Source organism: Pseudomonas sp. SF2, assembly GCF_036858055.1.
Classification (GTDB): domain Bacteria; phylum Pseudomonadota; class Gammaproteobacteria; order Pseudomonadales; family Pseudomonadaceae; genus Aquipseudomonas.
Genome location: NZ_JAMBDI010000025.1, coordinates 16305 through 72685, shown reverse-complemented (window position 1 = coordinate 72685; position 56381 = coordinate 16305). Strand labels below are relative to the sequence as shown.

Genomic DNA, 56381 nt, shown 5'->3' with positions numbered 1-56381 from the left:
CTTCGACGAATTCCAGCGCCCAATGCTGCTGGCGTAGCAGGTCCATCAGTTGCGCGGCCAGCAGGCTGCCCTGGAGCCGCGCCTCTGGATTGGCACTGTCGGCGGTGATATCCGCCTCGAAGGTGGCAATCAACACCGAGCGGCCATCCCGCGGTGCCGCATCGGCCGTCATGCGGACGATGCCGTGGCGCAGCGAGGGCCGCTCTGGAACATTTCCTACGGCGGTATAGGTATCTACCGATGCCAGCTCCGGCATTGCCTCACGAATGGTTGCCGTCACTGCGCCATGCAAAATGGCCAGTTCGCTCATGCATATTCTCCTTATCGCTCGTCGGGCTGTGTGCTGTCGCGCAAGCCCAGGCGCCGGATCGCCCAGCGTTCATACAAGCGCATGGCAACATCGGCGCCGCCGACCGCCGTCAGGCAGCCGAAGGCACTGGCCGCCCAGATCGACAGGCCGCCGGCATACAGCAGCATCACTGTCGATACCCCGCAGACCATGCAGGCCCCGGAGCGCAGCGCCAGCCGTCGCAGCAGCGACCAACCGGTGGCACCTGCCTTGTCGGCCCGCCACATTTCGCCGCTCAAACCGCCCAGCAATGCCAGGACGATTACCAGCCAGAGCGGCATTTCGAGTAACGCCTGTTGCTCGTTCGTCACTGTCCTGTCTCCTGTGTAATGCCTGTTGGCAAGCGCCAACAGATCGGTGGTGGGTATGCTGTGTTGCAAAAGATCGGCATTCCAAAAAGCCCGGCTCGCCAGGCTCTTTAGTAATGCGTTGACGAACCGCCGGCCACGCCTGGTGACGCCGTGCGGTTCCGCTACAAATTGGTGACTCCGACCGCGGCTGCCTGCCCGCCGGATAACTGATCGTGGTGCTTTACGCTGCACACCCGGGCCAGTTGCCAACCCTCTGGACAGTTGAGGCCTGTCCATCGCTGCCTGTGTAACAACCGGTTTCCGTCCGGCTTGAGACACAGGCTATGCATCAGTGCATATGCAGTCAATGCATTTCTTCAAATTTCCATGCGTTATTTTTTGCTGTTATGCATGTAGGCCATGCACGGCCTGCCTTGTAGGGATTTTCTGCAGGAGAAAAAAAACCCGCCGTAGCGGGTTTCTTGGGTCGAGGGCATCAGCGCGCGTACATGCCCCACCAGAACACATGCCCGAGCAGGCTGATCTGCTCATCCTGCATCTGCTGGAAACTGTAGTCCTCGTCGGGATGCTCGTCGCGGTTGAAGCTGCGCAGGCGAATGCCGGTAGGCAGCCGATAGACCTGCTTCACGCGCAGCTGACCATTATGGTTGATGGCGTAGAGGTCGCCATCGATGATGTCGCCGATCGCACACTTGCCGGTGTTCACCCCCACCGTCGCGCCATCCCGCAGCACCGGCAGCATGCTGTTGCCACGCACGGTCACGCACTTGGCCTGGTCGAACTGCACGCCGTTGTGGCGCAGGCTGCGCTTGCCGAAGCGCAGGCGCGCACGCTCGCTCTCTTCGATGACGAATCTTCCTGATCCCGCTGCCAATTCAACCTCGCGAAGGAAAGGTACCGACACCTCGTCATCCTCGACGGGGGTTTCATCGTCCCACAGGCTTATGTCGCTGAGGTCGGCATGACCATGGGACGGCAGCGCGGCTTCGCGAGACTCGCCAAGCTCGGCGCGGCCACGCAATTGTTCGGTGCTCACGCCGAAGTACTCGGCGATCTTCGACACGTGCTTGTCGGACGGGTCGACGATCTTGCCGCCGAGAATCCGCGACAAGGTGGATTGAGGAACACCCGTGCGTCGATACAGCTCCGTCGGGGACAGGCCGTGGCGATCGAGCAGTGCTCTGAGGACAGTGGCTACGTTGCGTTTTTGCATAGCATGCATAATGCAGGCACAAGGCATGAAATGCAATGCACACCGCACCGTGATGATGCATGCAGCGCCGCGCCTGCATCAGCTCGAAAAAGCCTGTACCATTGCCGGTTTCACAAACGCCAACCAGATCACCCGCTGTAAGGCCCTGAATGTCTGATCTTTCCGCACACACCCCGATTGTGCTGCAGTAAGACCAGCAGAAGGCGCCAACCCCCCAACAAATAGGGACTTAAGCGCTTTTAAGGCACTTGGGAATCTGTGGCCTAATGGGCATGTTTTGGCATTATATGGCGCCCGGTTTGCCCCATTTTTGCCCCATCTGTCTAACCGTACTCTGTGACAGGCCGCGACAAATTTGCGCAGCACCTGGCCGATGCGACGGACTTCGTTGCGAGGCAGTTGTTCCTCACCGTGTGAGGACAGGCGAGGCACAACACTGCTACCCCGGGATCGGCATTACGCGCAAGCGCACTGACTGAGGCAAGGATTCCAGGTAACTGAATATCGTGAGCCAAAAGCTGCTAGAGCAGTTAAATCCAAGCAAAAAAAAACCCCGCCAGAAGGCGGGGCAGATGTTAATGCATTTCGGGGTCTTTCCAGCGATCAAGCAGTCGGAGGACTTCCCTGACTATCATCGCCTTGATGAGACCTAAAGCGCAGTTGCAGACTAATCTGCCAATCGCTTTTAACCATTCCATAGGAAAGGTTTCCTGTATAGGGAACCTTGGCGCAACTCGCTCCTACCGGCCAGAGCAAGCGGCTACTGAAAGTGTGTCAAGTACTTCAGTACGCCAATGTTCGGGTGGACCCACCTTGCGTTACCGGCACGTCTTCCGGACGTGGTTGCAAGGGCCCAGTGCAGACGCAAGCGCCTGCGATGCTAGTTTAACCACGCGCGCCTGAGCGCTGCGGCAAATTTTTTAAACTTTTTTCAACTATCCGACGAACGGTATTTAGTTTATTAAACAACTTTGGTTAACACTTGCTCCCCGGGCACTTAGTTGCACAGCCCGGGGAGCTGCCCGGGCTTAACCCCCGGTAAATCAAGCCTTTCGCTGCGTTTCACGCAAACCGGCTAATTTGACGCGTCTAACGGTCCATACGCTGCGACGAAACTTCCATAATGCAATTGCGCCGTTATTCAAATATGAATAACCATGTACGCCCGGGCAGACGTATTGCGCACCCTTGACGCACTGTTTATAGTCGTATTCGTCAAGTACTTCAGTACGTCGTCGGCGTGGCCTCCAACCCGCCGGCCAAAGAAACCGCCCTCCAAGGCGGTTTTTTTGTACCTGCGATTCGGTCCTGAGATTACCACACGCCAAAGCGGGGGAATCAACCGAGGATCATCGGCACGCACAACATCTGATTCTCTGTGGCGTGAGGCCCCATTTCAGGCCAGTTCCGACGAGCTTCTGTTGCGCTTACTGCACCGCTGCCCGGCTAGTCGTCAAGCCGCTTTACAGCGCGCCGGGGACGCCGGCCGCGCGCCAAACAGTCTATGAGTCCGACAGCTTGACGGCGGCGACACCCTCGGCGCGCTGGCCAGTCGTCAAGTCACTTTACAGCGCGCCGTCAGCATACCGCTTGGTGCGCCGCCGATGCCGGTCGGAACCAATGCAAAAAATGCGATAGCGGGACCTAGAATACCACGGTGCCAATCACCAGTCCGCGCAAGCGCCGGATTGGCGGGCCGGGCTGCTCACAGTTCGACGCGCAGCCCGTCGAGACCGGCCTCTTCGGCAAACTTCACCAGGGTATCCAGCTTCGCCCAGGTCTTCACTTGGTCGCGCTTGGAGCGCACCGGGATCAGCCGCGCCGTGGGGCCGCCGACGCGGATGCTCAACGTCCACTGGCTGCGGTCCTCTTCCCAGCGGCCGGCCACCGCGTCACGCACCTGGCGGGTGCTGGCCAGCACGCGCAGTGTGTTCACATCCACCGCCTGGCCGATCACTGCTCGCGCTCCAGCGCCTGCAGGCGCGCCGTGGTGGCGGCCTCGACCAGCAGGTACAGGCGCTCGATGTGACCGGCCGGGATGCCATGGGTCAACGTCTCCAGGCACTCCACCATGCCCTCGGCGCGCGCCTGGGCGATCAGGCAGTTGGCCGCGCTGCTGGCCCGGTCGATATCCTGCAGGCGCCTTAGCAGCGCCGCCTCATAGGCCGCCGGCAGCACCAGCCCGCCCGGCAGCTCGATTGCGTTACGCATAACGATTCCCCTGGGTCGATTGCGAAACAGCGGCAGTCTCAAAATAGTCGCCGCTCTCGGCAATGCCCTGCACCGCGCCGGCCAGCACGGTGCCGTCGGGCAGCACCGACACCGGCGCGTCGGCGCTGGGCCGGCTCACCACCACGTCGACGCCCGGGCGCTCGGCGCTGCGGCCGAGCCCGGGCGCCGCGCCGTAGGTCAGGGTCAGGTCGGCCGGCCCACGGTAGGACAGCGCGGCGCTGCTCATCAAACGGCCTCGGCCGGACGATCACCGTCGTGCAAGCGCTGCCAGCTCAGCAGTTGGAAATTTCTGCACGGATTGCCAGCGTTCGCGAATGAGTCAAACAAATATTTCTCTATTTCCGCCACATCACTGCTGTATTCCAGCTCATAGGGCCAAGCCGTCACCCAGCGCGCATGTAGCTGCACCGGCGGTTTGGGATTGTTGAGGTGCTCCACAAAGTCGCCCGTAATGGGTGCAGGCTGGTCATAGCAGTAGTGAAAAAGGTAGGTGGGCATGGGAGGAGATTCCTTGCTCAGGCGTAGGGGTTAAGTCAACGGGATCTGCAGCCCGCGTGATTCGCGGCGCAGCCCTGGGGTGCGGCGAAATCACTTTAGCGGTTTTGGGCGCCCATTTCTGCTGTTTTGGGCGACGCGGGCCAAAAAAAGGCCCCCGCACCGTTCGGTATGGGGGCCTCGATTTAACGGAAAATCCGTTATGGACACTGGCGGCACTACGGCGCTTCACAGCTCCACACCAGGTCTCCGTCATCACCGCTGCGCAAGTGGTAGCACACGCGCGCTTCGCCCGGCGGCGTTTCCGACGTCACGTTGATCTGCCCGGCATAAAAGTGGTCGCCAGGGTAGGCAAAGTGCTTGCCACGCAGCGGACCATCAATCACCAGGTGCTTTTGCTGAGGGTCACGGCTGGATTCGGTGGTGTCCTTACTCATGAGGTGGGATCTCCTTGAATGGCGGCCCAGTGTAGTCACTTCCCGGGCCACTGTCGTTACGGTAACGGAGCCCTTGCCGCCAACCTGCAGTAATCGCACAAAACCCCACCAATTATCTCAACTAATCAAGTTGACAAGTGGACAATTCTTAAACAAATCAACCTATTTCTGACAAGAGCGACAGAATTAAGTTGCACTTGTTATCAGTTTTTGTAACAATGGCCATAGGTACGCGTTTTCGCGTGCCTATGGTAATCGCCCGGCAAGTAAGCCAGGCAATTAATTAATCAGCCTATGAGGCATGAGAAATGAAAACCCTATTGCAATTCCGACCCCCACACGAGGTGCCCAATGGCCAAAACGCAGAACGCTACACCCGATACCGCCGCTAAAACCCCGCTGACAATCGAGTTCCACCCCCAGCGCGCTCACAAAGAGCTGGAGAAGGTTCCCGAACGCCACCGCGACCGGTTCATCAACAGCTTGATGCTGTTGCAGAACCACCTCCCCCCCACGTGCGATGTGAAGCACCTGGGCGAGTCGCTGGGGCACGGCACGTACGAGCTGATCATCAACGGCAGCCCGGCGTGGCGCGTGATCTACACCACCACAGTACAAGGCAAGATCGTGGTGCTGCACGCGACCGAGAAGACCACCAACGGAAGCGATCGCCAAATCGCCAACGTGGTGAAAGAACGCTTGAAGACCTTGCGCCAGGCGGACGCAAAGGTGAAGAAGCAAAAGTAACAAGGTGACTTTCAGGCGATGGCTGTTACAGCATCGCCTTTTTTAGTGTCATGCGCAAAGGCTGCTCGGGCTGCTCCGGATCAAAATCCGTCTCCAGCTTGTACCCAACGCGCACGAGCATTTCCAACAGTGCGTCGATTGAGAATTTTTCCAAGTAACCCTTGAACAGGTTGCTCATGCGTGGCGCGCTAACGTGCAGTTCCCTGGCCGCGTCAGCTTGTGACCACCCCTTTTGCCGGATCAATGTGATTAACGACATGAACAACTGAGTTTTCAGGTGTTTCATATTGTATTCAACTGGATCGGTTGTGAATAGTTCGAATAGATTCTGAGTCATCACTTTACGTCCTCCTTGGTAAGTGGAGGTTACGGACGTGAAAAGAAGTAGGAAGCTGAATGCTTCGCTAACGATCAAAGCCGCTGATCCCTCAGGGGATGCGTCCGGCTTTGTTAATTTACGATTTGGATATTATCAGTTTTTGTAACCTTTGCAAGCGTTTCTACGGATCTTTTCTACCACCTGTCCGGCTTGGACCTCAGCGCCCTCCAACAGGTAGTGGCTCGGTCGAGAAACGTCCTAACGCTCGCCCATCTGGGAGATGTCATCTTGGGGGCAGACCTGTCCATTTCAGCCAAAATACGCAGTTCTCTCGATGCTATCGTTCCGCCATCTCGCGTAACTGGGCCAGCTAAAGCCTTCAGGGCTGCCACATGCACAGCATGCCTGGCTGCCGACCCAGTTCGCCCCTCGGTGGTCAAGATCCTCATGTGCCAGCAAGCCTAGGCTCAGCACTCAACCGTTAATATGAGACAGATTGATAGTCGGCAAGGCGCGCTTTCGCAATGCTCCTCGTGTTTCAGCCGCTGCCGGCACTGACATTCGGCATTGCCCATCGGCACATTGCTTCTCGACGGACGCCACTGCTCTTTGCGGAGAGGTGATGGCAGAGTGCATTCAGTTCTTGAACAGAGTCGAGTCGTCCCTCATGACACAATGGATCGGCTCCGAACTGCCATGCTCGTTCAGAACAAACCACCAAGCGAGGACTGTTTCCAGTTCATGATTACCAGCTCGCCGGTCACTTCCGCCTTACCCTGACGCTGATTCGTATTGCTATAGCGGATATCCAGGCACTCGAAGTGAAAGCCGTCGAAGGCTCGCCTGATGTCGGGGTGGTCGTTGATGCTGACCATCACCTTGCCCTTGCAGCGGCGCATGAAGTCCGCCATGCGCTCGTACTCCTCGAAAGGGAAATCGACGCCATAACCGGCGGTCTGCCAGTAAGGCGGGTCCATGTAGAAGAAGGTGTGCGCACGATCATAGCGCTCGGCACAGGCGAGCCACGAAAGATTCTCGACGTAGGTACCGGCGAGACGCTGCCACGCCGCAGACAGGTTCTCCTCGATGCGCAACAGATTGATGGCCGGCCCGGTGGTTGCGGTACCGAACGTCTGCCCTGTGACCTTGCCACCGAAAGCATGCTACTGCAGGTAGAAGAACCGCGCCGCACGCTGGATGTCGGTCAAGGTTTCAGGACGCGTCATCTTCTGCCACTCGAAAACCTGGCGTGAGCTGAGCGCCCATTTGAACTGGCGAACGAACTCCTCAAGGTGATTCTGTACAACGCGATAGAGGGTGACCAGGTCACCGTTGAGATCATTCAGCACCTCCACGGGGGCGGGCTGGGGGCGCATGAAGAACAACGCGGCACCGCCGGCGAAGACTTCGACGTAGCATTCATGAGGGGGAAATAGAGGGATCAAGCGGTCGGCCAGGCGGCGTTTGCCACCCATCCAAGGAATGATTGGAGAAGTCATAGGTATGCAAGTCTTTAATGTATGGATAAACAGGTGATAGGCTCGCCGCGCTTTGTGCACAAGGCAGAGGTCACGGCTGGACTTGCAGGAAGGGTCTGCGGGTTCGGCGGGCCGGGCTGGATGTTGACGCATCCTCCTGGCTCGCCTCTTTTTACTTGGTGACTTCGCGCACGTAGGCCTGGCAGGCCTGCAGTGCTATCAGCCCCCGGTCGCCGTCGTCGGTGATGGCGACAATTCGTTGAGCATGCGCTCGGTCAAGGTGGGCGCGTACGGCGCCATGTACCAGGCTTCCGGCGCCGGCGGTTTCTCTCAGCCCACTGTCACAACTCGGGGCGGCAAAGGCTCCGGCGTCGACAAGGACTGACAACCGCAGATCAGCGGTAGCAAGCCTGTCACGCAGACGAGCTTGAGCTTTTTGAGCATCGTTCATCTCCTGCCAATGTGTTTTGCCCTGCTCCTGCAGGCGATCTTCCAGTGCTTGTCGCTGAGTCTTCAGCTCCGCCAACTGATCCAGGGCTGCAGCTGCAGCCTCTTCACGCTCGCGACCATAGGCTCGATCCTTGTCGGCCAGCTGCCGAATGTAATCAGCTGACTGATCCGCGAGCTGCCGACCGTACTCGCTGGCCTGCCACACCCAGGCGCCTCGGCCACCGACATAGAGCCCGAGCGCAACGGCCAACAAGGCGATACGCCAATTGAGCGACATTACTGCAGCACCTCAAGCGCTCGCTTGTAGAGCGCCTGGCGATCTTTCAAGCCATTCAGGCCACCATTAATACGGCGAGTGATCGACTCGAAAACCGAGTCATCGGCGCCTGCCACTTTGTCAGCGAGATCGTTAAGGCCCGCACGCTGCCAAAACCAGCCGGCCGACAGCGACGCATAGACCGGCTGCTCAAGCAGGTCCGGGGTATTGAGCAATCGACTGTCACCGAACAATGCCTCACTGCAGGCTTCGTAGTTGTCGCGCCCAGTGATCTGAATGAGCCCACGGCCACGGCACCGCTGGCCATCACCATCTGCCTGCGGCGTGTTGCCGAGGCGCTGCGCCAAGCGGCCGGTGTCGTACTTGGCCAAGTAGGCATCGTTGCCGAGTTCACGCACGTACAGCAGCTGGCCAGACTCGTGGCCGACCTGGGCAAGGAATGCCGCCATACGCTTGGGCGTGATGATCGAGTACTTGCCCATTGTCGCGTTGAGACCAGGAACAAAAACGCCGGCTTTGCGTCCGGCGTTGGGGAGGATCTGTTACAACTGTTGAACTGATATAGCCATTGGTTTCTCCAGTGATGGCCGAAAGCGGCCGAGGGGATCAGAGCTGCTCGACCTTGAGCGGCTTTTTCGACTTTCTTTTTGTTGCCCGAGGCCTTGGCCTTACCCTTCTTGCCGCCGTTGCACTCCACCGTTGTGGTCCACCCCGATTGGGTAAACGTCTGCTCGACGCCGTCCACCAGGTACTCGCCATCCAGGCCGACCTTGAAGCCTTGGGCATTGATCGAGCACTCAGCGAACAAGTCAGTACGTCCGGCCATTTCCAGACGCACGCCTGCAGTGCTGCGGTTGAACGCAGCCAGGCGCGCCTTGGCGGCTTGCTCGGCGGCGGTCTTGTTGGGGTAGATATGGCGGTCGGTATGGACTGGGGGCAGGCCGCTGGGGGCCTCGGCGTTGTCCAGCTGGACCACCTGCAGGGCGCCGGTTTTCTGGTCTTGGTGTTTGGTCTGCACAGCCTTCTGTGTGCTGCGGTCCCCGAGGCGAAATTGATACCGCTCTACGTCAGTCTTGTTGATGGTCACGACCTGCAGGGCCTTGCCACTGGTGCTTTTCCCGTCCTGCCGGGGCATGACCAGCAGCCGCCCCTCGGCCACTTTGGCGGTGCTGTCGTACTGCTTGGCCAAGCGCGTGACAAAGTTAAAGTCGGACTCGTTGCGCTGGTCGACGCGCTCGACTTTGGTCGTCACCGGGCACACCGGCTCCCAGCCGTTGCGCTTCGCCACCTCGTTGACGATCTGCGACAGCGGCACGTTTTCCCAGCTGCCGCTGCGCACGGTCTTGCCGCTGCCGCGCATATCGCTGGCCTTGCCGCGAATGGTCAGGGTGTCCGGCGGGCCGGACAGTTGCACCTCGTCGACCGTGAAGGCGCCCATGCGCTTGAGGGGCTGTCCCTCATAGCCCAGCAGCACCTCCACCCGACCGCCACGCCCAGGCAGCGCAACAGCCTGATCGCGGTCGTCAATGCGCAGTTCGAATTCGTCCGACTCCATGCCGGGCTTGTCCGAAATGCGCAGCAACAGCAGGCGGTCATTAATCAGCGGGGTAATGTCCTTGCTATCCGCGATGATTCGATACGTCGGTTTCATGCTTGCTCCAGGAACAAAAAACCCCGCACGGGGCGGGGTTCGTTAACGTGCTTGTCCTGCTGCAGTTGGGTGCGCAGTAGCTCAGCAACCACCGCTGTGGCCTGCGCGGCCAATGGCTCCGCCAGGGTCAGATTGAGCCCTGGCGAGGTTGTATTGATGGTCACGCTATCCGCGGGCAGGGCCGCCAGTGACAGGTCGTAGTCCAGCAGCAATTGGTCACCAGCAGGCTTGAACGTCAGCGCCTCCGTGGCATGAGACCAGACCGCAAGCAGGGTGCCGTCACTCAGCAAAAAGCCAATTTCACGGACCCAGAAAGCCGCCGCTCCATCCACAACGGCGGTTAGGTGCAGCAACGTGCTCGTCAGCTTCTCGCCGCCCGCGATGGGGTATTTACCCACTAGGGTGCGAAGCACTTTCTGATCAGTGCCCGGCAACACCGTATAGCCAGATGTGCCAAGCACTACATGGGTGATTTCGGCTGACAGGCCGGTTTTGCTTGCGTTGAAGATCGCCGCCAGGCCGCCCTTGGTGATCACTGGCTGCAAGGTAGTACTCATAAAACAGCCTCCATCGTGCCGCGCACGACAACAAAGCCCTGCACCGCATTGGCTGCCGCAAGGCTCGATTCAGCATTAATAGGAACGCTCTGCGCCTCAGCGGTGCGCCGATGAACGCCGAGTGCCTGAGTGGCATTGGCAACCTGCAGCGTTTGCTCAGCAGGATCCATTGGCACCGCTTGGGCGTCCATTGAGCGATGCTGCAGCGCTTGTTTTTGCAGAGCATTGCGCGGTTGATCAGTACCCAGCGAGGTGAGCTCATGCGATCACCTCACGCGCACGCTGGCGATCCAGGCGTTCGATTTCGGCTAGGATCAGCGCGCCGGCTCTAACGAGCATTTTCCGTTGATTGGTTGGCGTCCAGTGCTCAGGGCTCCAAGGCCAGGATGGCGGAACGGTAGTTACTTTGTGGTGCTGCCTACATCCGCAAGACGCCGCCGCCATCACTCTGGCGGTGTACACCGGGCTCCGTCCCGGTGAGCTTTGCGCACTTGCCGTTGAAGACATCGATCTACAGGAGGGCAAGATTGAGGTAACCAGGGCTATCACCGCAAACGGCACCTTCAAGATTCCCAAGACGGGGAAATCGCGTACTGTGCTTCTGATGGAACCAGCTATTGAAGCGTGCCGTGTTCTGATGACGATCGTCGCTCGCAATCCCAAGCAAAACATTTGCGTATACCATAACCGTCACGAATCGCGGGAAGAGAACGTGACACCACTCCTATCGCCGGCCACCCAGGCAAGGAAGCGAGGAATTAACAAGTGGTTTGTATCAACTGCCTGGAACACTAAATGGGCGGCAATACAACGGAGAGCCGGTATCAGACCTCGCCGCCCCTACCAAACACGCCATACTTATGCGTGCTGGTGCTTGACGACCAGAGGCAACTTAGCATTCATTGCAAATCAACTGGGACACAAAGACTATACAATGCTAGTAGAGGTTTACGCACGCTGGATGGATTCAGAATCTCCAATAGAGCTTAATCGAATCTGGGAGAATTTAAAAAGCGCCCGGTAGGGCGCTTACTCTTCTGGCATCCGATTCAGCAGATAGCGATGCTCCGCAATCAACTTTTTGAAAATCGCCTGATCTTGCTTAGTCGCATCATATAGCTCGCTCAAAGCCTCATCATCTATTCCTTGAAAATCTGCGGAAACCCCATCAACTAAGCGACATGAGCGCTCATTATTTATCCTTTCAAGAAGAATATCACACTCTCTCAGCCTAATCCGAAACGTCTTCAAACGACTCTTTAGAGGTGAAAGGCTTCGATCCGACTCATCAATCCTAGTATCAAGATCACTAGTCGCCGCTGACAAATGCCAGGAACCTATTGTTTTATATGCATTAAGGATACGACTTACCGGCCCTTCCGCAGCAGAGACTGAATCAACTAAATTTGATGCCTCCTTGTTAGCCTCACGAACTTCATCAACAGCTTTAGTAGAGACCTTTTGATCGAGAAATTCGCCTGCTCGCTCAAGAAAGCGATCGGGAAGATACATATAAAACTGCTTGGATACGGTCGACACAAACTCATCAATAAGTTCAGGCAAAGGACCAATAGTCTTACCGGAAAGTTTTAGCCACCAGTCTTCCTTGTGATCCCCCGTGACATAGATAACATTTTGATTAGATGCCTTCGCTTTATCCAAAAGCTGCAACCAACCAATGTAATCACCGTAGGGACCTAGCCGATCTTCTAAGGCCTTGCCGCCACCCTTACCAGCATCCTTAAAACCCGGCGGAACTTTGTTCTCGTACCTTACTTCACCAAGCTTTATTATTTCTTCAAGTCGTTTTGAGGAGTATGGCTCACCTACACGCCCATCGAAAATCTGACTGACCCGCGCCTTGACATCGTCTTCATTTATCTTTTGACCATGCTGCGCTTTGTTTGCCTCAAGCTCACCCACAATCTGATCAAATGAGCGAATGCACTCACCTAGCACAGATGAACTGACAAATGGATGTTGATTCGAGTTTTCAAAGCTAGCTTTAAGCTCGCGCAACCCGTCAATAGCGGCGTCGTACAACTTAGCCTGGTCGCTAATGACTTTGAGGCGATTTTTAAGATACTCTTTCGCCACCTGGTGAGATATCCACAGCCTGTCCTTAAGCCGGTCGAATATATTTAAAAACTCATCCCGCGTTGTATCGGAATACCGATACAAATTTAAAAGGACATTTGCATCCATAACAAACAAGCTATCATTCCAAAGCCGCTGGAGGTCTGCAGGGTCATTGGCAAAGTGGCCGGGAAAAGCTTTCTTCATAGCGGAACTCGGCGAAAGGAAAGGGTGAGTATGCCACGCCTGTTCATCTAGCTGAAGCAGGCCGACTTCGTGGTAACCTTATGACGATGAGCCGCTGAGCTAACTGGCGAAAAACGAGCTGAAATGCCCCAAATTTGCCCCACCGCTTTCTCGAAAATGCCATAATCCCTTGATGAACAAAGCAATTTCAGATTTCTCCGCACACACCCCGATGATGCAGCAGTACTGGAAGCTGAAAAGCCAGCACCCGGACCAGCTGATGTTCTACCGCATGGGCGACTTCTACGAAATCTTCTACGAAGATGCGAAAAAAGCCGCAAAACTGCTGGACATCACCCTGACCGCGCGCGGCCAGTCGGCCGGCCAGTCCATCCCCATGTGCGGGATTCCGTTCCATTCGCTGGAAGGCTACCTGGCCAAGCTGGTCAAGCTCGGCGAATCGGTGGTGATCTGCGAGCAGATCGGCGACCCCGCCACCAGCAAGGGCCCGGTGGAGCGCCAGGTGGTGCGCATCATCACCCCCGGCACGGTCAGCGACGAGGCCCTGCTCGACGAGCGTCGCGACAACCTGATTGCCGCGCTGCTCGGTGACGAGCGCCTGTTCGGCCTGGCCGTGCTGGACATCACCAGCGGCAACTTCAGCGTGCAGGAGATCAAGGGCTGGGAAAACCTGCTGGCCGAGCTCGAGCGCCTGAACCCGGTCGAGCTGCTGATCCCCGACGACTGGCCGCGCGACCTGCCTGCCGAGAAACGTCCCGGGGCCCGTCGCCGTGCGCCATGGGACTTCGACCGCGACTCGGCGCGCAAGGCCCTGTGCCAACAGTTCGCGACCAAGGACCTCAAAGGCTTTGGCTGCGACAAGCTGACCCTGGCCATCGGTGCAGCCGGCTGCCTGCTGATCTACGCCAAGGAAACCCAGCGCACTGCCCTGCCGCACCTGCGCAGCCTGCGCCACGAACGCCTGGACGACACGGTCATCCTCGACGGCGCCAGCCGCCGCAACCTGGAGCTGGACATCAACCTGGCCGGCGGCCGTGACAACACCCTGCAGTCGGTGATCGACCGCTGCCAGACCGCCATGGCCAGCCGTTTGCTGAGCCGTTGGCTGAACCGCCCGTTGCGCGACCTCAAGGTGCTGCAGGCACGTCAGGACTCGATCCGCTGCCTGCTCGACGGCTACCGCTTCGAGAAGCTGCAGCCGCAGCTCAAGGAAATTGGCGATATCGAGCGGATTCTCGCCCGCATCGGCCTGCGCAACGCCCGCCCACGCGACCTGGCACGCCTGCGCGATGCCCTGGGCGCGCTGCCCGAGCTGCAGAACGCCATGGCCGAGCTGGAGGCGCCGCACCTGGCGCGCCTGGCTGCCATTACCGGCACCTACCCCGAACTGGCCAGCCTGCTGGAGCGGGCGATCATCGACAACCCGCCGGCGGTGATCCGCGATGGCGGCGTGCTCAAGGCCGGCTATGACAACGAACTGGACGAGTTGCTGGCGATCAGCGAGAACGCCGGCCAGTTCCTGATCGACCTGGAAGCCCGGGAAAAGGCCCGCACCGGCCTGGCCAACCTCAAGGTCGGCTACAACCGCGTGCATGGCTACTTCATCGAGCTGCCGACCAAGCAGGCCGAGCAGGCCCCGGGCGACTACATCCGCCGCCAGACCCTCAAGGGCGCCGAACGTTTCATCACCCCGGAGCTGAAGGCGTTCGAGGACAAGGCGCTGTCGGCCAAGAGCCGCGCCCTGGCCCGCGAGAAGATGCTCTACGACGCCCTGCTGGAAACCCTGATCAGTCACCTGGCACCGCTGCAGGACAGCGCCGCCGCCCTGGCCGAACTGGACGTGCTCAGCAACCTGGCCGAACGTGCGCTGAACCTCGACCTGAACTGCCCGCGCTTCGTCGACGAGCCATGCCTGCGTATCGAGCAGGGCCGCCACCCGGTGGTGGAACAGGTACTGACCACGCCATTCGTGGCCAACGACCTGAGCCTGGACAACAGCACGCGCATGCTGATCATCACCGGCCCGAACATGGGCGGTAAGTCCACCTATATGCGCCAGACCGCCCTGATCGTGCTGCTGGCGCACATCGGCAGCTTCGTGCCGGCAGCCAGCTGCGAGCTGTCACTGGTCGACCGCATCTTCACCCGCATCGGCTCCAGCGACGACCTGGCCGGCGGCCGCTCGACCTTCATGGTCGAGATGAGCGAAACTGCCAACATCCTGCACAACGCCACAGACCGCAGCCTGGTACTGATGGACGAAGTGGGCCGCGGCACCAGCACCTTCGACGGCCTGTCGCTGGCCTGGGCCGCCGCCGAGCGCCTGGCCCAACTGCGTGCCTACACGCTGTTCGCCACGCACTACTTCGAGCTCACCGTGCTGCCGGAAAGCGAGCCACTGGTGGCCAATGTGCACCTGAACGCCACCGAGCACAACGAACGCATCGTGTTCCTGCACCACGTGCTGCCTGGCCCTGCCAGCCAGAGCTACGGCCTGGCCGTGGCGCAGCTGGCCGGCGTGCCAACGACCGTCATCCAGCGTGCCCGCGAACACCTGGGGCGGCTGGAAACCACCAGCCTGCCGCATGAACAACCCCCGGCCCAAAAGGCCAAGGACGTGCCACAGGTCCCGCACCAGAGCGACCTGTTCGCCAGCCTGCCACACCCGGCCATCGAGAAGCTGGGCAAGCTGCAGCTGGACGACATGACCCCGCGTCAAGCTATCGAAATGCTATATCAACTAAAGAACCTGTTATAACGGCGCCCACTACAAGCTGGTAGAATCCGCCGCGGTTTGCTGGTGCTGCAGGCTATTAGCCTGGCCTGCAGCCACATACCCGTAAACCGCGCGGCCCTGAGAGGAAGGGCCGCCGCCGTCGCCTGAGGAGAGAATTAGAAATGACCTTCGTCGTCACCGACAACTGCATCAAATGCAAATACACCGACTGCGTGGAAGTCTGTCCGGTGGACTGCTTCTACGAAGGCCCGAACTTCCTGGTCATCCACCCGGACGAGTGCATCGACTGCGCCCTGTGCGAGCCGGAGTGCCCAGCGCAAGCCATCTTCTCGGAAGACGAAGTGCCTGCGGGCATGGAGAACTTCATCGAGCTGAACGCCGAACTGGCGGAAATCTGGCCGAACATCACCGAGCGTAAGGACGCCCTGCCGGACGCTGAAGAGTGGGATGGCAAGACTGGCAAGATTGCAGACCTGGAGCGCTGATAGCGTCCGGACACGAAAAAGGCCCCTCGGGGCCTTTTTTGTTTTTCTGCGGACAAAAAAAGGGGCGGTTTGACCCGCCCACATTTTTTCCGTAGTCCCTGCTTGTCCCAAACATCATCCTGATGAAATCGCCTCTTGCGATGTCCTTGGCCTTCCTCCTGAAAGCCTGTGCATGTCCCTGTGCACAGTTCGAATACTAGCGACTTGAGCAGGGCCGGCAACCGCGAAACCTCACAGGGTGTTGCAGGTGACACATTTCCTCACAGCTGAATAAGCCAGGTTTTTCAATGTGTTGGGAAAACGCAGGCTCTGGATACGACAATGATTTACTGAAGCGTACATAGAAGGCTTACAAAACAAGTAAGCAAAGGCTTACACGCGATGTTACTGGGGTAGCGCAGTACATAATGTCTTGGGGCTGCTTTGCAGCCCGTTCGCGACACAAGGCCGCTCCCACAGGATAGTGGTGCATTCAAAGGCGATGAAGTACCTGTGGGAGCGGCCTTGTGTCGCGAAAGGGGCGCAAAGCGCCCCCGGCAATTTTGAATGGGGCACCTCTGATCGCCACATACAAAAACGCCCCGAAATCATCGGGGCGCTTTGTGTTGCAGGCTTGCGCTACTGGAACAACGACTCACTGGAAAGGCCGTTCTTTTCGAGGATCTCGCGCAAACGCTTGAGCCCCTCGACCTGGATCTGCCGCACCCGCTCACGGGTCAGGCCGATCTCCAGGCCAACATCTTCCAGGGTGCTGCTTTCATGCCCGCGCAGGCCAAAGCGACGCACCACCACTTCACGCTGCTTGTCGGTCAACTCTCCCAGCCACTGGTCGATGCTCTGCGACAGGTCGTCATCCTGCAGCAGTTCGCACGGGTCGCTCGGACGGTCGTCGGTCAAGGTATCGAGCAGGGTCTTGTCCGAGTCCGGGCCGAGCGATACATCCACCGAAGACACCCGCTCGTTCAGGCCCAGCATACGCTTGACCTCGGCGACCGGCTTTTCCAGCAGGGTGGCGATTTCTTCTGGCGAGGGTTCGTGGTCCAGCTTCTGGGTCAGCTCGCGCGCCGCACGCAAGTAGACGTTCAGTTCCTTGACCACGTGGATCGGCAGGCGGATGGTGCGGGTCTGGTTCATGATCGCCCGCTCAATGGTCTGGCGAATCCACCAGGTCGCATAGGTCGAGAAACGGAAACCACGCTCCGGGTCGAACTTCTCGACCGCACGGATCAGCCCCAGGTTACCCTCCTCGATCAGGTCGAGCAGCGACAGGCCGCGATTCACGTAACGACGGGCAATTTTTACAACCAGGCGCAGGTTGCTTTCGATCATGCGCTTGCGGCCGGCAGGGTCGCCCTTTTGCGACAAGCGCGCAAAGTGCACTTCCTCTTCCGGCGAAAGCAGAGGCGAGAATCCGATCTCGTTGAGATACAGCTGGGTGGCATCGAGCGCCCGGCTGTAATCGATGTACTTGTGTTGCTTGAGCGAAGAGCCCGACTTGGCCCTCGTCCGAACCGAAGATACAGCAGGTTCGTCTGACACCACATCCGTTTCCAAAACGATGCCCGTCTCCATCAGGAGGACGTCATCGTCGATGTCAAACTCCGGCACTTCTTTACTGAGAGCCATTGTTATAGTCCTTTGCTGAGTTCGAACTCAGACTCGAGCGGCACCTATCTCCTTGGCAGCGCTGGAGCCTGTCCCCTCTACATCACAGGAACAGGCCGGGCACAACGGTCAACGACGTGGCAGGAACTGGAGCGGATCGACGGGTTTACCCTGGCGGCGAATCTCGAAATGCAGCTTCACCCGATCAGTGCCCGTGGACCCCATTTCAGCAATCGACTGCCCTGCCTTGACCTGCTGCCCCTCCCGAACCAACAGCCTGCGGTTATGGCCGTAGGCACTGACGTAGGTATCGCTGTGCTTGATGATGATCAGTTCGCCGTAGCCCCTCAAGCCACTCCCGGCGTAAACCACTGCACCATCAGACGCAGCAAAAACAGGCTGTCCCAAATCACCGGCGATATCAATGCCTTTATTCAAACTACCGTTTGAAGCGAATTTTCCAATCAGCACGCCGTTGGCAGGCCAGGTCCAGCCGCCTACCGCGCGCTCCGCAGCAGGCACGGTAGCGACCACCGGGGCGCTGCTGGAAGCTACCGGCGTGGCCGGTTTGCTGGTGTTGGCAGGGGCTGTGGCGGTGCTTCCCACAGGCCGCCGGATGACCGTGGTCTTGCTCGACGACGACGGGCTGGACACCACCGTGGTGCTGCCGGTAGAGCCGCTGCTGAAACGAATCGCCTGCCCCGGGCGAATGGTGTAAGGCGCCGCGATGCCGTTGCGCGCGGCCAGCTCCTTGTAGTCCCAACCATAACGGAAGGCGATGGAGAACAGCGTATCGCCAGGTTTGACGATGTACTGCCCGGTGGTTACCGCCGGGCGCTTGGGCACGGTGTTACTGCGGTCGACCACCCGCGCGCTGTTGCTGCTGGTGCTCGAGCAACCTACCAGTAGCGTGCCCATGGCCAGTGCAATCACCAGAAGCGTGAAACCCGACCCGTCCTTGCGCTGCCGAATGACTGTGTGACCCACCCGCGCTCCCCTCATGGTGCCGAAAAACGATATGAAGACAAGAAATGCAATATTGTTGCAATTATAACCAAGCCCGCCCGCATTGGCAGGGTTGGTGAAGGACTGCTGCAAAGCCTTGGTGCAAGCTGTGCGCTAGCGCTTCACCCCGCCAGATAGACAGGGCGCTGCTGCAAGAATTCGGTGCTGGCGCAAAAATATCGCGTAGCTCGAACCCGCAGTGTTCAGGCCAGCGGACCGTTGAGCAGCGGTACGAAGCGCACGGCCCCCAGCACGCGACGGGAGAATCCATGCTCCTCGCGCACGATCAGCATCAGTTGCTGGGTTTCGCCGGCTGGCCCCACCGGGATCACCATACGGCCACCGGGTGCCAGCTGGTCGAGCAGTGCCTGCGGCACTTCCGGCGCCACGGCGGTGACGATGATGCCGTTGTACGGCGCCAGCGCCGGCCAGCCCTCGCACCCGTCGCCCCAGCGGAACACCACGTTGCGCAGGTTCAGCTCCACCAGGCGCTCCTTGGCCCGGTCCTGCAGCACCTTGATGCGCTCCACCGAGAACACCCGCTCGACCAGCTGGGCCAGGATCGCCGTCTGGTAGCCCGAGCCGGTGCCGATCTCCAGCACCTTGTCCAGCGGCCCGGCCTCGAGCAGCAGCTCGCTCATGTGGGCAACCATGAACGGTTGCGAGATGGTCTGGTTGTGGCCGATCGGCAGCGCAGTGTCTTCGTAGGCGCGATGCGCCAGTGCCTCGTCGACGAACAGGTGGCGCGGGGTACGACGGATCACGTCGAGCACCTTGGTGTTCGAAACGCCCTCTTCGCACAAACGCTGGATCAGCCTCTCCCGGGTACGCTGGGAGGTCATGCCGATGCCACGCCGCAGCATATCGTCCTCGCGCATCAGAGCAGGCCCTCCAGCCAACCGTCGAGCTGCTCGAAGGCATCACTGAAGGTGCGGTCGAGCTGCAGCGGAGTAATCGATACGTAGCCTTGCATCACCGCGTGGAAGTCGGTGCCCGGGCCGCCGTCCTCGGCATCCCCGGCCACGGCGATCCAGTAGCCTTCCTTGCCGCGCGGGTTGACCACCTTGGTCGGCGCCGCCGCCCGCGCCCGGTGACCGAGGCGGGTGAGCTGGATGCCACGAATGTGCTCCAGCGGCAGGTTGGGGATGTTGACGTTGAGTACGGTGCGTGGTGGCAAGGCCAGGCGCGACTGCGCCTCGACCAGGCGGCGAGCGATATGGGCCGCAGTCGGCAGGTTGTCCGGCTGGCGCGACAACAGCGAAAACGCCAGTGAGGTACCGCCGAGGAAACGGCCTTCCAACGCGGCCGCGACCGTACCCGAATAGAGCACGTCGTCGCCCAGGTTGGCACCGAGGTTGATCCCCGACACGACCATGTCCGGCGCCTGCGGCAACAGCCCGTTGAGCCCCAGGTGCACGCAGTCGGTCGGCGTGCCGTTGAGGCTGATGAAGCCGTTGGCCAAGGTCTGCGGGTGCAGTGGCCGGTCCAGCGTCAGCGAACTGCTGGCGCCGCTCTTGTCTTGATCCGGGGCAATCACCACGCACTCGGCGTAATCCGCCAGTGCAGCGTGCAGCGCGGCGATGCCGGGTGCGGTAACACCGTCGTCGTTCGAAATCAGAATACGCATGAGCTGTCCGTCTGCCCTGCCGACACCAGATCCACGACTTCGCGCACCACCACGGTGGCGAAGCATCCGGCCGGAAGGACGAATTCCAGTTGCAGGATATCAGGCTCGGGATAATGCCACGTAAGGCCGCCAATAGGGAGCCGCAGAATGCGTCGTTCGTGATCCATGCCCGCCTGGGTCAACCACTGGCAAAGTGCCGGCTGACGCGCGCCGACGGCGTTTTCCAACTGTGCAGTGACACCAGCGGCCGGCGAATCGCCCGCGCCCCACATCGGGCCGGTCGGGTGCAGGTCGAGAATCGCCAGGCGCGGGTCGGCACATTCCGCCTCACCCGCCGGGAAAAAGCTGCGGCTGTCGGTGAACGCCAGCAGGTCGCCCACCTGGGCCCGCGCCCAGCTGCCATCGGCGACACGGGCCGCCAACAGCTGGTTGAACAGGTAGCTGCGCCCGGCCGATAGCAGCCGCGAGCGCACGTTGCGCTGCTCGGGCAGGGCCTTGCGTGCGGCCCAGTCGAGGGCGTCGTGAACGTTGCCACCACCGTGGCCGAAGCGCTGGGTGCCGAAATAGTTGGGCACGCCGTGCTGTTTGAGCTGTTCCAGGCGCGCATCCACCGCCTGGTGATCGGCAGCCAGGGCAGTCAGGCGCAGCGTGAAGCCGTTGGCCGAATGCGCGCCGCGCTGCAGCTTGCGCAGGTGGCGCACCTGCTTGAGCACGCGCAGGCTGGCATCCTCGGCACGCGACAGGTCCGGGTCGGCCTTGCCCGGCAGGTGCAGGCTGAACCACTGGCGGGTCAGGGCCTGGCGGTCCTTGAGGCCGGCGTAGCTGATCGTGCGCACCGGCACGCCAGCGGCACGGGCCAGGCGGCGGGCGGCCTCCTCGGTGTTCAGGTCTCGCTTTTCGACCCACAGCCACAGGTGCTCGCCCTGGCCCGACAGCGGGATGTCCAGCACTTCGTCGACCTGGAAATCTTCAGCCACCGCCTTGAGGACGGCGGTACCCAGTGGTTCGCCCGATGCGCGCGGGCCCAGCAGTTCCAGTTCGGTCATGCGGGTAGCAGCAGGGCTACCGAATGCACGGCGATGCCCTCCTCGCGGCCGGTGAAGCCCAGCTTCTCGGTGGTGGTAGCCTTGACGTTGACCTGGTCGAGTTCGACCTGCAGGTCTTCGGCGATCAGCTGGCGCATGGTTTCGATGTGCGGGGCCATCTTCGGCGCCTGGGCGACGATGGTGGCGTCGACGTTGCCGACCTTCCAGCCCTTGGCCTGGACGATGCCGACCACATGGCGCAGCAGCACGCGGCTGTCGGCACCTTTGAACTGCGGGTCGGTGTCGGGGAAGTGCTTGCCGATATCGCCCAGCGCTGCCGCGCCAAGCAAGGCATCGCTCAGGGCGTGCAGCAGTACGTCGCCGTCGGAGTGGGCCAGGAGGCCGTATTTGTGGGGGATACGCACCCCGCCCAGGGTAATGAAATCACCGTCGCAGAAACGGTGCACATCGTAGCCGTGGCCAATACGCATAGAAAAACGCCCTGAATGAGTCAGGGCGTGATTCTACCTGCTTTTGAGGCATTGGGGCTGGGGTGATTGGCACCGCATTGTCTGCGCCTGTGGGATCGAGCGCCGCGCGGGCGGCGCTCGATCTTGCAGGCATCCAAGATGCTACGCCTTACACCCGCCCCAAAGCCACCGCATGATGACGCAGATGCTCCTCGATGAAGCTGGCAATGAAGTAGTAGCTGTGGTCATAGCCAGGCTGCAGGCGCAAGATCAGTTCATGCCCCCCTTTGCGTGCCGCCTGCTCCAGGGCTTCAGGCTTGAGTTGCTTCTCGAGGAAGTCGTCGCGGTCGCCCTGGTCCACCAGCAATGGCGGGCACTCGCCGGCCGGAGTTTCGGCCAGCAGCACGCTGGCATCCCACTCGCGCCAGCGCGCACGGTCTTCACCCAGGTAGCGGCTGAAGGCTTTCTCGCCCCACGGGCAATCCATGGGGTTGCTGATCGGCGAGAACGCCGAGACCGAGCGGTAGCGCCCCGGGTTGCGCAAGGCGCACACCAGCGCGCCATGCCCACCCATGGAGTGGCCACTGATGCTGCGCTCGCCCGAGGCGGGGAAGTGTGCCTCGATCAACGCAGGCAACTCCTCCACCACATAGTCGTGCATGCGGTAGTGCTGGGCCCAGGGCTGCTGAGTGGCATTCAGGTAGAAGCCGGCACCCAGGCCGAAGTCCCAGGCGCCGTCCGGGTCGCCCGGCACCTGCTCGCCACGCGGGCTGGTGTCGGGGGCGACGATGATCAGCCCAAGCTCAGCGGCCAGGCGCTGGGCGCCGGCCTTCTGCATGAAGTTCTCGTCGGTACAGGTGAGGCCGCTGAGCCAGTACAGCACTGGCAGCTTCTCGCCCTGTTCGGCCTGCGGCGGCAGGTAGACGGCGAACACCATGTCGCAGCCCAGCACCTTGGAGTGATGCCGGTAACGCTTGTGCCAGCCGCCGAAGCTCTTCTGGCAGGAGATGTTATCCAGGCTCATGGCAAACCTCAGAAGTGGATCACGCTGCGGATGCTCTTGCCTTCATGCATCAGGTCGAAGGCCTTGTTGATGTCTTCCAGGCCCATGGTGTGGGTGATGAAGGTATCCAGCGGGATCTCGCCCTTCTCGGACATTTCCACGTAGCTTGGCAGCTCGCTGCGGCCACGCACGCCGCCGAACGCAGAACCACGCCATACACGGCCGGTGACCAGCTGGAACGGACGGGTGGCGATTTCCTGACCGGCACCGGCCACACCGATGATCACCGACTCGCCCCAGCCCTTGTGGCAGCATTCCAGCGCAGCACGCATCAGCTGCACGTTGCCGATGCACTCGAAGGAGAAGTCCACGCCGCCGTCGGTGAGGTCGACGATCACTTCCTGGATCGGGCGGTCGTAGTCTTTCGGGTTGATGCAGTCGGTGGCACCCAGCTGGCGGGCGATTTCGAACTTGGCCGGGTTGATGTCGATGGCGATGATGCGCGAGGCCTTGGCCTTGACCGCACCGATCACCGCCGACAGGCCGATGCCGCCCAGGCCGAAGATGGCCACGGTGTCACCCGGCTTGACCTTGGCGGTGTTGAGCACCGCGCCGATACCGGTGGTGACGCCACAGCCCAGCAGGCAGACCTTTTCCAGTGGCGCTTCTTTCTGGATCTTGGCCACGGAGATTTCCGGCAGCACGGTGTACTCGGAGAAGGTCGAGGTACCCATGTAGTGGAACAGCTGCTGGCCCTTGTAGGAGAAGCGCGTGGTGCCGTCCGGCATCAGGCCCTTGCCCTGGGTGGCGCGGATGGCCTGGCACAGGTTGGTCTTGCCCGAGAGGCAGAACTTGCACTTGCCGCATTCCGGGGTGTACAGCGGGATGACGTGGTCACCGACGGCGACCGAGGTGACGCCCTCGCCTACTGCCTCGACGATCGCACCACCTTCGTGGCCGAGGATCGACGGGAAGATACCCTCCGGGTCGGCGCCGGACAGGGTGTAGGCGTCGGTATGGCAGACACCGCTGGCGACCACGCGCAGCAGCACTTCACCGGCCTTGGGCATGGCCACGTCGACTTCGACGATTTCCAGGGGTTTCTTGGCCTCGAAGGCTACGGCAGCACGGGACTTGATCATCAAAGGTCTCCAGACAGAGGGTCGATTCAGTCTGGCAGTGTAATTCACCGCCATTTGATGAATAATCCGGGCAAAGACAAAACATTATTGCCATGCAGGGATAATCAATGAGCAGCCGCTGGGAAGGCATCGACGAATTCGTCGCCGTGGCCGAGTCGGGCCAGTTCACCGCGGCCGCCGAGCGCCTGGGGGTTTCCTCGTCGCACATCAGCCGGCAGATCGCCCGGCTGGAAGAACGGCTGCAGACGCGCCTGCTGTACCGCAGTACCCGGCGGGTGACCCTGAGCGAGGCCGGGCAGACATTCCTGCAACACTGCCAGCGTCTGCAGGATGGCCGCGAGGAAGCCCTGCGCGCCATGGGCGACCTGGCCAGCGAACCCAAGGGGTTGCTGCGCATGACCTGCGCGGTGGCCTATGGCGAGCGCTTCATCGTGCCGCTGGTGACGCGGTTCATGGCGCTGTACCCGCAGTTGCGGGTGGATGTGGAACTGAGCAACCACACCCTCGACCTGGTGCATGAAGGCATGGACCTGGCCATCCGCCTGGGCCGGCTGGCCGACTCGCGACTGGTAGCAACCCGCCTGGCGCCTCGGCGCATGTACCTGTGCGCCTCACCGGCCTACCTGGAACGATATGGTCGGCCACACAGCCTGTCGGAACTGGCGCGGCACAATTGCCTGGTGGGCAGTTCGGACTTGTGGGCGCTACTGCAGGACGGCCGTGAGATCAGCCAGCGCGTGCAGGGCAACTGGCGCTGCAACAGCGGGCAGGCAGTGCTGGACGCGGCGCTGCAGGGGATGGGGTTGTGCCAGTTGCCGGATTACTACGTGCTGGAGCACCTGAACAGTGGCGCGCTGGTGTCGTTGCTGGAGGCGCACCAACCGCCGAACACGGCGGTGTGGGCGCTGTATCCGCAGCAGCGGCACCTGTCGCCGAAGGTGCGGCGGTTGGTGGATTACCTGAAGGAAGGATTGGCGGGGTTGCCGGAGTATCGGCAAGGCTGAAGCGGCATGTTGGCTGGGCCGGCCTCTTCGCGGGTAAACCCGCTCCCACAGGTATCGCACATCCCTTCAGGTTTGCGCTGTACCTGTGGGAGCGGGTTTACCCGCGAAGAGGCCGGCACAGGAGCAAGAAATTCAGCGGCGCCCTGCCCAACGCTGGCGCAACCACTCCAGGTCTTCCGGCCGGGTCACCTTGATGTTGTCGCTGCGCCCCTCGACCAGCCGCGGCGCCTGGCCGGACCACTCGATGGCAGAGGACTCGTCGGTCACCAGCACATCCGACACCAGGCATTCGGCCAGCGCCCGATGCAAAGCCCCCAGGCGGAACATCTGCGGCGTATAGGCCTGCCAGATGGTGCTGCGGTCTACGGTAGCGCCCACCCGGCCATCGGCATTGGCCCGCTTGAGAGTATCGCGCGCCGGCACCGCCAGCAGGCCACCCACCGGGTCGTCCGCCAGCGCCGACAACAGCTTGTCCAGATCGCTGCGCGCCAGGTTCGGTCGCGCGGCGTCGTGCACCAGCACCCAGTCGCTGTCCGCTGCCCCTTGGGCATGCAGCATCAGCAAGGCATTGAGCACCGAATCGGCACGCTCGCGGCCACCCGCTGCGCGCTGGATGCGCGGGTCGCTGGCGCAGCGCAGGCCAGGCCAGTACGGGTCGTCTTCGGCAATACTGACCACCACGCCCTTGAGCATCGGGTGGCCAAGAAAACAGTCGAGGCTGTGCTCGAGAATAGTCTGCCCGGCCAGCTCCAGGTACTGCTTGGGGCGGTCGGCAGCCATGCGGGCACCTACGCCCGCAGCAGGAATCACGGCCCAGAAGGCCGGTAACGTTTCGATCATTTTTGTGGCAACTGGAAGAGGGTTTCGCCCTCTTTGACCATTCCCAATTCGTGGCGAGCCCGTTCTTCAACGGTCTCCATGCCTTTTTTCAGCTCCAGCACTTCGGCATCGAGCACGCGGTTGCGCTCGAGCAAGCGCTCGTTTTCGGCATGCTGCTCGGCAATCTGCTGCTTCAGCTCGGTCACTTGCGCCAGGCTGCCGTTACCCACCCACAGGCGGTATTGCAGGCCACCCAGCAGCAGGAGCAGGACGAGGAACAACCAATAGGGACTGCGCATCACGTTATCCAGGTTAAAAAGGCTGCCGGGTACTTTTTACTTCGGGGCCTTGAATAGCACGAAGCCTGGCCGAGGCCAGGCTTCGTCGACAGAAACCCGTTGGAATGTAGGAAAGATCAGTACGAACGTTCCTACAACTCCGGCTGCTGTCTTTTTACCATCTCTTGCTTAGCCGCGAAACTCGGCACGACCGCGGTAAACCGCTTTGGCACCCAGTTGCTCTTCGATGCGCAGCAGCTGGTTGTACTTGGAAACGCGGTCGGAACGGCACAGCGAGCCAGTCTTGATCTGGCCAGCAGCGGTACCCACGGCCAGGTCGGCAATGGTCGAGTCTTCGGTTTCACCGGAACGGTGCGAGATCACCGCGGTGTAGCCTGCAGCCTTGGCCATCTGGATGGCTTCCAGGGTTTCGGTCAGCGAGCCGATCTGGTTGAACTTGATCAGGATCGAGTTACCGATGCCCTTCTCGATGCCTTCCTTGAGGATCTTGGTGTTGGTCACGAACAGGTCGTCGCCAACCAGCTGCACCTTGGCGCCGATCTTGTCGGTGAGGATCTTCCAGCCAGCCCAGTCGGACTCGTCCAGGCCGTCTTCGATCGAGATGATCGGGAAGCGCTCGGTCAGGCCTTTCAGGTACTCGGCGAAACCTTCTGCGTCGAACGACTTGCCTTCGCCGGACAGGTTGTACTTGCCGTCTTCGTAGAACTCGGAAGCCGCGCAGTCCAGGGCCAGGGTCACGTCGGTGCCCAGCTTGTAGCCGGCTTTTTCAACGGCTTCGGCGATGGCACCCAGGGCGTCTTCGTTGGAAGCCAGGTTAGGGGCGAAACCACCTTCGTCACCAACAGCGGTGTTCAGGCCACGGGCCTTCAGCACGGCTTTGAGGTGGTGGAAGATTTCGGTACCCATGCGCAGGCCGTCGGAGAAGGTCTTGGCGCCAACCGGCTGAACCATGAACTCCTGGATGTCGACGTTGTTGTCGGCGTGCTCGCCACCGTTGATGATGTTCATCATCGGTACCGGCATCGAGTACTGGCCCGGGGTGCCGTTCAGGTTGGCGATGTGCGCGTACAGCGGCAGGTCCTGGTCCTGGGCAGCGGCCTTGGCGGCAGCCAGGGAAACGGCCAGGATGGCGTTGGCGCCCAGCTTGGCCTTGTTCTCGGTACCGTCCAGCTCGATCATGGCGCGGTCCAGGGCCTTCTGGTCGGCAGGGTCCTTGCCCAGCAGCAGGTCACGGATCGGGCCGTTGATGTTGGCGACGGCCTTCAGCACGCCCTTGCCCAGGTAACGGCTCTTGTCGCCATCACGCAGCTCCAGCGCTTCGCGCGAGCCAGTGGAAGCACCGGACGGCGCGCAAGCGCTGCCGATGATGCCGTTGTCGAGCAGTACATCGGCTTCCACGGTGGGGTTGCCACGCGAATCGAGAACTTCACGACCTTTGATGTCGACGATTTTTGCCATTGTTGTAAGCACTCCAGAATTGACGAAAACAACTTAGCTTAGGAAATTCTTGCCGTTCACCGGGCGGACTTGCAGTGGGCAGGCCGGGTGAAGGGAACCCCTGACCGACTGGTCAGGGGTGGATCGGACGGTACTTTACCCGAGAATCGAGCTTTACGCGGTTTCTACCGTCGGAAAACTTTTCACCAGGTCGTCCAGTTGCTTGAGCTGGGCCAGGAACGGCTCCAGTTTGTCCAGGCGCAGGGCGCATGGGCCATCGCACTTGGCGTTGTCCGGATCGGGGTGGGCTTCGAGGAACAGCCCGGCCAGGCCCTGGCTCATGCCGGCCTTGGCCAGGTCGGTGACCTGGGCGCGGCGCCCCCCGGCGGAATCGGCGCGACCACCCGGCATCTGCAGGGCATGGGTCACGTCGAAGAACACCGGGTACTCGAACTGCTTCATGATGCCGAAGCCGAGCATGTCCACCACCAGGTTGTTGTAGCCGAAGCTAGAACCACGCTCGCAGAGGATCAACTGGTCATTACCGGCCTCTTCGCACTTGGTCAGGATGTGTTTCATTTCCTGGGGCGCGAGGAACTGGGCCTTCTTGATGTTGATCACCGCGCCGGTCTTGGCCATGGCCACTACCAGGTCGGTCTGCCGCGACAGGAAGGCCGGCAGCTGGATGATGTCGCACACCTTGGCTACCGGCTCGGCCTGGTAAGGCTCGTGCACGTCGGTGATGACCGGCACATTGAAGGTGCGCTTGATCTCTTCGAAGATCTTCAGCCCTTCTTCCATGCCCGGGCCTCGGTAGGACGTCACCGACGAACGGTTGGCCTTGTCGAAGCTGGCCTTGAACACGTACGGGATACCGAGTTTCTCGGTCACCCGCACGTACTCTTCGCAGACCTTCATTGCCAGGTCACGGGACTCCAGGACGTTCATGCCGCCGAACAGGACGAACGGCTTGTCGTTGGCGATCTCGATGTTACCGACGCGAATGATCTTCTGGGTCATTGATCAGGCCTTGTTCTTCTGAGCCAGGGCTGCCTTGACGAAACCGCTGAACAGCGGGTGGCCGTCACGCGGGGTCGAGGTGAATTCCGGGTGGAACTGGCAAGCGACGAACCATGGGTGGTCCTTGGACTCGACCACTTCCACCAGCGCGCCGTCTTCGGAACGGCCGGAAACCACCAGGCCGGCATCGATCAGTTGCGGCAGCAGGTTGTTGTTCACTTCGTAGCGGTGACGGTGACGCTCGGTGATCACGTCCTTGCCGTAGCAATCGTGCACCTTGGAACCGGCGGCCAGCTGGCAGTCCTGTGCGCCCAGGCGCATGGTGCCACCCAGGTCGGAGGCTTCGCTGCGGGTCTCGACGGCACCGGTGGCATCGGCCCACTCGGTGATCAGGCCGACTACCGGGTGGCCGCTGTTGCGGTCGAACTCGGTGGAGTTGGCGTCTTTCCAGCCCATCACGTTACGGGCGAATTCGATCACGGCCACCTGCATGCCCAGGCAGATACCCAGGTACGGCACCTTGTTCTCACGGGCGTATTGCACCGCGGTGATCTTGCCTTCCACACCGCGCAGGCCGAAACCGCCCGGCACCAGGATGGCATCGGCGCCTTCGAGCAGGCTGGTGCCCTGGTTCTCGATGTCTTCCGAGTCGATGTAGCGCAGGTTGACCTTGGTGCGGTTGGTGATGCCGGCGTGGCTCATCGCTTCGATCAGCGACTTGTACGCATCCAGCAGCTCCATGTACTTGCCGACCATGGCGATGGTCACTTCGTGCTCAGGGTTGAGCTTGGCATCGACCACCTTGTCCCACTCGGACAGATCGGCGCCGTTGCACTGCAGGCCGAAGCGCTCGACGACGAAATCGTCCAGGCCCTGTGCGTGCAGCACGCCCGGGATCTTGTAGATGGTGTCGACGTCTTCCAGCGAAATCACCGCACGCTCTTCAACGTTGGTGAACAGCGCGATCTTGCGACGCGACGAGGCATCGACCGGGTGGTCGGAGCGGCAGATCAGCACGTCAGGCTGCAGGCCGATGGAGCGCAGCTCCTTGACCGAGTGCTGGGTCGGCTTGGTCTTGGTCTCGCCAGCGGTGGCGATGTAAGGGACCAGCGTCAAGTGCATCAGCATGGCGCGCTTGGAGCCCACTTCGACGCGCAGCTGGCGGATGGCCTCGAGGAACGGCTGCGACTCGATGTCACCCACGGTACCGCCGATTTCCACCAGGGCCACGTCGGCATCGCCGGCGCCCTTGATGATGCGACGCTTGATTTCGTCGGTGATGTGCGGGATGACCTGGATGGTCGCGCCCAGATAGTCACCACGACGCTCCTTGCGCAGTACGTGCTCGTAGATGCGGCCGGTGGTGAAGTTGTTGTTCTGGGTCATGGTGGTGCGGATGAACCGCTCGTAGTGGCCCAGGTCGAGGTCGGTCTCGGCGCCATCGTGGGTGACGAACACTTCACCGTGCTGGAACGGGCTCATGGTGCCCGGATCGACGTTGATGTACGGATCCAGCTTGAGCATGGTGACCTTCAGGCCCCGCGCTTCCAGGATGGCCGCCAGGGAAGCCGAGGCAATGCCTTTCCCCAATGAAGAAACAACACCGCCCGTGACGAATATGTAGCGCGTCATGAAAAACCCTAGAAGTCTGCGTTAAGGCGGCCAGCGCCGCCGGAGAAAGCGAAGGAAGGCCGAAGCCCCCGATCACCTGCGTCAATCACAGTGCATCTCGAAAAACTGCCGCGTCTGTACAGACCAGGGGTATCCCCGGCATGGAGCTCGCTCGTCATTTTAAGAATCAGCCCAGCAAAAAACTGCTTGGTAATCGGCAACTCCTGTGTTTTCGCGGAACCCACAGAAGCTGTATCAAGAAGGGAGGGTAGTCTACCCGAATGTACCCTTCAGCTCAAACCTTGCGCGTTCGTCGGCAACTGCCAATACAGCTGGCAATCCGCCTGCACCCGCCCGGGCAGGTTGGCCACCGCCAGCAGGCGCTCGCCCTGGTACAGCAATGGCAGGCGCGGACGCAGGAAGAACGGCACCTGCAGCTCGTTGAGCAGGCGCTTGAGGTCGCGCCGGCCGCGGCCGGGGAGGTCCAGCACTTCACCGCCCTGGCGATAGGCAATGCGCAGGCCGTCCAGCGGCACTGCGCCAGCAAGACGCACGCTGCCGTTGCCCGGTAACAGCAAAGGCTCGGCGGGATTGGCCCAGGCCAGTTCGCCGGCGGGCAACTGCAGCCAGTCGCCGCTCAACCACCAGATGCGCCCATGGCTGCGTAGCAGTTGCCCATCGGCAAGCTGCCAGACGGGCCGGGCATCGGCGGCGGCATCGCGCAGGTCCGCCCAGCCTGCCCAGTGCCGGGTGTCGGGCAGGCGGGTGCGCCGGCTCAGCCAGTGTTGCAGGGCATTGCGCTGACGGGCCGGCGACAGCGCCACCAGGGTAGCCAGGTCGAGGGAATCCAGCTCCGACCAGGCCACCGGTGCGCCCTCCCCGGCAAGCGCCAGATCGTCCTGGGCCAGTTCGTCCAGCAGGCCCAGGGCTTCGCCCAGGTGCTCGGCGGCGCGGGCGAAATTCTGGCTGGCTTGCGGCCAACGCTGCTGAAGTAGCGGAAACACTTCGCCACGCAGGTAGTTGCGGGCAAATTGTGTGTCGGCGTTTGACGGATCTTCGATCCAGGCCAGCCCATTAGCCTGGGCGTAGTCCTGCAGTTGCTGGCGGGAGCAGCCCAGCAATGGCCTGACCAGGCTGCCCTGCCCTAGCACCCGGTGCCCCGGCATTGCTGCCAGGCCACGCAGGCCGGCGCCGCGCAGCAGGCGGAACAGCAGGGTTTCGGCCTGGTCGTCGCGGTGCTGGCCGGTGAACAGGATATCGCCTGGACCGAGGGCTTGTTTGAAAGCGGCATAGCGGGCGTCGCGGGCGGCCTGTTCGAGGCTGGCGCCGGGAGTGACCTGGACGTGGACGACCTGGAGTTCGATGCCGAGCTTGTCGCAGACGGTCTGGCAGTGGGCGGGCCAGGCGTCGGCGGCGCTTTGCAGGCCGTGGTGGACGTGGATGGCGCGCAGTGGAGGCGATGCGTGACTGCGGGCGTAATCGGCCAGCAGGTGCAGGAGGACGGTGGAGTCGAGGCCGCCGGAGAAGGCGATGTACCAGTTGGGGGCGTTGAGCCAAGGGGTGAGGTTGATCATCTAGCCCTCGCTCGATTCAAGAAAGCATTTGCGGGCACGCCCGCTCCTACAGGTATGGTGCAAGCCCCAAGGGCAGTGCAATTCCTGTGGGAGCGGGCGTGCCCGCGAACACCGGCAAAGCCGGTGCCATTCACCGCATTATCAAACGCCGTAGCTCATCAGGCGATCGTAACGACGGGCCAGCAGCGCGTCGTGGTCGAGCTTGCCGAGCATGTCCAGCTGCTGTACCAGGTCGGCACGAATGCTTTCCGACATCTTCGCCGGGTCACGGTGGGCGCCGCCCAGCGGCTCCTGGATGACCTTGTCGACGATGTTCAGGCTCTTCAGGCGCTCGGCAGTGATGCCCATGGCCTCGGCCGCGTCAGCGGCCTTGTCGGCGGTCTTCCACAGGATCGAGGCGCAGCCTTCCGGCGAGATCACCGAGTAGGTGGAGTACTGCAGCATGTTCAACTGGTCGCACACACCGATGGCCAGCGCACCACCGGAACCACCCTCACCGATCACGGTGGCGATGATCGGGGTTTTCAGACGTGCCATCACGCGCAGGTTCCAGGCGATGGCCTCGCTCTGGTTGCGCTCTTCGGCGTCGATGCCCGGGTAGGCGCCCGGGGTGTCGATGAAGGTCAGGATCGGCATCTTGAAGCGCTCGGCCATTTCCATCAGGCGGCAGGCCTTGCGGTAGCCTTCAGGGCGCGGCATGCCGAAGTTGCGGCGTACCTTCTCGCGCACTTCGCGGCCCTTCTGGTGGCCGATGACCATGACCGGCTTGCCATCCAGGCGCGCGGTACCACCAACGATGGCGGCATCGTCGGCGAAGTGGCGGTCACCATGCAGTTCTTCGAACTCGGTGAAGATGTGCTCCAGGTAGTCCAGGGTGTAAGGACGACGCGGATGACGGGCCAGGCGGGCGATCTGCCAGCTGGTCAGGTTGCCGAAGATGCTTTCGGTCAGGGTGTTGCTCTTGTCTTGCAGACGGGCAATTTCATCGCTGATGTTCAGCGAGTTGTCGTTGCCTACCAGGCGCAGGCCTTCGATCTTGGCTTGCAGGTCGGCAATCGGCTGTTCGAAATCGAGAAAATTCGGGTTCATAGTCATCCGTCTTGGGTCTACGGCCAGGCGGCCGGCCGGTTGATCCGTTTGGCGCCATACCTTAAGGGATCAGGCGCATTCAGGTCGAGATTAAATTTTTTGTCGGTTCAACGATATTGCAGGAAGACGTTCTCACGCCCGAACTGGTCACGCAGCGCCTGAATCAGCCCATCGGCCGGGTCGATGGCCCACTGCTCACCGAACTGCAGCATGGCCTTGGCGTCGCTGCCGGTGTACTCGAGGGTGATCGGGCAAGCGCCGCGATGGCGGGTAATCAGCTCGCCCAGCCACTTCAGCCGGTCGCCCTTGAGCGCTTCGTGCGCCACCTTCAGGCGCAGGCTCTCGGCCAGCTTGGTGCGCGCGTCTTCCATGGTCATCACCTGCTTCACCCGCAGGCGCAGGCCACCGGAGAAGTCGTCGTTGCTGACCTCGCCTTCTACCACCACCATGGCATCGGTCTGCAGCAAGGACTGTGCCGCCATGAAGGCATCGGCAAACAGCGACGCCTCTATGCGCCCGGAGCGGTCATCGAGGGTGACGAAGCCCATCTTGTCGCCCTTCTTGTTCTTCATCACCCGCAGGGCAATGATCATGCCGGCGATGGTCTGGGTATCGCGTGACGGCTTGAGGTCGATAATGCGCTGGCGGGCGAAGCGGCGGATCTCGGTCTCGTACTCGTCGATCGGGTGGCCGGTGAGGTACAGGCCAAGGGTGTCCTTCTCACCCTTCAGGCGTTCCTTGAGGGTCAGCTCGCGCACCTTGCGGTGGTTGGCGTAAACGTCGGCATCCACCTCGTCGAACATGCCGCCGAACAGGTCGACGTGGCCACTGTCAGCGGTATGCGCCGCCTGCTCGGCGGCCTTGATGGCCTCGCCCAGCGCCGACAGCAAGGTGGCACGGTTGAGGTCGATGTTGGCATGGTAGGCCTTGATCTCGTCATGGAAGTGCGGGCCCAGGCGGTCAAGCGCACCACTGCGGATCAGCGCGTCGAGGGTACGCTTGTTGACCCGTTTCAGGTCGATGCGTTCGCAGAAATCGAACAGGTCCTTGAACGGGCCGCCCTGGGCGCGAGCCTCGACGATCGCTTCCACCGGGCCCTCACCGACACCCTTGATCGCCCCCAGGCCATAGACGATGCGGCCGTCGTTGTTGACGGTGAACTTGAAGTCGGAGAAGTTCACGTCCGGCGCATCGAGGCGCAGCTTCATGCTGCGCACTTCCTCGACCAGCACCACCACCTTGTCGGTGTTGTGCATGTCCGCCGAGAGTACGGCGGCCATGAACGCCGCCGGGTGGTGGGTCTTCAGCCAGGCCGTCTGGTAAGACACCAGGCCATAGGCGGCGGAGTGGGATTTGTTGAAGCCGTAGCCGGCGAACTTTTCCACCAGGTCGAAGATGTTACCGGCCAGGTCCGCATCGATATTGTTGTTGGCACAACCTTCGATGAAACCACCACGTTGCTTGGCCATCTCCTCGGGCTTTTTCTTACCCATCGCACGGCGCAGCATGTCGGCGCCGCCGAGGGTGTAACCAGCCATCACCTGGGCAATCTGCATCACCTGTTCCTGGTACAGGATGATGCCGTAGGTGGGCGCCAGTACCGGCTTCAGGCCTTCGTACTGGTAGTCCGGGTGCGGGTACGCCAGCTCGGCGCGGCCGTGCTTGCGGTTGATGAAGTCGTCCACCATGCCCGACTGCAGCGGGCCCGGGCGGAACAGAGCCACCAGTGCGATCAGGTCTTCCAGGCAGTCGGGCTTGAGCTTCTTGATCAGCTCCTTCATGCCGCGCGATTCAAGCTGGAACACCGCCGTGGTTTCAGCCTTCTGCAGCAACTCGTAGGTCTTGCGATCGTCCAGCGGGATGAAGTCGATGTTGACGTCGGGCAGGTTCTTCTTGGCCTGCTCGCGGTTGATGATCTCCATCGCCCACTTGATGATGGTCAGGGTCCGCAGGCCGAGGAAGTCGAACTTCACCAGGCCGGCGGCCTCGACGTCATCCTTGTCGAACTGGGTTACCAGGCCGCCGCCCTCTTCGTCACAGGCGATCGGCGAGAAGTCGGTGAGCTTGGTCGGGGCGATCACCACACCACCGGCGTGCTTGCCGGTACCGCGCGTCACGCCCTCTAGCTTCAGGGCCATGTCCCAGATTTCGCGGGCGTCTTCGTCGCCCTTGAGGAAGTCACGCAGGATTTCTTCCTGCTCGTAGGCCTTCTCCAGGGTCATGCCCACTTCGAACGGGATCATCTTCGACAGGCGGTCGGCCAGGCCGTAGGACTTGCCCTGTACCCGCGCCACGTCACGCACCACCGCCTTCGCCGCCATGGTACCGAAGGTGATGATCTGGCTGACCGCGTTACGACCATAGGCTTCGGCCACGTAATCGATCACCCGGTCACGGCCATCCATGCAGAAGTCGACGTCGAAGTCGGGCATGGAAATACGTTCAGGGTTGAGGAAGCGCTCGAACAGCAGGTCGTAGGCCAGCGGGTCGAGGTCGGTGATCTTCAGCACGTAGGCCACCAGCGAGCCGGCACCCGACCCCCGGCCCGGGCCGACTGGCACGCCGTTATTCTTGGCCCACTTGATGAAGTCCATAACGATCAGGAAGTAACCGGGGAAGCCCATCTGGATGATGATGTCCAGCTCGAACTTCAGGCGGTCCAGGTAGACCTGGCGCTTCTCTTCGTAATTGGGCGTGGTCTCTTTCGGCCACAGCACCGCCAGGCGCTCTTCCAGGCCTTCGTGGGACACATGCCGCAGGTAGTCATCGATGCCCATGCCGTTGGGCGTGGGGAAGTCGGGCAGAAAGTACTTGCCCAGCTGCACCTGGATGTTGCAGCGCTTGGCGATCTCGACGGTGTTGGCGATGGCGTCGGGCAGGTCACTGAACAGCTCGGTCATTTCCTCGGCTGACTTCAGGTACTGCTGGTCACTGTACATCCTTGGCCGACGCGGGTCGTCGAGGGTCCAGCCCTCGCCGATGCACACGCGGGTTTCGTGGGCGTCGAAGTCCGACTGCTTGATGAAACGCACGTCGTTGGTCGCAACCAGCGGGGCGCCGAGCTTGTCCGCCAGGGCCACGGCAGCGTGCACATATTCCTCGTCGCGGGCGCGGTTGGTGCGCTGCACTTCGACATAGAAGCGCTCGGGGAACATTGCCATCCAGTCCTGCAGCAGGGCCTCGGCTTCATCGTCCTTGCCGGCCAGCAGGGCCATGCCGATGTCACCTTCCTTGCCTGCGGACAGGGCGATCAGGCCCTCGCTGGCAGGGGCAATCCATTCACGCTGGAGGATGACCAGGCCGTTGCGCTGGCCGTCGGTCCAACCGCGCGAGATCAGCTCGGTGAGGTTGCGGTAGCCCTTGGGGTTCATGGCCAAGAAGCAGATACGCGACAGCGGTGCTTCCGGATCGCCACCAGCCAGCCACAGGTCGGCGCCGCAGATCGGCTTGATGCCCGCGCCCATGGCGGTCTTGTAGAACTTTACCAGCGAGCACATGTTGCTCTGGTCGGTGATCGCCACCGCCGGCATGTTCATCCCGGCCAGCGCCTTGGCCAGCGGCTTGATCCGCACCAGGCCGTCGACCAGCGAGAATTCGGAGTGGACGCGCAGGTGAACGAAGGGAACCGACATGGAAGATCCTGTAGCAGTGCTGAACGACAAGGGCGGGATTGTAGCTTAAATGGGGATGTTTTTTGGGCTGCTTCGCAGCCCTTCGCGGGCACGCCCGCTCCCACAGGGATATCATCGCCCTCAGGAACGGCGCTATACCTGTGGGAGCGGGCGTGCCCGCGAAGGGCCGCAAGGCGGCCCCATAGGTCAGATCAGGGAGTCGGTGACACCTTCACGCGCATCCCACGCTGCCCGCACCGGGGCAAAGGAACGCCGATGAATGGGCGTTGGCCCCAATCGCGCCAGCGCCTCAAGGTGCACCGGGGTCGGGTAGCCCTTGTGCCCACCAATGCCATACCCCGGGTAGATCAGCTCGAATGCGCTCATCTCCCGGTCACGGGTCACCTTGGCCAGGATCGACGCCGCCGCGATGGCCGGCACCTGGCTATCGCCCTTGACCACCGGCGACGCCGGTACGGCCAGCTTCGGGCAGCGGTTACCGTCGATCAGGGCCAGCTTCGGTGTAATGTGCAGGCCTTCCACGGCGCGCTGCATGGCCAGCATGGTGGCTTGCAGGATGTTCAGGCGGTCTATTTCCTCGACCTCGGCGCGGGCGATGCAGAAACTCAGGGCCTTTTCGCAGATCTCGTCGAACAGCGCCTCGCGCTTGGCTTCGGTGAGTTTCTTCGAATCGTTCAGGCCAAGGATCGGCCGTGCCGGGTCGAGGATCACCGCCGCGGTCACCACCGCGCCGCACAGCGGGCCACGGCCCACTTCGTCGACGCCGGCGACCAGGTCTTCGACCAGGTTGAAGTCCAGTCCAATTTGCATGTCAGCGGTCCTTGAGCAAGGCCAGTACCGCCTCGGCCGCCTGGTTGGAGGCGTCACGGCGCAGGGTGCGGTGAATTTCGTCGAAGCGTTCGGTCTGCTGGCTGCCATCGGCGACCAGCGGCGCCAGGGTGTTGGCCAGGGCTTCACTGGTGGCGTCGTCCTGCAGCAGCTCGGGTACCAGCACGCGCTGGGCCAGCAGGTTCGGCAACGACACGTAGGGGCTCTTTACCAGGCGTTTGAGGATCCAGTACGTCAGCGGTGCCAGGCGATAGGCCACCACCATCGGCCGCTTGTACAGCAGCGCTTCGAGGGTGGCGGTACCCGAGGCGATCAGCACCGCGTCACAGGCCGCGAGGGCCTGGTGCGACTGGCCATCGAGCAGGGTCAGCGGCAGCTCGCGCCCTGCGAGCATCTGCTCGACCTGGGCACGCCGCGCGGCATTGGCGCAGGGCAGCACGAAACGCACGCCCGGCACCTGCTGGCGCAACCGTTCGGCGGCATCCAGGAACAGCGCCCCCAGGCGCCCAACTTCGCCGCCCCGGCTACCCGGCATCAACGCGACTACCGGCCCTTCGCCCAGGCCCAGTGCGGCACGCGCCGCCGGGCGGTCGGCTTCGAGCGGAATGGTATCGGCCAATGGGTGGCCGACGAAGCGCACCGGCACGCCCTGCTCTTCATAGAACCGCGCCTCGAATGGCAACAAAGTCAGCATCAGGTCGCAGCCTTCGCGGATCTTCAGCACACGCTTCTGCCGCCAGGCCCAGACCGACGGGCTGACGTAGTGCACGGTCTTGATCCCGGCCTGGCGCAGTTTCAGTTCGATGTTGAGGGTGAAGTCGGGGGCATCGATGCCGATGAACACATCGGGCTTTTCGCCGATCAAGGTCTCGATCAGCAGCTTGCGGCGCTTGAGCAACTCACGCAGACGCCCCAGCACTTCGACCAGGCCCATGACGGCCAGGCGTTCCATGGGGAAGTAGGATTGCATGCCCTCGGCTTCCATCAAGGGACCGCCAACGCCGATAAACCGTACGTCGGGGTGGCGTGCCTTGAGGGCACGCATCAAACCTGAACCGAGAATGTCGCCGCTGGCCTCACCTGCGACCAAGGCTACGCAAAGCTGCGCCATGTCAGCGGGTGATACCGCGGGCGGAGTTCACGATCGACTGACGGAACAGCTCGACCTCTGGGTGCTTCGCAGCCAGTTCCTCCAGCTCCTTGAGCGCGTCCTCGACGGTCAGGCCCTGGCGATAGACGATCTTGTAGCAACGGCGCAGTACGTGGATCACCTCGTCGCTGAACCCCCGGCGACGCATGCCTTCGAAGTTCATGCTGCGGGCTTCGGCCGGGCTGCCGAACACGGTGACGAAGGCCGGGACATCCTTGCCGATCGCCGTGCCCATGCCCGAAAACGCGTGGGCACCGATATGGCAGTACTGGTGCACCAGGGTGTAGCCGGACAGGATCGCCCAGTCGCCCACATGCACATGGCCGGCCAGGGCCGTGTTGTTGACCAGGATGCAGTGGTTGCCGATGACGCTGTCGTGGCCAATGTGGGCATAGGCCATGATCAGGTTGTGGTCGCCCACGGTGGTTTCCGAGCGGTCCTGGACGGTGCCACGGTGAATGGTCACCCCTTCGCGGATCACATTGTGGTCACCGATCACCAGGCGCGTCGGCTCACCCTTGTACTTGAGGTCCGGGGTGTCTTCGCCGATCGAGGAAAACTGAAAGATACGGTTGTGCCTGCCGATGCGGGTCGGCCCTTTGAGCACAACATGCGGGCCGATAACGGTGCCCTCCCCGATTTCCACATCGGGGCCAACGATCGACCAGGGGCCGACCTCGACACCGTCGGCCAGCTTGGCCGAGGGGTCGATAATGGCCCGAGGATCAATCGAATTCATAGGGAGCGTTCCGCACAGGTGATTTCCGCCGAGCAAACCGGCTTGCCGTCGACCAGGGCGCGGCACTCGAATTTCCAGATCATGCTCTTGCGGCTGAGGAACTTGGCTTCCAGCACCAACTGGTCACCCGGCAGTACCGGCTGACGGAAACGCAGCTTGTCGGAGCCGACGAAGTAGTACAGGGTGCCATCGGCCGGCTTGGCGTCAAGCATCTTGAAACCGAGGATACCGGCGGCCTGGGCCATGGCTTCGATGATCAGAACGCCCGGCATGATCGGGTGCGCCGGGAAATGGCCGTTGAAGAACGGCTCGTTGATGCTGACATTCTTGTAGGCACGAATGCTCTGGGCCTCGTAGTCCAGATCCGTCACGCGGTCCACCAGCAGGAACGGGTAACGGTGAGGCAGGTATTCGCGAATCTCGTTGATGTCCATCATTTCGGGGGGGAAGCCTGTAATAAGAATAGGGAGCGCAGGTGCTGACCACACGCTCCTTTTGCAGTCCAAAGAGGAGCCAGCTAGCGACTGTTCACTCTTGCTCAGGGAATGGTATCAGCCTTCTGATGCCGGCTGGCCACCTGAGGTCACGGTATCGACGCGTTTTTCCAGCTGCTGGAGACGCTTGGCCATGTCGTCCAGGTGGCGGATACGCGCGGCGCTCTTGCGCCACTCAGCCAGTGGCTGCATGGCAGTGCCGGAAGAATAGGCACCCGGTTCGGTGATCGAACGGGTCACCATGGTCATCCCGGACACGAAAACGTTATCACAGACATCGATATGACCCACCATGCCGACACCGCCGGCAATGGTGCAATGCTTGCCGATGCGCGTGCTGCCGGAAATCCCGACGCAGGCAGCCATGGCCGTGTGCTCGCCGATCTGCACGTTGTGGGCGATCTGGATCTGGTTGTCGAGCTTGACCCCGTCAGCGATCCGCGTGTCCGACAGCGCACCACGATCGACCGCGGTGTTGACGCCGATTTCGACGTCATCGCCGATGGTCACGCCACCGATCTGGGCAATCTTGCGCCATACGCCCTTCTCGTTGGCGAAGCCGAAACCTTCACCGCCAATCACCGCACCCGACTGGATGACCACACGCTTGCCGATGGTCACATCATGGTACAGGGTGACCCGCGGAGCCAGCCAGCCGCCCTCACCTATCACGCAACGAGCACCGACCACGCAGTGCGCACCCACGCTGACATTGGCCCCGATGCGCGCACCGCTTTCGATGACCGCGAACGGCCCGATGCTGGCACTGGCATCCACCTGCGCGTCCTCGGCAACCACGGCGCTGGGATGAATACCCGCCACAGCCTTGGGTTTGGGGTCGAACAGGTGGGAAATACGTGCGTAGGCCAGATAAGGATCAGCGACGATCAGCGCATTGCCGGCAAAGCCTTCGGCATCCGCCGCCTTCAGCAGCACCGCGGCCGCCTGGCTGTTATCCAGGAATTTGCGGTACTGCGGGTTGGCGAGGAAGCTCAACTGACCGGGGCCAGCCTCCTGCAAGGTGGCCAGCCCGGTAATCTGCAGCGCCTCGGGCCCCTTGAGGGTGGCGCCGAGGGCCTCGGCCAACTGGCCTAGCGTCATGGTCACGGTCATATCAACGGGCTTGGTTCATGCGCTCGATGACTTGGCGGGTGATGTCGTACTGAGGCTTGACATCGATAACCGCGCCACGCTCGAGGACCAGGTCGTAACCGCCTTTCTTGATCACTTCCTCGACAGCGCCATCCAGCTTCGGCTTCAACTGCTTGAGCATGTCGCGGTCGGCAACGGCCTTGGCTTCGTTCAGCTCCTTGGACTGGAACTGGAAGTCACGGGCCTTCTGCTTGAACTCGAGCTCCAGGCGCTCACGCTCCTGTTGCTGCATCTTGTCGCCGCCCTTGATCAGACGGTCCTGAATGCCTTTGGCGCTGCTTTCCAGGCTTTTCAGCTTGGTCAGTTGCGGGCCGAACTTCTTCTCGGCATCTACCGCGTATTTCTTGGCGGCATCCGATTCCAGCAGGGCCATCTGATAGTTCAGGACGGCAACCTTCATTTCGGCGAAAGCCGGGGTGGCGACCAGCGCCGCGGCCACTACGGCCAGTTGAGTCAACTTACGCACGATGCACTCCTGGATAAACCGTTGTCATTAAGCGAGGGCCGACCTCAGAAGGTCTGGCCCAGAGAGAATTGGAACACCTGGGTGTCGGCATCGTCCGGCTTCTTGACCGGCATCGCCAGGCTGAAGCTCAGCGGGCCCAGTGCAGTAATCCAGGTCACGCCCAGGCCGACCGAACTGGCCATGCCCGAGAAACCGACCTTCTCGCAATCAGGCTGGTTGCCGCAATTGGTGTCGAACACATTACCCACATCCCAGAACACGGAGGTGCGCAACGAACGCTGGTCCTTGACGAACGGCAGCGGGAACAGCAACTCGACACCACCCTGCACCAGCACGTTGCCACCGAACGGCAACGGATCCTGATCCGGGTCGCGAAGAGTGCCCGGTCGAGTACCGTCGCTCGGGGTACTGCGTGGGCCCAGGCTGCTGTCCTTGAAGCCACGGACCGAGTTGAAGCCACCCGCGAAGTAGTTCTCGTAGAACGGCAGGCCCGAGGTGCTGCCATAGCCATCACCATAGCCCAGCTCGGTGTGCAGACGCAGGGTGTAGTCATTGGTGATCGGCTTGAACAGCTGGCCGCGGTAGTCGAGCTTGTAGAACGACAGGTCGCTGCCCGGAATGGTCGATTCCAGGGTCAGACTTTGCGAGTGGCCACGGGTGGCCAGCACGCCTTTGTTCAGGGTCGATTCGGACCAGCCGATCGAGGCCTTGAAGTTCAGGAAGTTATCGCCTTCCTGCTCCAGGAAGTCGAAGATCTCGTCGACGGTGTACTTGCCGGTCTTGATCTTGTCCTGCTGTACGCTCAGGCCATAGGTCAGGCGCGAGGTCTCGCTGATCGGGTAGCCCAGGCTGACGCCGGCACCGTAGCTGTCCACCGCGTAGCTGGCCACGTCGACGTCAAGGTCGTCGTAGTCGGTGCTGCGATAGAAGGCGTTGTAGCCCAGGCTCACGCCATCGGCAGTGAAGTAGGGGTCAACGAAGCCGAAGTTGTAGCGGGTCTGGTATTCCGAACGGGTCAGGCCGATGGACACCTTGTTACCGGTACCGAGGAAGTTGCTCTGGCTGATCGAACCACCGAGGATCAGGCCGGCACTCTGGGCGAAACCGACGCTGGCGGTGATCGAGCCGGAGGCCTGCTCTTCGACGCTGTAGTTGACGTCGACCTGGTCGTCGGTGCCCGGCACCGGCGGGGTCTCGACGTTGACTTCCTTGAAGAAGCCCAGGCGCTCCAGACGAGTCTTGGACTGGTCGATCAGGTAGGTCGAAGCCCAGCCGCCTTCCATCTGGCGCATTTCGCGACGCAGCACTTCGTCTTCGGTCTTGGTGTTGCCGCGATAGTTGATGCGGTTGACGTAGGCACGCTTGCCCGGGTCGACCACGAACATGATGTCGACGGTGTGGTCTTCATCGTTCGGCTGCGGCACGCCGTTGACGTTGGCGAAGGTGTAGCCTTCGTTACCCAGGCGACGGGTGATCAGTTCGGAAGTGCTGGTCATCACCTTGCGCGAGAACACCTGGCCAGGCTGCACCAGCAGCAGCGACTTGACCTGGTCTTCAGGCACTTTCAAATCACCGGACAGCTTCACATCGCGAACGGTGTACTTCTCGCCTTCGTTGATGTTGACGGTGATGTAGACGTGTTTCTTGTCTGGCGTGATGGACACCTGGGTGGAAGCGATGTCCATGTTGATGTAGCCACGGTCCAGGTAGTAGGAACGCAGACGTTCCAGGTCACCGGAGAGCTTTTCGCGGGCGTACTTGTCGTCGTTCTTGAAGAACGACAGCCAGTTGGTGGTCTTCAGCTCGAACAGCTGCGCCAGGGTCTCGTCGTCGAACACGTTGTTGCCAACGATGTTGATATGCTGGATGGCGGCGACGGTACCTTCATTGATCTTGATCTTCAGCGCCACGCGGTTGCGTGGCTGCGGCACCACTTCGGCGTCGACCTCGGCCGAGTAGCGGCCCTGGGCCACGTACTGGCGCTGCAGCTCGTTACGCACACCTTCGAGGGTGGCACGCTGGAAGATCTCGCCTTCGGCCAGGCCAGATTGCTTCAGGCCCTTCATCAGGTCTTCGGTGCTGATCGCCTTGTTGCCTTCGATCTCGATGCTCGACACCGACGGGCGCTCGACCACGTTGATGATCAGCACATTGCCATCGCGGTTCAGCTGGATGTCCTGGAAGAAGCCAGTCTTGAACAGGGAACGGGTCGACTCCACCAGGCGGCGGTCATCGGCCTGGTCGCCGACGTTCAGCGGCAAGGCACCGAAGACGCTGCCGGCGGAAACCCGCTGCAGGCCGTTGACGCGGATATCGGAGATGGTGAAGGACTCGGCGTGAACTTCAGCGATCATCAGTGCGGACATGACCGCAGTTAGCAGCAGACGTTTCATGAAGTCCTTTTATTCCAACTGGCAATAAACAGCCCGCCGCGACAAGACGGCAGGTTTCGCAATTGAGCGAAGCTTTATAGTCGACCCAGATCGTTGATCAGGGCGAGCAACATCACCCCTATGACCAAACTGATACCGATCTGGACCCCCCAACCTTGCACCCGATCCGACAGCGGACGACCGCGCGCCCACTCGACCAGGTAAAACAGCAAATGCCCCCCATCCAGAACCGGGATGGGCAGCAGGTTAAGAACCCCCAGGCTTATGCTCAGGTAGGCCAGGAAATTCAGGAAATCCCCCACGCCGGACTGGGCTGAAGCGCCCGCCACTTTAGCAATGGTTATCGGTCCACTCAAGTTTTTTACCGAGAGCTCCCCGAACAGCATTTTCTTCAGCGATTCAAGGGTCAGGACGCTCATGCTCCAGGTGCGTGACAGCCCCTCACCCACCGCATCCAGCGGGCCGTAGCTGACTTCGCGGAGCATGTTGGCAGGCCATTCGCCACCTTTTACCCCGGCACCCAGATAGCCGCCGGCAGCCTTGCCCTCGCCCTTGCGCGCCAGGGTGACCGGTACCTCCAGCGCAGCACCATCGCGCTCGACACGCACCACCACCTTGGCTTGCGGGCGGGCCCGCACGGCATCGACCACCTGCTGCCATTCGTTCACGGCCACGCCATCGAGGGCCAGCAGCCTGTCACCGGTTTTCAGGCCTGCAGCGGCAGCCGGGCCCTTCGGATCGATCTCGGCCAACACCGGCACGATCGCCGGGCGCCAGGGCTGCAGCCCAAGCGACTGGATCGGGTCCGGTTCGTCGGCACCCTTGAGCCAGTTATCCAGCTTCACCTGCAGTTGGCGCTCGGCACTGGCACCTTCTTCACGCACGCCAACCTGCAAGGTGCCGCTCTCGCCCAGACGGCGGACCAGCTGCAGATTGACCGCGGACCAACCATTGGTCGGCTTGCCGTCGATGGAGACGATTTCCTGACCTGCGGTCAGGCCTGCAGATGCTGCCAGGCTGCCAGTCTCGACTGCACCGATCACCGGGCGGACCTGCTGGGTACCCAGCATCGCCAGCACCCAGAAGAACAGGATGGCCAGCAGGAAGTTGGCAACCGGGCCCGCCGCGACGATCGCGATACGCTGGCGCACGGACTTGCGGTTGAACGACTGGCCGACCAGCGCCGACGGCACGTCGCCCTCGCGCTCGTCGAGCATCTTGACGTAACCACCCAGCGGGATCGCCGCGATCACGAATTCGGTGCCATGGCGGTCATGCCAGCGCAGCAGCGGCGTACCGAAGCCCACCGAGAAGCGCAGCACCTTGACACCGCAGCGGCGCGCCACCCAGAAGTGGCCGAACTCATGGAAAGTGACCAGCACACCCAGGGCTACGAGGGTGCCGATAATCATGTAGAGCGCTGTCATATCCATCTCCGAATGATGTTCAGCGGGCTGGCATCATGCCCAGCCCCCTCGTGAACCGTGGCGGGCCTGCATCAGCGACCGTGACGCCTCAGCCACTCACGGGAAAGCTCCCGGGCACGCTGGTCGGCGGCGAACACCGCGCCCAGCGACGGCAGCGGTACGACGGGCTCCTGATCGAGCACCTGTTCGATCATACCCGCGATCTCCGGGAAGCGGATACGCCGCTGGAGAAATGCCTCGACCGCAACCTCGTTGGCCGCATTGAGCACGGCTGGTGCGCTGTTGCCGGCTTCGGCAGCCTGCCGCGCCAGGCGCAGGCAAGGGAAGCGCTGTTCGTCGGGCGCCTGGAAATCCAGACGGGCGATGGCGAACAGGTCCAGCGGGGCCACCCCGGAGTCGATCCGCTCGGGCCAGGCCAGGGCGTTGGCGATGGGCGTGCGCATGTCCGGGTTACCCAGCTGCGCCAGCACCGAACCGTCCACGTAGTCCACCAGGGAGTGGATCACGCTTTGCGGGTGCACCACCACCTCGACCCTGGCCGGTGCGGCATCGAACAGCCAGCAAGCCTCGATCAGCTCCAGGCCCTTGTTCATCATGCTGGCCGAATCCACGGAAATCTTGCGCCCCATGGACCAGTTGGGGTGCGCGCAGGCTTGTTCCGGGGTGACGTCCAGCAGCGCCTCGACGGGAGTCTCGCGGAACGGGCCGCCGGAGGCGGTGAGCAGGATCCGGCGCACGCCGACGGCACTCAGACCGCGCGCGTAGTCGCCGGGCATGCACTGGAAGATCGCGTTGTGCTCGCTGTCGATCGGCAGCAGCACGGCACCACTGCGCCGCACCGCCTCCATGAACAGCGCGCCGGACATCACCAGCGCTTCCTTGTTGGCCAGCAACACCTTCTTGCCTGCCTCGACCGCCGCCAGGGTGGGACGCAGGCCGGCGGCGCCGACAATGGCCGCCATCACCGCATCCACTTCCGACGCAGAAGCCACCTGGCACAGCCCGGCCTCGCCTTCCAGTACCTCGGTGGCGCAGCCCGCCGCAGCCAGGCTTTCGCGCAGTCGCGCGGCCGCCTCGGCGCTCGGCACCACGGCGAACGCCGGGCGATGGCGAACGCACAGGGCCAGCAATTCGTCGATACGCGAATAGCCACTCAGGGCGAACACCTGGTAGCGGTCGGGGTGGCGTGCGATGACGTCCAGCGTGCTCAGGCCGATGGAGCCGGTGGCCCCCAGCACGGTAATACGCTGCGGACGACTCACATCACACCCCATTCGGCAGCCCACAGCAGCACGGCGAAAATCGGGATCGCCGCGGTCAGGCTGTCGATGCGGTCGAGCACCCCACCGTGCCCGGGTAACAGGTTGCTGCTGTCCTTGATGCCGGAACGGCGCTTGAACATGCTTTCGGTCAGGTCACCGACCACCGAAGACATGACCACCAGCGCGGCACCCAGCAGGCCCAGCAGGATCTGGCCGAAGCCCCAGTCGCGGCTGATGCCGACCACCAAGGTAATCGCCAGGCTGACCGCCAGGCCGCCATACACGCCCTCCCAGCTCTTGCCCGGGCTGACCTGTGGCGCCAGCTTGCGCTTGCCGAAGGCACGGCCAGAGAAGTAAGCGCCAATATCGGCAGCCCACACCAGCACCATGACCGACAGGATCAGCCAGTTACCCAACGGCCAGTGCTTGAGCAGCACCAGCCCCTGCCAGGCCGGCAGCAATACCAGCAGGCCGATCAGCAAGCGGCAGGCAGCACTGGCCCACAGCTCACTGCTGCGCGGGTAGGTAAGCACCAGCCAGGTGGCCAACCCCCACCAGATCACTGCGGCACCCAGCACCCAGGGTGCCAGCTCCGGAAGGATGTACAGCAGCATCAGCGCTCCGGCGACGACCACGGCATAGGCGATGCGCAGCGGCTGGGCCATCAGCCCGGCCAGGCGCGCCCACTCCCAGGCGCCGAGGGTCACCACGAAGCCGATGAACAGGGCGAAATCCCCACCATTGAGCAGGAAGAAGCCACCCAGCGCGACCGGCAGCAGGATCAGCGCGGTAATGATGCGTTGTTTAAGCATTAAGCACGAGCTCCAGCCTCGACCTGCTCGCTGGTCTTACCGAAGCGGCGCTGGCGCGAAGCGAAATCGGCCAGGGCGTTGCGCATGGCCTCGTGTTTGAAGTCCGGCCAGTACAGGTCGGAGAAGTACAACTCGGCGTAGGCCAGCTGCCACAGCAGGAAGTTGCTGATGCGGTGCTCGCCGCCGGTGCGGATGCACAGGTCCGGCAGCGGCAGTTCGCCGGTTGCCAGGCAGGTCTGCAGCAGGCCCGGGGTGATGTCTTCCGGGCGCAGGTGCCCGGCTTGCACTTCCCGCGCCAGCCGCTGGGCGGCCTGGGCGATGTCCCACTGGCCACCGTAGTTGGCCGCGATCTGCAGGATGAAGCGGTTGTTGCCGGCGGTCAGCGCCTCGGCCTCGCGCATGGCGGCCTGCAGCTCGGGATGGAAACGCGAACGGTCACCAATGATTCGCAGGCTGATGTTGTTCTCGTTGAGGCGCTTGGCCTCGCGGCGCAGGGCCGAAAAGAACAACTCCATCAGCGCACCCACCTCTTCGGCGGGGCGCTGCCAGTTCTCGCTGGAGAAGGCGAACAGGGTCAGCACCTCGACCCCGGACTCGGCACAGACTTCGATGACCGCGCGAACGGCGTCGACACCCGCCTTGTGCCCGGCGACGCCGGGCAGCAGGCGCTTTTTCGCCCAGCGGTTGTTGCCATCCATGATGATCGCGACATGACGCGGCACCGAGGACGGCACCGCTGGCTTGGTCTTTTCCATTAAAAAACCCCGGCCTTAGACGGCCATCAGGTCCTTTTCCTTGGCTTTGAAGGCAGCATCGACCTCGGCAACGTACTTGTCGGTCAGTTTCTGGATCTCGTCAGCGGCACGACGCTCTTCGTCTTCGCTGATTTCCTTGTCCTTGGTCAGCTTCTTCAGGTCGGCCAGGGCGTCACGGCGCACGTTGCGCACGGCCACCTTGGCATCCTCGGCAACGCCACTGGCCTGCTTGGTGTAGCCCTTGCGGGTTTCCTCGGTCAGGGCCGGCATCGGCACACGGATGGTGGTACCGGCGCTGGACGGGTTCAGGCCCAGGTCGGAGGTGAGGATGGCCTTCTCGATGGCGGCGCTGAGGTTCTTGTCGTGGGCGACGATCTTCAGGGTACGGGCATCTTCGACGGTGATCGCGGCCACCTGGTTCAGCGGCATCTCGCTACCCCAGGCCGGGACCTTGACGCTGTCCAGGATGCTTGGGTGGGCGCGACCGGTGCGGATTGCCGCCAGGTTGCGAGCCAGGGCCTCGAGGGACTTGGTCATGCGCTCCTGCGCGTCTTTCTTGATGTCGTTGATCATGCTTGGCCTTCCTCGATCAGAGTACCTTCAGCGCCACCCACCACGATGTTCAGCAGGGCGCCAGGCTTGTTCATGTTGAATACCCGCAATGGCATCTTGTGGTCACGGCACAGGCAGATTGCGGTCAGGTCCATCACACCCAGCTTGCGATCCAGGACCTCGTCGTAGGTCAGGTGATCGAACTTCTCGGCATGCGGGTCCTTGAATGGATCGGCAGTGTACACACCATCGACCTTGGTCGCCTTCAGCACCACGTCGGCATCGATTTCGATGGCGCGCAGGCAGGCCGCGGAGTCGGTGGTGAAGAACGGGTTGCCGGTACCGGCGGAGAAAATTACCACATCCCCGGAGTTGAGGTGGCGAATAGCTTTGCGACGATCGTAATGATCGGTGACACCGACCATGGAAATGGCCGACATGACCAGGGCCGGGATGTTCGAGCGCTCCAGCGCATCGCGCATGGCCAGGCCGTTCATCACGGTGGCCAGCATGCCCATGTGGTCACCGGTGACGCGGTCCATGCCGGCTGCACTGAGCGCGGCGCCGCGGAACAGGTTGCCACCACCGATCACCAGGCCGACCTGGACTCCGATCCCTACCAGCTGGCCAACTTCGAGGGCCATGCGATCCAGCACTTTCGGGTCGATCCCGAAGTCTTCCGAGCCCATCAGGGCCTCGCCGCTAAGTTTGAGCAAAATGCGTTTATAGCGAGGTTGGCGACCACTCACCTGCTGAGCCATTGCGAGTCTCTCCTGCGGCGTACTTTTAGAAAATTCGTGCGGGCTGTTTGCAGCCTGCTAACTGTAGCGTGGCACCGCTTCGGTGCCAGCGGCGACGGGCCTTATAAACCCTTCGCCGTTTTGACAAAGAGGCTGCGCGCGTGAGCGGGCAGCCTCTTTGGGGCGACAGACGGGGCTGTCTTACTGCTTGGCAGCAGCGACCTGAGCGGCAACTTCTTCAGCGAAGTTGTCGACTGGCTTCTCGATGCCTTCGCCGACCTTGAAGTAGGTGAAGGAAACGATTTCAGCGCCGGCTTTCTTGGCCAGCTCGCCAACCTTGACTTCCGGGTTCATGACGAAGGCTTGCTCGACCAGCGAGGCTTCGGCCAGGAACTTCGAGATACGACCTTTGATCATGTTCTCGACGATGTTTTCCGGCTTGCCGGCGATCTTGTCAGCGTTCAGCTGCAGGAAGACGCCCTTCTCGCGCTCGATCGCTTCGGCCGAAACTTCCGACGGCAGCAGGAACTCAGGGTTCGAAGCTGCAACGTGCATGGCGATGTTCTTGGCCAGGTCGACGTCGCCGCCTTTCAGGACAACGGCAGCGCCGATCTTGTTGCCGTGCAGGTAGGCACCGACAACGTCACCTTCAACGCGCACCAGGCGACGGATGTTGACGTTCTCGCCGCACTTGGCAACCAGGGCTTCACGAGCAGCTTCACGCGAGGCGATCAGCGGAGCGGCATCGGTCAGCTTCTGGGCGAAGGCTTCTTCGATGCTGTCGGCAACGAAGTTCTTGAAGTCGTCTTGCAGGGCCAGGAAGTCGGTCTGCGAGTTCACTTCCAGCAGGACGGCGGATTTACCGTCGGTCTTGACGGCGATAGCGCCTTCAGCAGCGACGTTGCCAGCCTTTTTGGCGGCCTTGATGGCGCCCGAGGCACGCATGTCGTCAATGGCTTTTTCGATGTCGCCGCCGGCCTTTTCCAGGGCCTTCTTGCAATCCATCATGCCTTCGCCGGTACGCTCGCGCAGTTCTTTTACCAGCGCTGCAGTAATTGCTGCCATTTCAAAATCCTCTTGGAAAGTTTTTCAACCATTCCACCCGTTGGTCACGGGCGTTCAATTCTGCAAATCCGCTGTGTTTGTCTCAGCGAGCCCATGATGCGGGGCCGATGCTGACAGCAGGATTTCAAGGTGGCAAAAAGGGGGCAGAGCCCCCTTTTTGCGTGCCAAGTCGACGCTAGCGTCTAATTACTCGGCAGCAGGTGCAGCCGCTTCTTCAGCGTAAACTTCGGTGCCGCCGGCAACGTTGTTGCGGCCGCGGATGACAGCGTCAGCCATCGAAGTCATGTACAGCTCGATAGCGCGGATGGCGTCATCGTTACCTGGGATGATGTAGTCAACACCTTCCGGGCTGCTGTTGGTATCGACAACGCCGATAACCGGGATGCCCAGCTTGTTGGCTTCGGTGATCGCGATGCGCTCGTGATCAACGTCGATCACGAACAGAGCGTCTGGCAGACCGCCCATGTCCTTGATACCGCCCAGGCTGCGATCCAGTTTTTCCAGATCGCGGGAGCGCATCAGGGCTTCTTTCTTGGTCAGCTTGGCGAAAGTGCCGTCTTCGGCCTGGGTTTCCAGGTCGCGCAGACGCTTGATCGAAGCGCGGATGGTCTTGTAGTTGGTCAGCATGCCGCCCAACCAACGGTGGTCAACGTACGGCGAACCGCAACGAGCAGCTTGCTCGGCGACGATCTTGCCGGCGGAACGCTTGGTGCCGACGAACAGGATCTTGTTCTTGCCCTGGGCCAGGCGCTCTACGAACGACAGAGCGTCGTTGAACATCGGCAGGGTTTTTTCCAGGTTGACGATGTGGATCTTGTTACGCGCGCCGAAAATGTACTTGCCCATTTTCGGGTTCCAGTAACGGGTCTGGTGGCCGAAGTGCACACCGGCCTTCAGCATATCGCGCATGTTGACTTGGGACATGATAGTTCCTTGATAAGTCGGGTTGGGCCTCCACGTATCCCAATGACCAACCCGCGAATTCTGCAACTCGGGGCACCCAGGTCATCGTGTCGACACGTGTGTGGGTTAAGTGCTGACGGGGTCGTCCCCGAAAGCGGCGCATTTTATACCACAGACCGCGGCCGAACGGAACCCGGATACTGTTGCGTCCGTCAGCGGCTTTTGCAGCACCCCGCCAAACAGGCCAGAATGCTCCCTATGGATGACAGCTTCCTCAAGGGTAACGCGATTCCTGTGGGAGCTGGTTTGCCGGCGATGGGCTGCGCAGCAGCCCCAATTCTCTACCTGGATCCCGACCGATCGGTGCCCTGCTCTGCTAGAATCCGGCCTTTCCCGTTTGTTCGCGCCGTTCACGGCACCGTAGAGAGCCTGTAATGACCGTCACCATCAAGACCGCAGAAGACATCGAGAAGATGCGCATCGCTGGCCGCCTGGCCGCCGAAGTGCTGGAAATGATCGAAGAACACGTCAAGCCCGGTGTCACCACCGAAGAGCTGGACCGCCTGTGCCACGACTACATCGTCAATGTCCAGCAGGCCATCCCGGCACCGCTCAACTACAAGGGCTACCCGAAGTCGATCTGCACCTCGATCAACCATGTGGTCTGCCACGGCATCCCCAACGACAAGCCACTCAAGGACGGTGACACGCTGAACATCGACGTCACCGTGATCAAGGACGGCTACCACGGCGACACCAGCCGCATGTTCCACGTCGGCACCGTGCCGGTATGGGCCGAGCGCCTGTCCAAGGTCACCCAGGAATGCATGTACAAGGCCATCGAACTGGTCAAGCCGGGCTGCCGCCTGGGCGACATCGGCGAAGTGATCCAGAAGCACGCTGAGAAGAACGGCTTCTCGGTGGTGCGCGAGTTCTGCGGCCACGGCATCGGCAAGGTATTCCACGAAGAGCCGCAGATCCTGCACTACGGCCGCGCCGGCACCGGCATGGAGCTCAAGGAAGGCATGACCTTCACCATCGAGCCGATGATCAACCAGGGCAAGGCCGACACCAAGGTGCTGGGCGACGGCTGGACCGCCATCACCAAGGACCGCAAGCTCTCGGCCCAGTGGGAACACACCCTGGTGGTGACCGCGACAGGTTATGAGATCTTCACCCTGCGCAAGGACGACACCATCCCGCGCACCTCGGCCTGAGCGCACTCCCACAGGCCAACCCACGACAGGAACGTGACGCGATGCCCCAGGTGGACCCCGAGCTGTTCGACCGCGGCCAGTTCCAGGCGGAACTGGCCCTCAAGGCGAGCCCCATCGCCGCCTTCAAGAAAGCCATCCGCCAGGCCGGCGAGGTGCTCGACAAACGTTTCCGTAGTGGCAGCGAAATCCGCCCGCTGATCGAAGCCCGCGCCTGGCTCGTCGACAATATCCTGCAACAGGCCTGGAACCAGTTCGACTGGGGCGACCACAGCGGCATCGCCCTGGTCGCGGTGGGTGGCTACGGGCGTGGTGAACTGCACCCGCATTCGGACATCGACCTGCTGATTTTGCTGGGCGCTGCCGAGCATGAGCAGTACCGCGACGCCATCGAGCGGTTTCTCACCCTGCTGTGGGACATCGGCCTGGAAGTGGGCCAGAGCGTGCGCACCGTCGACGAGTGCGCCGAACAGGCCCGCGCTGACCTGACGGTCATCACCAACCTGATGGAAAGCCGCACCATTGCCGGCCCCGAGACCCTGCGCCAGCACATGCTGGAGGTGACCAGCACTGCGCAGATGTGGCCGAGCAAGGACTTCTTCCTGGCCAAGCGAGCCGAACTCAAGGCCCGCCACCACAAGTACAACGACACCGAGTACAACCTCGAACCCAATGTGAAAGGTTCGCCCGGTGGCCTGCGCGACATCCAGACAGTGCTGTGGGTGGCCCGCCGCCAGTACGGCACCCTCAACCTGCATGCGCTGGCCGGCGAAGGTTTCCTGCTGGAAAGCGAGAACGAGCTGCTGGCCTCGTCCCAGGACTTCCTGTGGAAGGTGCGCTACGCCTTGCACATGCTTGCAGGGCGCGCCGAGGACCGTCTGCTGTTCGACCACCAGCGCAGCATCGCCGCACTGCTGGGCTACAGCGACGACAACCCCAAGCGGGCGATCGAGCAGTTCATGCAGCAGTACTACCGGGTGGTGATGAGCATCAGTCAGCTGTGCGACCTGATCATCCAGCACTTCGAGGAGGTCATCCTCGCCGATGACGACAGCGGCACCACCCAGCCGCTGAATGCGCGCTTCCGCCTGCATGACGGCTATATAGAAGCGACCAGGCCGAACGTGTTCAAGCGCACGCCGTTCGCCATGCTGGAAATCTTCGTGCTGATGGCCCAGCACCCCGAGATCAAGGGTGTACGTGCCGATACCGTGCGGCTGCTGCGCGAGCACCGCCACCTGATCGACGACACCTTCCGCACCGATATCCGCAACACCAGCCTGTTCATCGAGCTGTTCAAGTGCGAAATCGGCATTCACCGCAACCTGCGGCGGATGAACCGCTACGGCATCCTTGGCCGCTACCTGCCGGAGTTCGGCCTGATCGTCGGGCAGATGCAGCACGACCTGTTCCACATCTATACGGTCGATGCACACACCCTCAACCTCATCAAGCACCTGCGCAAGCTGCAATACACGCCGGTGTCCGAGAAATTCCCGCTGGCCAGCAAGCTCATGGGCCGCCTGCCCAAGCCCGAGCTGATCTACCTGGCCGGCCTGTATCACGACATCGGCAAGGGCCGCCAGGGCGACCATTCCGAGCTGGGTGCGGTGGATGCGAAGAAGTTCTGCGAACGCCACCAGTTGCCCGCCTGGGACAGCCGGCTGATCGTCTGGCTGGTGCACAACCACCTGGTGATGTCGACCACCGCCCAGCGCAAGGACCTGTCCGACCCGCAGGTGATCAACGACTTTGCCCTGCACGTGGGTGACGAGACGCGCCTGGACTACCTGTACGTGCTGACCGTGGCCGATATCAACGCCACCAACCCCAGCCTGTGGAACTCGTGGCGGGCCAGCCTGCTGCGCCAGCTGTACACCGAGACCAAGCGCGCCCTGCGCCGTGGCCTGGAAAACCCGCTGGACCGCGAAGAACAGATTCGCCAGACCCAATCGGCGGCGCTGGACATCCTGGTGCGCGAAGGCACCGACCCGGACGACGTCGAGCAGCTGTGGTCACAGCTGGGCGATGACTACTTCCTCAAGCACACCGCTGCCGACGTGGCCTGGCACAGTGACGCGATACTCCAGCAGCCGGCCGATGGCGGGCCGCTGGTGCTGATCAAGGAAACCACTCAGCGCGAGTTCGAGGGCGGCACGCAGATCTTCATCTACGCCCCCGACCAGCACGACTTCTTCGCCGTGACGGTGGCGGCCATGTCGCAGCTGAACCTGAACATTCATGACGCGCGGATCATCACCTCGAGCAGCCAGTTCACCCTCGACACCTACATCGTGCTGGACAACGACGGCGGCTCGATCGGCGACAACCCGCAGCGGGTCAAGCAGATTCGCGACGGCCTGACCGAAGCGCTGCGCAACCCCGAGGACTACCCGACCATCATCCAGCGTCGGGTGCCGCGCCAGCTCAAGCACTTCGACTTCCCGCCGCAGGTGACCATCCTCAACGATGCCCAGCGACCGGTGACCATCCTCGAAATCACCGCACCCGACCGCCCAGGCCTGCTGGCCCGGCTGGGGCGGATCTTCCTGGAGTTCGACCTGTCGCTGCAGAACGCCAAGATCGCCACCCTCGGCGAGCGGGTGGAAGACGTGTTCTTCATCACCGATGCCGACAACCAGCCGCTGTCCGACCCACAGCTGTGCAGCCGCCTGCAGGAGGCCATCGTCCAGCAGCTGCAGGCCGGCCAGGCCAGCGATGCCAGCCCTACCCGCGTGACCTTTTAACGACTAGACGATTGACGAGACCTTGCGCCGATGAACCATGCCTTGACCCAGCTTCAGCCCTATCCGTTCGAGAAGCTTCGCGCCCTGCTGGGCAGCGTGAAGCCTGCGGCGGACAAACGCGCCATCGCCCTGTCGATCGGTGAGCCGAAGCACGAATCGCCGGCGTTCGTCGCCCAGGCCATGGCCGACAACCTCGACAAGCTGGCGGTGTACCCAAGCACCATCGGCCTGCCGGCCCTGCGCCAGGCCATTGGCCAGTGGTGCGAGCGGCGCTTTGGCGTACCGGCCGGCTGGCTGGACGCCGACCGCCACATCCTGCCGGTCAACGGCACCCGTGAAGCGCTGTTCGCCTTCACCCAGGCCGTGGTCAACCGCGCCGATGACGGCCTGGTGGTCAGCCCCAATCCGTTCTACCAGATCTACGAAGGCGCAGCCCTGCTGGCCGGTGCCACCCCGCACTACCTGCCGTGCCTGGAAAGCAACGGTTTCAACCCCGACTTCGACGCCGTGCCGGCTGAAGTGTGGAAGCGCTGCCAGATCCTGTTCCTGTGCTCGCCGGGCAACCCCACCGGCGCACTGGTGCCGATGGCCACCCTGAAGAAGCTGATCGCCCTGGCCGACGAGCACGACTTCGTGATTGCCGCCGACGAGTGCTACAGCGAGCTGTACTTCGACGAGGACGCCCCGCCACCGGGCCTGCTGACGGCCTGTGCGGAACTGGGCCGCAGCGACTTCAAGCGCTGCGTGGTTTTCCATAGCCTGTCCAAGCGCTCCAACCTGCCGGGCCTGCGCTCGGGCTTCGTCGCCGGTGATGCCGAGATCATCAAGCCGTTCCTGCTGTACCGTACCTACCACGGCTGCGCCATGCCGGTACAAACCCAGCTGGCCAGCATCGCCGCCTGGCAGGACGAGGCGCATGTACGCGAGAACCGCGACCAGTACCGCGCCAAGTACGATGCCGTGCTGGATATCCTGCAGCCGGTGCTGGACGTGCAGCGTCCGGATGGCAGCTTCTACCTGTGGGCCAAGGTACCCGGCGGCGATGCCGAGTTTACCCGCGACCTGTTCGAGGCCCAGCATGTGACGGTGGTGCCGGGGTCGTACCTGTCGCGTGAAGTGGATGGCGTGAACCCGGGCGCCGGCCGCGTGCGCATGGCGCTGGTTGCACCGTTGGCCGAGTGCATCGAGGCGGCGGAGCGGATTCGCGCATTCCTGCAGAACCGCTGATTCGACAGGGGCCGTACAATTCTTGAGTGTTGTGCAGTGCCAGTGGGAGCGGGTTTACCCGCGAACACCGGC

Annotated in this window: 53 protein-coding genes and 2 pseudogenes (1 of these 55 only partly in view); 8 read left to right on the top strand and 47 right to left on the bottom strand. The window is 61.9% G+C overall.

The window, feature by feature from the left end:
- From M2S36_RS16135 to M2S36_RS16100, 8 genes are all read right to left on the bottom strand, one after another.
- Positions 1-310: the 5' portion of a hypothetical protein gene (locus M2S36_RS16135; protein WP_207829418.1), read on the bottom strand. It extends 188 nt beyond the left edge of the window; the window shows 310 of its 498 coding nt (coding positions 1-310); the start codon lies at positions 308-310; the stop codon falls past the left edge of the window.
- 11 nt (positions 311-321) lie between these two features.
- Positions 322-660: a phage holin family protein gene (locus M2S36_RS16130; protein ID WP_207829419.1), complete on the bottom strand. Its 339-nt coding sequence runs from the start codon at positions 658-660 to the stop codon at positions 322-324.
- Positions 661-1135: 475 nt separating this feature from the next.
- Positions 1136-1873 carry a LexA family transcriptional regulator gene (locus tag M2S36_RS16125; RefSeq protein ID WP_333957466.1) on the bottom strand — a complete coding sequence of 246 codons (738 nt, stop codon included), beginning with the start codon at positions 1871-1873 and terminating at the stop codon, positions 1136-1138.
- 1705 nt (positions 1874-3578) lie between these two features.
- Positions 3579-3809 carry a hypothetical protein gene (locus M2S36_RS16120; RefSeq protein ID WP_333957465.1) on the bottom strand — a complete coding sequence of 77 codons (231 nt, stop codon included), beginning with the start codon at positions 3807-3809 and terminating at the stop codon, positions 3579-3581.
- 17 nt (positions 3810-3826) lie between these two features.
- Positions 3827-4084, bottom strand: a complete 258-nt coding sequence (locus M2S36_RS16115; RefSeq protein WP_333957464.1) for a hypothetical protein — start codon at positions 4082-4084, stop codon at positions 3827-3829.
- Positions 4077-4331 carry a hypothetical protein gene (locus M2S36_RS16110; RefSeq protein WP_333957463.1) on the bottom strand — a complete coding sequence of 85 codons (255 nt, stop codon included), beginning with the start codon at positions 4329-4331 and terminating at the stop codon, positions 4077-4079. Before M2S36_RS16110 ends, M2S36_RS16115 begins: the two co-directional genes overlap by 8 nt.
- On the bottom strand, positions 4331-4603 hold the full coding sequence (locus M2S36_RS16105) for a hypothetical protein (protein ID WP_333957462.1): 273 nt from the start codon (positions 4601-4603) through the stop codon (positions 4331-4333). The genes M2S36_RS16110 and M2S36_RS16105 overlap by 1 nt, the downstream gene beginning before the upstream one ends.
- Positions 4604-4818: 215 nt before the next feature.
- Positions 4819-5037, bottom strand: a complete 219-nt coding sequence (locus tag M2S36_RS16100) for a hypothetical protein (RefSeq protein ID WP_333957461.1) — start codon at positions 5035-5037, stop codon at positions 4819-4821.
- A 351-nt stretch (positions 5038-5388) separates the two neighbouring features.
- Between M2S36_RS16100 and M2S36_RS16095 the strand changes: the two genes are divergently transcribed.
- Positions 5389-5784 (top strand): type II toxin-antitoxin system RelE/ParE family toxin, encoded by a 396-nt coding sequence (locus M2S36_RS16095; protein ID WP_333957460.1) that lies wholly within the window; start codon positions 5389-5391, stop codon positions 5782-5784.
- Positions 5785-5809: 25 nt separating this feature from the next.
- On the opposite strand, the gene M2S36_RS16090 is transcribed toward M2S36_RS16095, so the two are convergent.
- The 7 genes and pseudogenes from M2S36_RS16090 to M2S36_RS16060 form a co-directional block, all read right to left on the bottom strand.
- The gene (locus tag M2S36_RS16090) at positions 5810-6121 is read right to left on the bottom strand and encodes a helix-turn-helix domain-containing protein (RefSeq protein ID WP_333957459.1); all 312 of its coding nucleotides are present in this window, start codon (positions 6119-6121) and stop codon (positions 5810-5812) included.
- Positions 6122-6807: 686 nt separating this feature from the next.
- A pseudogene (locus tag M2S36_RS16085) lies at positions 6808-7602 on the bottom strand (DNA adenine methylase).
- A 151-nt stretch (positions 7603-7753) separates the two neighbouring features.
- A complete protein-coding gene (locus tag M2S36_RS16080) occupies positions 7754-8308 on the bottom strand; it encodes a lysis system i-spanin subunit Rz (RefSeq protein WP_333957458.1) in 555 nt (184 codons plus the stop codon).
- Entirely contained in the window at positions 8308-8847 is a 540-nt protein-coding gene (locus M2S36_RS16075; protein ID WP_333957477.1) for a glycoside hydrolase family 19 protein, read from the bottom strand. Before M2S36_RS16075 ends, M2S36_RS16080 begins: the two co-directional genes overlap by 1 nt.
- 67 nt (positions 8848-8914) lie before the next feature.
- A pseudogene (locus M2S36_RS16070) lies at positions 8915-9959 on the bottom strand (phage late control D family protein).
- On the bottom strand, positions 9956-10516 hold the full coding sequence (locus M2S36_RS16065) for a phage tail-collar fiber domain-containing protein (protein ID WP_333957457.1): 561 nt from the start codon (positions 10514-10516) through the stop codon (positions 9956-9958). Before M2S36_RS16065 ends, M2S36_RS16070 begins: the two are co-directional and overlap by 4 nt.
- On the bottom strand, positions 10513-10707 hold the full coding sequence (locus M2S36_RS16060; protein ID WP_333957456.1) for a hypothetical protein: 195 nt from the start codon (positions 10705-10707) through the stop codon (positions 10513-10515). Before M2S36_RS16060 ends, M2S36_RS16065 begins: the two co-directional genes overlap by 4 nt.
- Positions 10708-10865: 158 nt before the next feature.
- Here M2S36_RS16060 and M2S36_RS16055 point away from each other — a divergent pair, with 158 nt between their 5' ends.
- Positions 10866-11540, top strand: a complete 675-nt coding sequence (locus M2S36_RS16055; RefSeq protein ID WP_333957455.1) for a site-specific integrase — start codon at positions 10866-10868, stop codon at positions 11538-11540.
- A gap of 5 nt (positions 11541-11545) precedes the next feature.
- Here M2S36_RS16055 and M2S36_RS16050 read toward each other — a convergent pair whose 3' ends face one another.
- On the bottom strand, positions 11546-12799 hold the full coding sequence (locus M2S36_RS16050; RefSeq protein WP_333957454.1) for a PIN-like domain-containing protein: 1254 nt from the start codon (positions 12797-12799) through the stop codon (positions 11546-11548).
- A 184-nt stretch (positions 12800-12983) separates the two neighbouring features.
- Between M2S36_RS16050 and mutS the strand changes: the two genes are divergently transcribed.
- Both mutS and fdxA read left to right on the top strand, forming a co-directional pair.
- Positions 12984-15557: a DNA mismatch repair protein MutS gene (gene mutS / locus M2S36_RS16045; RefSeq protein WP_333957476.1), complete on the top strand. Its 2574-nt coding sequence runs from the start codon at positions 12984-12986 to the stop codon at positions 15555-15557.
- A 140-nt stretch (positions 15558-15697) separates the two neighbouring features.
- Positions 15698-16021, top strand: coding sequence for a ferredoxin FdxA (gene fdxA, locus M2S36_RS16040; RefSeq protein ID WP_004375459.1), 324 nt, complete (start codon positions 15698-15700; stop codon positions 16019-16021).
- Positions 16022-16639: 618 nt separating this feature from the next.
- Here fdxA and rpoS read toward each other — a convergent pair.
- The 8 genes from rpoS to M2S36_RS16000 all read right to left on the bottom strand — a co-directional run bounded on the left by rpoS (position 16640) and on the right by M2S36_RS16000 (position 23898).
- On the bottom strand, positions 16640-17647 hold the full coding sequence (rpoS, locus tag M2S36_RS16035; RefSeq protein WP_063911526.1) for an RNA polymerase sigma factor RpoS: 1008 nt from the start codon (positions 17645-17647) through the stop codon (positions 16640-16642).
- A gap of 108 nt (positions 17648-17755) precedes the next feature.
- Positions 17756-18613, bottom strand: coding sequence for a peptidoglycan DD-metalloendopeptidase family protein (locus M2S36_RS16030; protein WP_233693981.1), 858 nt, complete (start codon positions 18611-18613; stop codon positions 17756-17758).
- 221 nt (positions 18614-18834) lie between these two features.
- Positions 18835-19473 (bottom strand): protein-L-isoaspartate(D-aspartate) O-methyltransferase, encoded by a 639-nt coding sequence (locus tag M2S36_RS16025; protein ID WP_015269209.1) that lies wholly within the window; start codon positions 19471-19473, stop codon positions 18835-18837.
- A gap of 35 nt (positions 19474-19508) precedes the next feature.
- The gene (gene surE / locus M2S36_RS16020) at positions 19509-20258 is read right to left on the bottom strand and encodes a 5'/3'-nucleotidase SurE (RefSeq protein ID WP_025337991.1); all 750 of its coding nucleotides are present in this window, start codon (positions 20256-20258) and stop codon (positions 19509-19511) included.
- Positions 20246-21304, bottom strand: a complete 1059-nt coding sequence (gene truD, locus M2S36_RS16015; RefSeq protein ID WP_333957453.1) for a tRNA pseudouridine(13) synthase TruD — start codon at positions 21302-21304, stop codon at positions 20246-20248. The genes surE and truD overlap by 13 nt, the downstream gene beginning before the upstream one ends.
- The gene (gene ispF, locus M2S36_RS16010; protein ID WP_159265991.1) at positions 21301-21774 is read right to left on the bottom strand and encodes a 2-C-methyl-D-erythritol 2,4-cyclodiphosphate synthase; all 474 of its coding nucleotides are present in this window, start codon (positions 21772-21774) and stop codon (positions 21301-21303) included. Before ispF ends, truD begins: the two co-directional genes overlap by 4 nt.
- Before the next feature lie 148 nt (positions 21775-21922).
- The gene (fghA, locus tag M2S36_RS16005; protein WP_191471930.1) at positions 21923-22777 is read right to left on the bottom strand and encodes an S-formylglutathione hydrolase; all 855 of its coding nucleotides are present in this window, start codon (positions 22775-22777) and stop codon (positions 21923-21925) included.
- Positions 22778-22785: 8 nt separating this feature from the next.
- A complete protein-coding gene (locus M2S36_RS16000; protein WP_016712915.1) occupies positions 22786-23898 on the bottom strand; it encodes an S-(hydroxymethyl)glutathione dehydrogenase/class III alcohol dehydrogenase in 1113 nt (370 codons plus the stop codon).
- A gap of 107 nt (positions 23899-24005) precedes the next feature.
- Here M2S36_RS16000 and M2S36_RS15995 point away from each other — a divergent pair, with 107 nt between their 5' ends.
- Entirely contained in the window at positions 24006-24902 is an 897-nt protein-coding gene (locus M2S36_RS15995; RefSeq protein WP_063911522.1) for a LysR substrate-binding domain-containing protein, read from the top strand.
- 132 nt (positions 24903-25034) lie between these two features.
- Here the strand turns inward: M2S36_RS15995 and ispD are convergent, their stop codons facing one another.
- The 23 genes from ispD to rpsB form a co-directional block, all read right to left on the bottom strand.
- Positions 25035-25742 (bottom strand): 2-C-methyl-D-erythritol 4-phosphate cytidylyltransferase, encoded by a 708-nt coding sequence (gene ispD, locus M2S36_RS15990; RefSeq protein WP_207829428.1) that lies wholly within the window; start codon positions 25740-25742, stop codon positions 25035-25037.
- Positions 25739-26020, bottom strand: a complete 282-nt coding sequence (gene ftsB, locus M2S36_RS15985; RefSeq protein WP_004375443.1) for a cell division protein FtsB — start codon at positions 26018-26020, stop codon at positions 25739-25741. The genes ispD and ftsB overlap by 4 nt, the downstream gene beginning before the upstream one ends.
- 168 nt (positions 26021-26188) lie before the next feature.
- Positions 26189-27478 carry a phosphopyruvate hydratase gene (gene eno / locus M2S36_RS15980; RefSeq protein WP_013971266.1) on the bottom strand — a complete coding sequence of 430 codons (1290 nt, stop codon included), beginning with the start codon at positions 27476-27478 and terminating at the stop codon, positions 26189-26191.
- Between the two features lie 153 nt (positions 27479-27631).
- Positions 27632-28477 (bottom strand): 3-deoxy-8-phosphooctulonate synthase, encoded by an 846-nt coding sequence (gene kdsA / locus M2S36_RS15975; protein WP_025337985.1) that lies wholly within the window; start codon positions 28475-28477, stop codon positions 27632-27634.
- Positions 28478-28480: 3 nt separating this feature from the next.
- Complete coding sequence (locus tag M2S36_RS15970; RefSeq protein WP_004375437.1) at positions 28481-30109, bottom strand: CTP synthase; 1629 nt, start codon at positions 30107-30109, stop codon at positions 28481-28483.
- Between the two features lie 269 nt (positions 30110-30378).
- Positions 30379-31662 (bottom strand): tRNA lysidine(34) synthetase TilS, encoded by a 1284-nt coding sequence (tilS, locus tag M2S36_RS15965; protein ID WP_333957450.1) that lies wholly within the window; start codon positions 31660-31662, stop codon positions 30379-30381.
- A gap of 141 nt (positions 31663-31803) precedes the next feature.
- Entirely contained in the window at positions 31804-32751 is a 948-nt protein-coding gene (gene accA / locus M2S36_RS15960) for an acetyl-CoA carboxylase carboxyl transferase subunit alpha (protein ID WP_207829433.1), read from the bottom strand.
- Between the two features lie 107 nt (positions 32752-32858).
- Positions 32859-36383 (bottom strand): DNA polymerase III subunit alpha, encoded by a 3525-nt coding sequence (gene dnaE / locus M2S36_RS15955; RefSeq protein ID WP_333957449.1) that lies wholly within the window; start codon positions 36381-36383, stop codon positions 32859-32861.
- Positions 36384-36569: 186 nt separating this feature from the next.
- Positions 36570-37193, bottom strand: coding sequence for a ribonuclease HII (gene rnhB / locus M2S36_RS15950; RefSeq protein ID WP_207829437.1), 624 nt, complete (start codon positions 37191-37193; stop codon positions 36570-36572).
- Position 37194: 1 nt separating this feature from the next.
- Positions 37195-38322: a lipid-A-disaccharide synthase gene (lpxB, locus tag M2S36_RS15945; protein ID WP_207829439.1), complete on the bottom strand. Its 1128-nt coding sequence runs from the start codon at positions 38320-38322 to the stop codon at positions 37195-37197.
- Position 38323: 1 nt separating this feature from the next.
- Entirely contained in the window at positions 38324-39100 is a 777-nt protein-coding gene (lpxA, locus tag M2S36_RS15940; protein ID WP_207829441.1) for an acyl-ACP--UDP-N-acetylglucosamine O-acyltransferase, read from the bottom strand.
- Positions 39097-39537 carry a 3-hydroxyacyl-ACP dehydratase FabZ gene (gene fabZ / locus M2S36_RS15935; RefSeq protein WP_028634990.1) on the bottom strand — a complete coding sequence of 147 codons (441 nt, stop codon included), beginning with the start codon at positions 39535-39537 and terminating at the stop codon, positions 39097-39099. The genes lpxA and fabZ overlap by 4 nt, the downstream gene beginning before the upstream one ends.
- 114 nt (positions 39538-39651) lie before the next feature.
- The gene (lpxD, locus tag M2S36_RS15930) at positions 39652-40707 is read right to left on the bottom strand and encodes a UDP-3-O-(3-hydroxymyristoyl)glucosamine N-acyltransferase (protein ID WP_207829443.1); all 1056 of its coding nucleotides are present in this window, start codon (positions 40705-40707) and stop codon (positions 39652-39654) included.
- Position 40708: 1 nt separating this feature from the next.
- On the bottom strand, positions 40709-41212 hold the full coding sequence (locus tag M2S36_RS15925; protein ID WP_015269197.1) for an OmpH family outer membrane protein: 504 nt from the start codon (positions 41210-41212) through the stop codon (positions 40709-40711).
- Between the two features lie 44 nt (positions 41213-41256).
- Positions 41257-43605 carry an outer membrane protein assembly factor BamA gene (bamA, locus tag M2S36_RS15920; RefSeq protein ID WP_233687944.1) on the bottom strand — a complete coding sequence of 783 codons (2349 nt, stop codon included), beginning with the start codon at positions 43603-43605 and terminating at the stop codon, positions 41257-41259.
- Positions 43606-43679: 74 nt separating this feature from the next.
- On the bottom strand, positions 43680-45032 hold the full coding sequence (gene rseP, locus M2S36_RS15915; RefSeq protein WP_333957448.1) for an RIP metalloprotease RseP: 1353 nt from the start codon (positions 45030-45032) through the stop codon (positions 43680-43682).
- Between the two features lie 71 nt (positions 45033-45103).
- Positions 45104-46294, bottom strand: coding sequence for a 1-deoxy-D-xylulose-5-phosphate reductoisomerase (gene ispC / locus M2S36_RS15910; protein WP_333957447.1), 1191 nt, complete (start codon positions 46292-46294; stop codon positions 45104-45106).
- Positions 46291-47106 (bottom strand): phosphatidate cytidylyltransferase, encoded by an 816-nt coding sequence (locus M2S36_RS15905; protein ID WP_144171515.1) that lies wholly within the window; start codon positions 47104-47106, stop codon positions 46291-46293. The genes ispC and M2S36_RS15905 overlap by 4 nt, the downstream gene beginning before the upstream one ends.
- Positions 47106-47861, bottom strand: coding sequence for a polyprenyl diphosphate synthase (uppS, locus tag M2S36_RS15900; RefSeq protein WP_207829454.1), 756 nt, complete (start codon positions 47859-47861; stop codon positions 47106-47108). Before uppS ends, M2S36_RS15905 begins: the two co-directional genes overlap by 1 nt.
- Before the next feature lie 15 nt (positions 47862-47876).
- Complete coding sequence (gene frr / locus M2S36_RS15895; RefSeq protein ID WP_025337974.1) at positions 47877-48434, bottom strand: ribosome recycling factor; 558 nt, start codon at positions 48432-48434, stop codon at positions 47877-47879.
- On the bottom strand, positions 48431-49174 hold the full coding sequence (gene pyrH, locus M2S36_RS15890; protein ID WP_003252294.1) for a UMP kinase: 744 nt from the start codon (positions 49172-49174) through the stop codon (positions 48431-48433). Before pyrH ends, frr begins: the two co-directional genes overlap by 4 nt.
- Before the next feature lie 180 nt (positions 49175-49354).
- A complete protein-coding gene (gene tsf / locus M2S36_RS15885; protein WP_207829456.1) occupies positions 49355-50218 on the bottom strand; it encodes a translation elongation factor Ts in 864 nt (287 codons plus the stop codon).
- A gap of 186 nt (positions 50219-50404) precedes the next feature.
- On the bottom strand, positions 50405-51142 hold the full coding sequence (rpsB, locus tag M2S36_RS15880; RefSeq protein ID WP_003252287.1) for a 30S ribosomal protein S2: 738 nt from the start codon (positions 51140-51142) through the stop codon (positions 50405-50407).
- A 413-nt stretch (positions 51143-51555) separates the two neighbouring features.
- Between rpsB and map the strand changes: the two genes are divergently transcribed.
- The 3 genes from map to dapC are packed head-to-tail and all read left to right on the top strand — an operon-like array spanning position 51556 to position 56309.
- Positions 51556-52338, top strand: a complete 783-nt coding sequence (gene map / locus M2S36_RS15875; protein WP_004375406.1) for a type I methionyl aminopeptidase — start codon at positions 51556-51558, stop codon at positions 52336-52338.
- A 41-nt stretch (positions 52339-52379) separates the two neighbouring features.
- Positions 52380-55082 (top strand): [protein-PII] uridylyltransferase, encoded by a 2703-nt coding sequence (locus tag M2S36_RS15870; protein ID WP_333957446.1) that lies wholly within the window; start codon positions 52380-52382, stop codon positions 55080-55082.
- 30 nt (positions 55083-55112) lie between these two features.
- Positions 55113-56309 carry a succinyldiaminopimelate transaminase gene (gene dapC / locus M2S36_RS15865; RefSeq protein WP_207829461.1) on the top strand — a complete coding sequence of 399 codons (1197 nt, stop codon included), beginning with the start codon at positions 55113-55115 and terminating at the stop codon, positions 56307-56309.
- Positions 56310-56381 lie beyond the last annotated feature (72 nt).

What these genes read in the sequence shown, in the direction of transcription:
- uppS (WP_207829454.1), bottom strand. Translation starts at nt 47,861, where the DNA reads ATGGAAAAGACCAAGCCAGCGGTGCCGTCCTCGGTGCCGCGTCATGTC.
- tilS (WP_333957450.1), bottom strand. Translation starts at nt 31,662, where the DNA reads ATGATCAACCTCACCCCTTGGCTCAACGCCCCCAACTGGTACATCGCC.
- M2S36_RS16110 (WP_333957463.1), bottom strand. Translation starts at nt 4,331, where the DNA reads ATGAGCAGCGCCGCGCTGTCCTACCGTGGGCCGGCCGACCTGACCCTG.
- ispD (WP_207829428.1), bottom strand. Translation starts at nt 25,742, where the DNA reads ATGATCGAAACGTTACCGGCCTTCTGGGCCGTGATTCCTGCTGCGGGC.
- rpsB (WP_003252287.1), bottom strand. Translation starts at nt 51,142, where the DNA reads ATGTCCCAAGTCAACATGCGCGATATGCTGAAGGCCGGTGTGCACTTC.
- frr (WP_025337974.1), bottom strand. Translation starts at nt 48,434, where the DNA reads ATGATCAACGACATCAAGAAAGACGCGCAGGAGCGCATGACCAAGTCC.
- pyrH (WP_003252294.1), bottom strand. Translation starts at nt 49,174, where the DNA reads ATGGCTCAGCAGGTGAGTGGTCGCCAACCTCGCTATAAACGCATTTTG.
- M2S36_RS16100 (WP_333957461.1), bottom strand. Translation starts at nt 5,037, where the DNA reads ATGAGTAAGGACACCACCGAATCCAGCCGTGACCCTCAGCAAAAGCAC.
- rseP (WP_333957448.1), bottom strand. Translation starts at nt 45,032, where the DNA reads ATGACAGCGCTCTACATGATTATCGGCACCCTCGTAGCCCTGGGTGTG.
- M2S36_RS15870 (WP_333957446.1), top strand. Translation starts at nt 52,380, where the DNA reads ATGCCCCAGGTGGACCCCGAGCTGTTCGACCGCGGCCAGTTCCAGGCG.
- dnaE (WP_333957449.1), bottom strand. Translation starts at nt 36,383, where the DNA reads ATGTCGGTTCCCTTCGTTCACCTGCGCGTCCACTCCGAATTCTCGCTG.
- M2S36_RS16125 (WP_333957466.1), bottom strand. Translation starts at nt 1,873, where the DNA reads ATGCAAAAACGCAACGTAGCCACTGTCCTCAGAGCACTGCTCGATCGC.
- ispF (WP_159265991.1), bottom strand. Translation starts at nt 21,774, where the DNA reads ATGCGTATTGGCCACGGCTACGATGTGCACCGTTTCTGCGACGGTGAT.
- ftsB (WP_004375443.1), bottom strand. Translation starts at nt 26,020, where the DNA reads ATGCGCAGTCCCTATTGGTTGTTCCTCGTCCTGCTCCTGCTGCTGGGT.
- M2S36_RS16105 (WP_333957462.1), bottom strand. Translation starts at nt 4,603, where the DNA reads ATGCCCACCTACCTTTTTCACTACTGCTATGACCAGCCTGCACCCATT.
- eno (WP_013971266.1), bottom strand. Translation starts at nt 27,478, where the DNA reads ATGGCAAAAATCGTCGACATCAAAGGTCGTGAAGTTCTCGATTCGCGT.
- accA (WP_207829433.1), bottom strand. Translation starts at nt 32,751, where the DNA reads ATGAACCCGAATTTTCTCGATTTCGAACAGCCGATTGCCGACCTGCAA.
- map (WP_004375406.1), top strand. Translation starts at nt 51,556, where the DNA reads ATGACCGTCACCATCAAGACCGCAGAAGACATCGAGAAGATGCGCATC.
- M2S36_RS16000 (WP_016712915.1), bottom strand. Translation starts at nt 23,898, where the DNA reads ATGATCAAGTCCCGTGCTGCCGTAGCCTTCGAGGCCAAGAAACCCCTG.
- M2S36_RS16090 (WP_333957459.1), bottom strand. Translation starts at nt 6,121, where the DNA reads ATGACTCAGAATCTATTCGAACTATTCACAACCGATCCAGTTGAATAC.
- tsf (WP_207829456.1), bottom strand. Translation starts at nt 50,218, where the DNA reads ATGGCAGCAATTACTGCAGCGCTGGTAAAAGAACTGCGCGAGCGTACC.
- kdsA (WP_025337985.1), bottom strand. Translation starts at nt 28,477, where the DNA reads ATGACCCAGAAGATCATTCGCGTCGGTAACATCGAGATCGCCAACGAC.
- M2S36_RS16080 (WP_333957458.1), bottom strand. Translation starts at nt 8,308, where the DNA reads ATGTCGCTCAATTGGCGTATCGCCTTGTTGGCCGTTGCGCTCGGGCTC.
- M2S36_RS16025 (WP_015269209.1), bottom strand. Translation starts at nt 19,473, where the DNA reads ATGACCTCCCAGCGTACCCGGGAGAGGCTGATCCAGCGTTTGTGCGAA.
- lpxA (WP_207829441.1), bottom strand. Translation starts at nt 39,100, where the DNA reads ATGAATTCGATTGATCCTCGGGCCATTATCGACCCCTCGGCCAAGCTG.
- M2S36_RS15905 (WP_144171515.1), bottom strand. Translation starts at nt 47,106, where the DNA reads ATGCTTAAACAACGCATCATTACCGCGCTGATCCTGCTGCCGGTCGCG.
- M2S36_RS16095 (WP_333957460.1), top strand. Translation starts at nt 5,389, where the DNA reads ATGGCCAAAACGCAGAACGCTACACCCGATACCGCCGCTAAAACCCCG.
- surE (WP_025337991.1), bottom strand. Translation starts at nt 20,258, where the DNA reads ATGCGTATTCTGATTTCGAACGACGACGGTGTTACCGCACCCGGCATC.
- rpoS (WP_063911526.1), bottom strand. Translation starts at nt 17,647, where the DNA reads ATGGCTCTCAGTAAAGAAGTGCCGGAGTTTGACATCGACGATGACGTC.
- dapC (WP_207829461.1), top strand. Translation starts at nt 55,113, where the DNA reads ATGAACCATGCCTTGACCCAGCTTCAGCCCTATCCGTTCGAGAAGCTT.
- lpxD (WP_207829443.1), bottom strand. Translation starts at nt 40,707, where the DNA reads ATGACCGTGACCATGACGCTAGGCCAGTTGGCCGAGGCCCTCGGCGCC.
- M2S36_RS16060 (WP_333957456.1), bottom strand. Translation starts at nt 10,707, where the DNA reads ATGGACGCCCAAGCGGTGCCAATGGATCCTGCTGAGCAAACGCTGCAG.
- rnhB (WP_207829437.1), bottom strand. Translation starts at nt 37,193, where the DNA reads ATGCAAATTGGACTGGACTTCAACCTGGTCGAAGACCTGGTCGCCGGC.
- fghA (WP_191471930.1), bottom strand. Translation starts at nt 22,777, where the DNA reads ATGAGCCTGGATAACATCTCCTGCCAGAAGAGCTTCGGCGGCTGGCAC.
- fdxA (WP_004375459.1), top strand. Translation starts at nt 15,698, where the DNA reads ATGACCTTCGTCGTCACCGACAACTGCATCAAATGCAAATACACCGAC.
- M2S36_RS16065 (WP_333957457.1), bottom strand. Translation starts at nt 10,516, where the DNA reads ATGAGTACTACCTTGCAGCCAGTGATCACCAAGGGCGGCCTGGCGGCG.
- bamA (WP_233687944.1), bottom strand. Translation starts at nt 43,605, where the DNA reads ATGAAACGTCTGCTGCTAACTGCGGTCATGTCCGCACTGATGATCGCT.
- M2S36_RS15970 (WP_004375437.1), bottom strand. Translation starts at nt 30,109, where the DNA reads ATGACGCGCTACATATTCGTCACGGGCGGTGTTGTTTCTTCATTGGGG.
- fabZ (WP_028634990.1), bottom strand. Translation starts at nt 39,537, where the DNA reads ATGATGGACATCAACGAGATTCGCGAATACCTGCCTCACCGTTACCCG.
- truD (WP_333957453.1), bottom strand. Translation starts at nt 21,304, where the DNA reads ATGACCGAACTGGAACTGCTGGGCCCGCGCGCATCGGGCGAACCACTG.
- M2S36_RS15995 (WP_063911522.1), top strand. Translation starts at nt 24,006, where the DNA reads ATGAGCAGCCGCTGGGAAGGCATCGACGAATTCGTCGCCGTGGCCGAG.
- M2S36_RS16050 (WP_333957454.1), bottom strand. Translation starts at nt 12,799, where the DNA reads ATGAAGAAAGCTTTTCCCGGCCACTTTGCCAATGACCCTGCAGACCTC.
- lpxB (WP_207829439.1), bottom strand. Translation starts at nt 38,322, where the DNA reads ATGGCGCAGCTTTGCGTAGCCTTGGTCGCAGGTGAGGCCAGCGGCGAC.
- M2S36_RS16115 (WP_333957464.1), bottom strand. Translation starts at nt 4,084, where the DNA reads ATGCGTAACGCAATCGAGCTGCCGGGCGGGCTGGTGCTGCCGGCGGCC.